Origin of the sequence: Streptomyces triculaminicus, assembly GCF_017349075.1 — a bacterium.
Classification (GTDB): domain Bacteria; phylum Actinomycetota; class Actinomycetes; order Streptomycetales; family Streptomycetaceae; genus Streptomyces; species Streptomyces triculaminicus.
In genome coordinates, this window is record NZ_JAFMOF010000002.1 from 1,828,662 (window position 1) to 1,882,190 (window position 53,529).

47 protein-coding genes and 8 pseudogenes are annotated in these 53,529 nt (G+C 70.4%); 21 read left to right on the forward strand and 34 right to left on the reverse strand.

Annotated elements, in window-relative coordinates; all coding sequences use genetic code 11:
- Positions 1-358 precede the first annotated feature (358 nt).
- The gene (locus tag J1792_RS18345; protein WP_207247732.1) at positions 359-829 is read left to right on the forward strand and encodes an NUDIX domain-containing protein; all 471 of its coding nucleotides are present in this window, start codon (positions 359-361) and stop codon (positions 827-829) included.
- 58 nt (positions 830-887) lie between these two features.
- Here J1792_RS18345 and J1792_RS34275 read toward each other — a convergent pair.
- Positions 888-1,821 (reverse strand): annotated as a pseudogene (locus J1792_RS34275) (M56 family metallopeptidase).
- 4 nt (positions 1,822-1,825) lie between these two features.
- On the reverse strand, positions 1,826-2,233 hold the full coding sequence (locus J1792_RS18355; RefSeq protein WP_086572538.1) for a BlaI/MecI/CopY family transcriptional regulator: 408 nt from the start codon (positions 2,231-2,233) through the stop codon (positions 1,826-1,828).
- A gap of 163 nt (positions 2,234-2,396) precedes the next feature.
- Between J1792_RS18355 and J1792_RS18360 the strand changes: the two are divergent.
- From J1792_RS18360 to J1792_RS18370, 3 genes and pseudogenes are all read left to right on the forward strand, one after another.
- Positions 2,397-2,546, forward strand: a pseudogene (locus J1792_RS18360) (TerD family protein); the annotation flags it as partial.
- A gap of 103 nt (positions 2,547-2,649) precedes the next feature.
- Entirely contained in the window at positions 2,650-3,312 is a 663-nt protein-coding gene (locus J1792_RS18365) for a hypothetical protein (protein WP_207247734.1), read from the forward strand.
- Positions 3,309-3,890, forward strand: coding sequence for a TerD family protein (locus J1792_RS18370; protein WP_086572534.1), 582 nt, complete (start codon positions 3,309-3,311; stop codon positions 3,888-3,890). Before J1792_RS18365 ends, J1792_RS18370 begins: the two co-directional genes overlap by 4 nt.
- Before the next feature lie 49 nt (positions 3,891-3,939).
- Here J1792_RS18370 and J1792_RS18375 read toward each other — a convergent pair whose 3' ends face one another.
- A complete protein-coding gene (locus tag J1792_RS18375; protein ID WP_143587761.1) occupies positions 3,940-4,530 on the reverse strand; it encodes a hypothetical protein in 591 nt (196 codons plus the stop codon).
- Positions 4,531-4,926: 396 nt separating this feature from the next.
- Between J1792_RS18375 and J1792_RS18380 the strand changes: the two genes are divergently transcribed.
- Positions 4,927-5,373, forward strand: coding sequence for an LppU/SCO3897 family protein (locus tag J1792_RS18380; RefSeq protein WP_207247736.1), 447 nt, complete (start codon positions 4,927-4,929; stop codon positions 5,371-5,373).
- Here J1792_RS18380 and J1792_RS18385 read toward each other — a convergent pair.
- The 7 genes and pseudogenes from J1792_RS18385 to J1792_RS18415 form a co-directional block, all read right to left on the reverse strand.
- Positions 5,360-6,391: a cation diffusion facilitator family transporter gene (locus tag J1792_RS18385; protein WP_207247738.1), complete on the reverse strand. Its 1,032-nt coding sequence runs from the start codon at positions 6,389-6,391 to the stop codon at positions 5,360-5,362. The genes J1792_RS18380 and J1792_RS18385 overlap by 14 nt on opposite strands.
- 188 nt (positions 6,392-6,579) lie before the next feature.
- Positions 6,580-7,152, reverse strand: coding sequence for a TerD family protein (locus tag J1792_RS18390; protein WP_207247740.1), 573 nt, complete (start codon positions 7,150-7,152; stop codon positions 6,580-6,582).
- Between the two features lie 309 nt (positions 7,153-7,461).
- Positions 7,462-7,692: pseudogene (locus J1792_RS18395) on the reverse strand (FAD-dependent monooxygenase); the annotation flags it as partial.
- Positions 7,693-7,855: 163 nt separating this feature from the next.
- A complete protein-coding gene (locus J1792_RS18400) occupies positions 7,856-8,377 on the reverse strand; it encodes a putative immunity protein (RefSeq protein WP_086572525.1) in 522 nt (173 codons plus the stop codon).
- A 115-nt stretch (positions 8,378-8,492) separates the two neighbouring features.
- Positions 8,493-10,364, reverse strand: a complete 1,872-nt coding sequence (locus tag J1792_RS18405) for a CASTOR/POLLUX-related putative ion channel (RefSeq protein ID WP_207247742.1) — start codon at positions 10,362-10,364, stop codon at positions 8,493-8,495.
- A 419-nt stretch (positions 10,365-10,783) separates the two neighbouring features.
- A complete protein-coding gene (locus J1792_RS18410; protein ID WP_242645966.1) occupies positions 10,784-11,968 on the reverse strand; it encodes a macrolide family glycosyltransferase in 1,185 nt (394 codons plus the stop codon).
- Positions 11,969-12,247: 279 nt separating this feature from the next.
- Positions 12,248-12,901 (reverse strand): CatB-related O-acetyltransferase, encoded by a 654-nt coding sequence (locus tag J1792_RS18415; protein WP_207247743.1) that lies wholly within the window; start codon positions 12,899-12,901, stop codon positions 12,248-12,250.
- A gap of 270 nt (positions 12,902-13,171) precedes the next feature.
- On the opposite strand from J1792_RS18415, the gene J1792_RS18420 reads away from it, so the two are divergent.
- The 3 genes from J1792_RS18420 (at position 13,172) to J1792_RS18430 (ending at position 15,689) form a co-directional block, all read left to right on the forward strand.
- Entirely contained in the window at positions 13,172-13,627 is a 456-nt protein-coding gene (locus tag J1792_RS18420; RefSeq protein WP_086572520.1) for a MarR family winged helix-turn-helix transcriptional regulator, read from the forward strand.
- Positions 13,628-13,704: 77 nt separating this feature from the next.
- Positions 13,705-15,054 carry an MFS transporter gene (locus J1792_RS18425; RefSeq protein WP_207247840.1) on the forward strand — a complete coding sequence of 450 codons (1,350 nt, stop codon included), beginning with the start codon at positions 13,705-13,707 and terminating at the stop codon, positions 15,052-15,054.
- Between the two features lie 29 nt (positions 15,055-15,083).
- Complete coding sequence (locus J1792_RS18430) at positions 15,084-15,689, forward strand: cysteine hydrolase family protein (protein ID WP_086572519.1); 606 nt, start codon at positions 15,084-15,086, stop codon at positions 15,687-15,689.
- A gap of 143 nt (positions 15,690-15,832) precedes the next feature.
- Here the strand turns inward: J1792_RS18430 and J1792_RS18435 are convergent, their stop codons facing one another.
- Positions 15,833-16,684, reverse strand: a complete 852-nt coding sequence (locus J1792_RS18435; protein WP_086572517.1) for a LysR family transcriptional regulator — start codon at positions 16,682-16,684, stop codon at positions 15,833-15,835.
- 80 nt (positions 16,685-16,764) lie between these two features.
- Between J1792_RS18435 and J1792_RS18440 the strand changes: the two genes are divergently transcribed.
- On the forward strand, positions 16,765-17,262 hold the full coding sequence (locus J1792_RS18440; RefSeq protein WP_179198992.1) for a cupin domain-containing protein: 498 nt from the start codon (positions 16,765-16,767) through the stop codon (positions 17,260-17,262).
- Positions 17,263-17,679: 417 nt separating this feature from the next.
- Here the strand turns inward: J1792_RS18440 and J1792_RS34280 are convergent, their stop codons facing one another.
- The 4 genes from J1792_RS34280 to J1792_RS18460 all read right to left on the reverse strand — a co-directional run bounded on the left by J1792_RS34280 (position 17,680) and on the right by J1792_RS18460 (position 22,906).
- Positions 17,680-18,708 carry a helix-turn-helix transcriptional regulator gene (locus tag J1792_RS34280; RefSeq protein WP_242645967.1) on the reverse strand — a complete coding sequence of 343 codons (1,029 nt, stop codon included), beginning with the start codon at positions 18,706-18,708 and terminating at the stop codon, positions 17,680-17,682.
- Positions 18,709-18,739: 31 nt separating this feature from the next.
- Entirely contained in the window at positions 18,740-20,446 is a 1,707-nt protein-coding gene (locus tag J1792_RS18450; protein ID WP_086572514.1) for an amidohydrolase, read from the reverse strand.
- Between the two features lie 314 nt (positions 20,447-20,760).
- A complete protein-coding gene (locus J1792_RS18455) occupies positions 20,761-22,236 on the reverse strand; it encodes a sensor histidine kinase (RefSeq protein ID WP_307843029.1) in 1,476 nt (491 codons plus the stop codon).
- Positions 22,229-22,906: a response regulator transcription factor gene (locus J1792_RS18460; protein ID WP_207247744.1), complete on the reverse strand. Its 678-nt coding sequence runs from the start codon at positions 22,904-22,906 to the stop codon at positions 22,229-22,231. Before J1792_RS18460 ends, J1792_RS18455 begins: the two co-directional genes overlap by 8 nt.
- Positions 22,907-23,056: 150 nt before the next feature.
- On the opposite strand from J1792_RS18460, the gene J1792_RS18465 reads away from it, so the two are divergent.
- Together J1792_RS18465 and J1792_RS18470 are read left to right on the forward strand one after the other, a co-directional pair.
- Positions 23,057-23,629, forward strand: a complete 573-nt coding sequence (locus tag J1792_RS18465) for a PepSY domain-containing protein (RefSeq protein ID WP_143587760.1) — start codon at positions 23,057-23,059, stop codon at positions 23,627-23,629.
- Between the two features lie 649 nt (positions 23,630-24,278).
- Complete coding sequence (locus tag J1792_RS18470; protein ID WP_372446131.1) at positions 24,279-25,496, forward strand: PP2C family protein-serine/threonine phosphatase; 1,218 nt, start codon at positions 24,279-24,281, stop codon at positions 25,494-25,496.
- A gap of 19 nt (positions 25,497-25,515) precedes the next feature.
- Here the strand turns inward: J1792_RS18470 and J1792_RS18475 are convergent, their stop codons facing one another.
- On the reverse strand, positions 25,516-25,845 hold the full coding sequence (locus tag J1792_RS18475) for a GatB/YqeY domain-containing protein (protein WP_086572541.1): 330 nt from the start codon (positions 25,843-25,845) through the stop codon (positions 25,516-25,518).
- Between the two features lie 787 nt (positions 25,846-26,632).
- Between J1792_RS18475 and J1792_RS18480 the strand changes: the two genes are divergently transcribed.
- The 4 genes from J1792_RS18480 to J1792_RS18495 all read left to right on the forward strand — a co-directional run bounded on the left by J1792_RS18480 (position 26,633) and on the right by J1792_RS18495 (position 34,941).
- Positions 26,633-27,928 (forward strand): alpha/beta fold hydrolase, encoded by a 1,296-nt coding sequence (locus J1792_RS18480; RefSeq protein WP_242705179.1) that lies wholly within the window; start codon positions 26,633-26,635, stop codon positions 27,926-27,928.
- A gap of 12 nt (positions 27,929-27,940) precedes the next feature.
- The gene (locus J1792_RS18485) at positions 27,941-29,569 is read left to right on the forward strand and encodes an alpha/beta fold hydrolase (RefSeq protein WP_372446123.1); all 1,629 of its coding nucleotides are present in this window, start codon (positions 27,941-27,943) and stop codon (positions 29,567-29,569) included.
- Positions 29,570-29,578: 9 nt separating this feature from the next.
- Positions 29,579-30,070, forward strand: coding sequence for a hypothetical protein (locus tag J1792_RS18490; protein WP_086572505.1), 492 nt, complete (start codon positions 29,579-29,581; stop codon positions 30,068-30,070).
- 911 nt (positions 30,071-30,981) lie between these two features.
- Positions 30,982-34,941 (forward strand): hypothetical protein, encoded by a 3,960-nt coding sequence (locus J1792_RS18495; RefSeq protein WP_242645968.1) that lies wholly within the window; start codon positions 30,982-30,984, stop codon positions 34,939-34,941.
- Positions 34,942-35,030: 89 nt separating this feature from the next.
- On the opposite strand, the gene J1792_RS18500 is transcribed toward J1792_RS18495, so the two are convergent.
- On the reverse strand, positions 35,031-36,302 hold the full coding sequence (locus J1792_RS18500; RefSeq protein ID WP_307843030.1) for a phosphatase PAP2 family protein: 1,272 nt from the start codon (positions 36,300-36,302) through the stop codon (positions 35,031-35,033).
- A 402-nt stretch (positions 36,303-36,704) separates the two neighbouring features.
- Here J1792_RS18500 and J1792_RS18505 point away from each other — a divergent pair, with 402 nt between their 5' ends.
- Both J1792_RS18505 and J1792_RS18510 read left to right on the forward strand, forming a co-directional pair.
- Positions 36,705-37,112 (forward strand): hypothetical protein, encoded by a 408-nt coding sequence (locus J1792_RS18505; RefSeq protein WP_242646294.1) that lies wholly within the window; start codon positions 36,705-36,707, stop codon positions 37,110-37,112.
- Between the two features lie 245 nt (positions 37,113-37,357).
- A complete protein-coding gene (locus tag J1792_RS18510; RefSeq protein ID WP_086566679.1) occupies positions 37,358-37,741 on the forward strand; it encodes a hypothetical protein in 384 nt (127 codons plus the stop codon).
- A gap of 62 nt (positions 37,742-37,803) precedes the next feature.
- Here J1792_RS18510 and J1792_RS18515 read toward each other — a convergent pair whose 3' ends face one another.
- The 5 genes and pseudogenes from J1792_RS18515 to J1792_RS35095 all read right to left on the reverse strand — a co-directional run bounded on the left by J1792_RS18515 (position 37,804) and on the right by J1792_RS35095 (position 41,081).
- The gene (locus J1792_RS18515) at positions 37,804-38,247 is read right to left on the reverse strand and encodes a VOC family protein (RefSeq protein ID WP_307843031.1); all 444 of its coding nucleotides are present in this window, start codon (positions 38,245-38,247) and stop codon (positions 37,804-37,806) included.
- Positions 38,135-39,030: pseudogene (locus J1792_RS18520) on the reverse strand (aldehyde dehydrogenase family protein). Before J1792_RS18520 ends, J1792_RS18515 begins: the two are co-directional and overlap by 113 nt.
- Before the next feature lie 4 nt (positions 39,031-39,034).
- Positions 39,035-39,394, reverse strand: a pseudogene (locus J1792_RS18525) (4-hydroxyphenylacetate 3-hydroxylase C-terminal domain-containing protein); the annotation flags it as partial.
- A gap of 409 nt (positions 39,395-39,803) precedes the next feature.
- Positions 39,804-40,790, reverse strand: a complete 987-nt coding sequence (locus tag J1792_RS18530; RefSeq protein ID WP_207247745.1) for an aldo/keto reductase — start codon at positions 40,788-40,790, stop codon at positions 39,804-39,806.
- Positions 40,791-40,946: 156 nt separating this feature from the next.
- Positions 40,947-41,081 carry a hypothetical protein gene (locus tag J1792_RS35095; protein ID WP_278186297.1) on the reverse strand — a complete coding sequence of 45 codons (135 nt, stop codon included), beginning with the start codon at positions 41,079-41,081 and terminating at the stop codon, positions 40,947-40,949.
- Between the two features lie 31 nt (positions 41,082-41,112).
- On the opposite strand from J1792_RS35095, the gene J1792_RS18535 reads away from it, so the two are divergent.
- On the forward strand, positions 41,113-41,736 hold the full coding sequence (locus tag J1792_RS18535; RefSeq protein WP_207247747.1) for a hypothetical protein: 624 nt from the start codon (positions 41,113-41,115) through the stop codon (positions 41,734-41,736).
- 72 nt (positions 41,737-41,808) lie between these two features.
- On the opposite strand, the gene J1792_RS18540 is transcribed toward J1792_RS18535, so the two are convergent.
- The 3 genes from J1792_RS18540 to J1792_RS18550 all read right to left on the reverse strand — a co-directional run bounded on the left by J1792_RS18540 (position 41,809) and on the right by J1792_RS18550 (position 43,628).
- Positions 41,809-42,159, reverse strand: a complete 351-nt coding sequence (locus tag J1792_RS18540) for a DUF4190 domain-containing protein (protein WP_207247748.1) — start codon at positions 42,157-42,159, stop codon at positions 41,809-41,811.
- A gap of 196 nt (positions 42,160-42,355) precedes the next feature.
- Positions 42,356-42,625, reverse strand: a complete 270-nt coding sequence (locus J1792_RS18545; RefSeq protein WP_086566673.1) for a hypothetical protein — start codon at positions 42,623-42,625, stop codon at positions 42,356-42,358.
- A gap of 634 nt (positions 42,626-43,259) precedes the next feature.
- Positions 43,260-43,628, reverse strand: a complete 369-nt coding sequence (locus tag J1792_RS18550; protein ID WP_086566671.1) for a hypothetical protein — start codon at positions 43,626-43,628, stop codon at positions 43,260-43,262.
- 101 nt (positions 43,629-43,729) lie between these two features.
- Between J1792_RS18550 and sigJ the strand changes: the two genes are divergently transcribed.
- A complete protein-coding gene (gene sigJ, locus J1792_RS18555; RefSeq protein ID WP_207247750.1) occupies positions 43,730-44,653 on the forward strand; it encodes an RNA polymerase sigma factor SigJ in 924 nt (307 codons plus the stop codon).
- A 118-nt stretch (positions 44,654-44,771) separates the two neighbouring features.
- Here the strand turns inward: sigJ and J1792_RS18560 are convergent, their stop codons facing one another.
- Entirely contained in the window at positions 44,772-46,094 is a 1,323-nt protein-coding gene (locus J1792_RS18560) for a cytochrome P450 (protein WP_207247752.1), read from the reverse strand.
- 457 nt (positions 46,095-46,551) lie between these two features.
- Positions 46,552-46,704, reverse strand: a pseudogene (locus tag J1792_RS18565) (IS5/IS1182 family transposase); the annotation flags it as partial.
- Positions 46,705-46,909: 205 nt separating this feature from the next.
- Between J1792_RS18565 and J1792_RS18570 the strand changes: the two are divergent.
- Positions 46,910-47,377 (forward strand): winged helix DNA-binding protein, encoded by a 468-nt coding sequence (locus J1792_RS18570; protein ID WP_086571392.1) that lies wholly within the window; start codon positions 46,910-46,912, stop codon positions 47,375-47,377.
- Positions 47,378-47,539: 162 nt separating this feature from the next.
- Here J1792_RS18570 and J1792_RS35835 read toward each other — a convergent pair.
- Positions 47,540-47,638 (reverse strand): annotated as a pseudogene (locus tag J1792_RS35835) (hypothetical protein); the annotation flags it as partial.
- Positions 47,639-48,134: 496 nt separating this feature from the next.
- On the opposite strand from J1792_RS35835, the gene J1792_RS18585 reads away from it, so the two are divergent.
- Complete coding sequence (locus J1792_RS18585; RefSeq protein WP_242645971.1) at positions 48,135-48,908, forward strand: site-specific integrase; 774 nt, start codon at positions 48,135-48,137, stop codon at positions 48,906-48,908.
- Here the strand turns inward: J1792_RS18585 and J1792_RS18590 are convergent.
- The 6 genes and pseudogenes from J1792_RS18590 to J1792_RS18615 form a co-directional block, all read right to left on the reverse strand.
- Positions 48,859-49,797 carry an amidohydrolase family protein gene (locus J1792_RS18590; RefSeq protein ID WP_086571398.1) on the reverse strand — a complete coding sequence of 313 codons (939 nt, stop codon included), beginning with the start codon at positions 49,795-49,797 and terminating at the stop codon, positions 48,859-48,861. The genes J1792_RS18585 and J1792_RS18590 overlap by 50 nt on opposite strands.
- 220 nt (positions 49,798-50,017) lie before the next feature.
- Positions 50,018-50,905 carry an NAD(P)/FAD-dependent oxidoreductase gene (locus J1792_RS18595; RefSeq protein WP_242646296.1) on the reverse strand — a complete coding sequence of 296 codons (888 nt, stop codon included), beginning with the start codon at positions 50,903-50,905 and terminating at the stop codon, positions 50,018-50,020.
- Between the two features lie 130 nt (positions 50,906-51,035).
- The gene (locus J1792_RS18600; RefSeq protein WP_207247753.1) at positions 51,036-51,347 is read right to left on the reverse strand and encodes a YkvA family protein; all 312 of its coding nucleotides are present in this window, start codon (positions 51,345-51,347) and stop codon (positions 51,036-51,038) included.
- Positions 51,348-51,497: 150 nt separating this feature from the next.
- Positions 51,498-51,800 (reverse strand): annotated as a pseudogene (locus J1792_RS18605) (sigma factor); the annotation flags it as partial.
- A gap of 24 nt (positions 51,801-51,824) precedes the next feature.
- Positions 51,825-52,181, reverse strand: a complete 357-nt coding sequence (locus J1792_RS35100; protein ID WP_086571416.1) for a YciI family protein — start codon at positions 52,179-52,181, stop codon at positions 51,825-51,827.
- Positions 52,182-52,254: 73 nt separating this feature from the next.
- Complete coding sequence (locus tag J1792_RS18615) at positions 52,255-52,983, reverse strand: dienelactone hydrolase family protein (protein ID WP_086571402.1); 729 nt, start codon at positions 52,981-52,983, stop codon at positions 52,255-52,257.
- Positions 52,984-53,529: the final 546 nt, after the last annotated feature.

A 53,529-nucleotide genomic window follows, 5' to 3' on the forward strand; every position in this document is an offset into this window, starting at 1 on the left:
CACCGCCCGGTAACGCCGGGGCGCCAGCCGGCGGACCGCCGTTTCCTCACGCAACGCAACCCCCGGATCGGGTGAGCGGACACGGCCGAGTGAATCGCACAAGCCCGCCACCAGCTCCTGCCCCTTGATCACAGGCCGATTGACATCAACCCGAACTTACGCGCGATGAAACGCCCCCTGGGGCCCGTGACGCGCCCGATCGGGGGTCGTTTTTCCGATCACTCGTCCGATCGGCCCGTCAATGAGGAGGCGCAGTGCGTCACCGCCCCACCTGCCGTACGAACCACACGAGGGTGCCCTTGCTGTTCGAACACCGGCTCCTGGTCGCCTCCACCGGCAACCCGATGAGGAGGCCGGCATGAGCCACCGGAGCCGCTACACGAGCGTGGTCGACGTCATGGTCCTGCTGCACCGCCCCGACGGGCGCGTACTTCTGCTGCGCCGGGCCGGAAACGTCTACGCAAGCGGCCTCCTCGCCCCGCCCGGCGGGCACCTGGAGAACGGCGAGACCGTCGTCGACGGGGCCCTGCGCGAGGTCAGCGAGGAGGTCGGGGTCGACATCGCCCGGCCCGACCTCGAGTTCTGTCATCTCGTCCACCACCGCTCCCCGGAAGGAGACGCCCGGCTGGGCGTCGTCTTCACCGCGCAACGGTGGTCAGGAGAGCCCCACAACCAGGAGCCGGACAAGTGCTCGGCTCTGATCTGGGCGAACCCGGCACAGCCCCCCTCGGACTGCGTCCCCTACACCGCCGCCGTCCTGCACCAATTCTGTGCCGGTGCCCTGCTGTCCACCCACGGCTGGACCACGACGACGGGAGGCACGGCGTGAAGCTCAGAGCACACAAGAAGACTTCCGGGGGAGCGGAAACCTCGCGCGCTCTCGCGGCTCAAACAAAGGGCGTGGCGGCGTGGAGCACGAGAGTCAGCCCGATGGCCGCGTTCGCGGAGGAGAGGGCTGAGGCGGCGGCGCCTGTGGCTGCCATCCAGGCGGCGAAGCCGGCTGGGGTGAAGGCCGGCGGCCAGCCGCGTGGGCAGGGGCGGGGCCGAGGAGCCGGCGGCGACCCGGCGGGGGACGGGGCCCGGTGTGGCGAAGGCGGCGAATGGGAGGGAGGGGCGGCGGGGGAGATGAGCGCCGCGCGCCGACGGCGCGTGCCATCAGTCGGCGGTCGCCGATCGCGTGGGCTGCTTACTCTCGTCGGCCCAGCGTTCGGTGGTGTAGGCCACGGCGGTGGCGAGGGGGCGTAGGAAGGGGTTGGCGCGGGCGGCGAGTTGTACGGCCAGCAGGTGGCGGTGGTGGCGTGCGGTGAGGTGTACGCGTTCGTGGGCGAACAGGGCGCGGCGTTCGCGGGAGTTGAGGCCGGCGAGCATGGCGGTGGAGACGACGATCCGGCCCGTTTTGCCGGGGACGGCGTGGGCGTAGGGCATGTCGTCCGGCAGGACGGCGACCTGGCGGGGCGGGAGTCCGGCGAGGGCTTGGCGGGCCTGTCGCCGTACGCGCCAGTGGCGCACGGCGGTGGCCGTGCATGCGGCGGTCACGGCGATGAGGGCGACGATGGACGCCTTGCCGGCGATCTCGTCGAAGGGGACCGCTGCGCGGACCTCGGGGTCGGACCAGCCGTCGGGCAGGGGATTACCGGGGAGTTGTGCGGTGCCGACGACCATGAGCAGGGCGAGGCACAGGGTGCTGCAGGCGGCCAGGACCACGCTGACGGTGGTCAGGAGGCGGGTGGCGCTGCGCGGGTGGAGTTGTTGTTCCGCCAGTCGCGCGATGGGCCATGCGGTGAAGGGCAGGACGAGTGGCAGGAAGACGAAGACGCCCACGGAGTCAGCCTTCTGAGTTCTCGGCCGTCTGGTTGAGCAGGTCGCGCAGGAGTTGTTCGTCGTCCGGGGAGAGGGAGGTGACGAAGCTGGCGAGGACTGCTGCCCTGTCCTCGTCCGCGTCCAGGACGCGGTGCATGCGGCGGGCGGCGAGGCCGGCGTGGCTGGAGGTGGCCTGCCATTCGAAGGAGCGGCCTGCGCGTTTGCGGGTGACGGCGTTCTTGGCCAGGAGGCGGGTGAGGATGGTCACGACGGTGGTGTAGGCGAGCGTGGTGTCGTCCAGGCGCTCGTGCACCCACGCGGCGGTGACCGGTGCGGGGGCGGACTGGAGCACGGACAGCACGTGTGCTTCGAGTTCGCCCTGGCCCCGTCGGCGGGAGCGCGGCTCGTCGAGCGGCCCCTTGCTGTCGGTCACGCCGTGTCCCTTCGTCTGCTGGGCCCGCTGCCTCGGGCACGGCGCCCCATCCTACTGCGGGGCTCGCCCTACCCGATTGTTTCGACAGTGCTGTAGTTTTATTGTCCTGTCCGCGGCGCGTCGGCTCATCCGGCCCGGCGCCTGACGATCGGGAGGGATGACGTACGACCTGAGCGAGGACGACGCGACCGAAACCGCGATGATCTTCGGTGAGCTCTACCGGCACGTAGCCGAATGGAAGTTCCGCGCCGTCGGCCAGGGCTACGCCTCGGGGCTCGCCGGGACCGTCGGCGACTACGGCATCAACGTCTGAGACGACACCGTCACTCCGACCCGACAGGCCGCACCCCGGCACCGAGCCGCACCGGGTACGGCCGGGTCCTGGCCAAAGGCAATCCACCTGGGGTGTATGCACCGTGACCAGCCCAATGCGTCTGCAACCAGAAGACCTCGACACCTTCGAACAGGTGCTGCACCAGGCGTTGAACACAGCCGAAGTCCGTACCGCACTCCATGACGCCGGAAGGGACGCCGGGCGGCTGCGCGCCCGCGCGCTCGGGTCGGCCGACGACATCACGGCCGTATGCGACACCGAGTACCGCGCCTACCGGCAGGCACGAGAAGCGGACCGCCTGGCCAACCCCGGCCCCGGTCATCAGCCGAAACCATCGGCCGGACTGCTCCCGATGCTGGCCGTCCTGGCACCCATCGTCGCCTTCGTGGCCTCTGTGGTCCTCCTCCTGCTCGGCTACGCGCTGGAACTCACCGGCAACGGCAGCAACGTCGCCGCTCTGTCCCTCGCCGGCTGGGCCGCGGCGGGCGTTGCCGCGGTGACCGCCTTGCTGGCGGGCGCCGGGCTGTTCATCACGGCGCTACGTCACCACCGGGCCCCTACGACCGCTGCGACCGCCGGGCGTGACCTGCACGAGGCGGACGAAGTGGACCGCACCCGCCAGGCATGGCGCAAGTCCCTGCTGGAGCGGGGGCTCCTCCCGTTCCTCCACCACGCGCTACGCGAAACCGCTCCGGTACACCGCGACAGCCATACCAACTCCACGAATGAAGTGAGGTCGGCATGACCGTAAATCTCGCCAAGGGCCAGCAGATCAGCCTGAGCAAATCCGACGGCGGGACGCTCGACGTCGTCAGAATGGGCCTGGGCTGGCAGTCCGCACCCCGCAAGGGGTTCCTCGCCAGGCTCACCGCCCGCGAGATCGACCTGGACGCCTCCGCGCTCCTCTTCGCCGACCGTCAGCTCGTCGACGTCGTCTTCTTCCAGAACCTCACCAGTGGCGACGGCTCCGTGCACCACACCGGCGACAACCTCGTCGGCGGCAGCGGGCAGGGCGGGGACGACGAGTCGATCCTCGTCGACCTGCCGCGCGTACCCGCCCACGTCGACCAGATCGTCTTCACCGTCAACTCCTTCACCGGACAGACCTTCGCGGAGGTACAGAACGCGTTCTGCCGGCTGGTCGACGAGACGAACGGGCAGGAGCTGGCCCGCCACACCCTCAGCGGTGGCGGCAACCACACCGCTCAGATCATGGCCAAGGTCCACCGCACCGCACAGGGCTGGCAGATGGCCGCCATCGGCGTCCCCGCCACCGGCCGTACCTTCCAGGACCTCATGCCCACCATCACCGCGCACCTGTAGTCCTTGCCCGCACCTCCGCCCGCCGACCGGGGGAGGGGCCGGTCAACGGTCAGCGATCCCCGAGCGCCGCGACGGCGAACGCGAGCCTACGGTCCAGCCAGCCGGCCTTGATCTGAAAATCCTGGCCCACGGACTGCATCACCTGCTCCTCACCCGCCATCCACAGCAGGGTCCGGTCCCTCACCTGACCGTCGTCGTCCCCGCCGAACAGCGCCGATTCCACCAGCCCACCCAAGAACTTGCCCGCCGCGCGCGCCGCGGCGTCCTTGGGCGGAATGGCTGCCCACTTGTTACGCCCCACGATCTCCGGCTGATCCGGCTGCTGAATACGCCAGGTGTGCCGCAGCAGCCTCCGCGACGGCGGAATCCGCCGGATCACGCCGATGTCCTGACCCTGGCCGTCCCGCACTCCATGGCGACGCTCCTCGCCTTCCGCGCCGTTTTCCTCGATCACGCACAGAACCTGCTGCGCCTCGCGGTCCTCGAACAGCACGCGCCCGGCACTACGGACGCCGACAACACCCGAACCGAAAAACGCGCAGGGCGCTTTGATACGGTCCTGGCCCTCGCGCCTGGGCACGCGCACAGCGTTGGGACCCAGCACCGCACGTTTGCGATGCGGGCTTTTCTCCCGCTCCACGATGTCTATCGTGAATTTGTGAACATTCCGCCAGTCGACGACCGGGAGGGGAGGCTCGCTGTTCCTGTTTCTTCCCAAGACCATGCCTCGACCCTACTGAGCCGGTCCCCTGGATTCGTCAGCAGCCGGCCCAACGCCGCGCGGGAGTCGTTGGCCGGCCTGAGCAACCCCGAGCTCATCCGGCGGTGTTCTGAGCACACGCGCTGAACAAGCTCATTCTGAAGCTGAGTTCACTTGCTATCCCGTATGCGTGCCTTACGGCCATCGGCAGAAAAGAGGCGCATTCTGGGCACGCATGGGTATGGCGGCGGACGCCGTCGGTTCGGAAGGTAGCCTGCACCGGGTCAATGTCGCATTGACCTTCGCTCGTGCAGTCAACTACAGGGAATTTCCGACATGTCTATGCCGCCGCCGTATCAGAACCAGCCGCCGCATGGCTACCCGCCGCCTCAGGGCGGACCGCGGCAGCCGCCGCAGAGGAGTGCGATCCGCGGGCTGATTTCCGCCGTCATCGTCCTGGCGATTTTCGGTGGCGGTGCCTGGTACGTGTGGAAGTACAACACCGATCCGAACGGCGGAAAAGCCAAGAAGGAGGCCGCACGGGTCGCCCAGGTGGAGGAGAACAAGAAGCACGACCCGCAGATTGGCGACTGCGTCAAGGTGCAGGACCCCAAGGGCAAGCCGCTGCCGGTGATCGTGGACTGCGGCTCTCCCGAGGCCGAGTACAGGACGGGCGAGAGGCTGTACGGCCCGGACAAGGAGTGCAGTTCGAACTTCGACTACGGCATCCAGTACTCGAGCAGGCGGGGCGCCGACTACACGCTGTGTTTCACAAAGGTCTGACCGACTGATCTCGAGGAGCGTCCGCCGCGCCGGGCTGCGGAGCCGGGTCGGTGTGGACCAAAGCGGCGACCAGGCGGGGGACGGCGTGCAGGAGGGCGTGCTCGGCGTCGACGGCGATGCGGTGGGCTTCCCTCAGCGGCAGGCGCGGATCGACGGTGACGGCCACTTCGGCACGTAGTGCGTGCCCGATCCAGCGCATGCGTAGTTCCCCCACCGCCTGAACTCCGGCGACACCGAGCAGAGCATGTTCCGCGGCATCCACCAGAGCGGGATCCACGGCGTCCATCACCCGGCGGAAGACCTCACGGGCGGCATCCCGGAGAACGAGCAGGATCGCCGCGGTGATGGCCAGGCCGACCAGCGGGTCGGCGAAGCGCCAGCCGAGCGCGGCGCCACCCGCCCCGAGCAGGACGGCCAGGGACGTGAAACCGTCGGTACGGGCATGCAGACCGTCCGCGACGAGCGCGGCGGAACCGATCCTCCGGCCGACGCGGATGCGGTAACGGGCCACCCACTCGTTCCCGAGGAACCCGATCACCGAGGCGATCGCGACCGCGGGCAGGTAAGCGACGTCGCGGGGATGCAGCAGCCGGTCGACGGCCGTGTACGCGGCGAAGGCGGCCGAGGCGGTGATGGTGAGGACGATCGCGATACCCGCGAGGTCCTCCGCCCGCCCGTATCCGTAGGTGAACCCACGTGTGGCCGCCCGCCGCCCCAGGACGAAGGCGATGCCCAGCGGCAGCGCGGTCATGGCATCGGCGGCGTTGTGCACCGCGTCGCCCAGCAGCGCCACCGACCCCGACAGCACCACGACCACAGCCTGCGCAGCAGCCGTCACTCCGAGCACGAAAAGGGAGATCCACAGCGCGCGCATCCCCCGCACGGACGACTCCAGTGCGCCGTCCAGCTTGTCGGCCGACGCGTGGGAATGCGGGGCGACCAGATGGGCCACCTGGTGCCGTATGCGAGCCCACCGCCCGTCGGGCCCGTGTGCGTGTGTGCGGTGACGTGCCTCCATACGACCTACCGTGGCACGCGAAGCCCATCGCGGCTACAACCGTCGTACCACCGCTGACCAGGTGCGACGCGCTCGCAAGAAGGAACTCTGCAGGCCTGGCGGGCTTGGTCGGATCAGCCGGACCGGACTCCCGCCCGGTGCGCGGGGCACCGGGCGTTCACGCCCGTCCGGTCAGCGTCCGGGAACGTTCACACGTTGACGCCGTAGTCCTTGGCGATACCGGCCAGCCCCGCGGCGTAGCCCTGGCCGATCGCGCGGAACTTCCACTCGCCCTCACGGCGGTAGAGCTGGCCGAAGACCATCGCGGTCTGGTCGTGCGCGTCCTCGGTGAGCTCGAAGCGGCACATCTCCACCCCCGTGGCCTGGTGGACCACACGGATGTAGGCGTCGCGGACGCGGCCGAAGGTGATGGCAGGACCGTTCTCGTCGTGGATCGAGACCACGAACACGACGGACTCGGCCTGCGCCGGCAGCAGGGTGAAGTCGACGGCGATCTGCTCGTCGTCCCCGTCGCCCTCGCCGGTCTTGTTGTCGCCGGTGTGGCGCACCGAGTTCTCCGGCGTGGCACGGTTGTTGAAGAACACGAAGTGCTCGTCCGACAGGACCCTGCCGTCACCGCCCAGTACGAGAGCGCTGGCGTCCAGGTCGACGTCGCCAGGGCCGGTGTTCACCTTCCAGCCGAGCCCGACGACGACACTGGCTATGCCGGGCTCGTTGCGGGTGAGGGAGAAGTTGCCGCCCTTGGTCAGGTTCACGGCCATCGAGATGTACCCCCTGAGTGGGTAGAGGTTGGGAACGCGCGAACGGTGGCGCCCTGCGCGAGGTGATCCCGTCGGGACGAGGTCCCGTCCGGCTGCACATAAAACTACAGCACTGTCGAAAGTTCTGAGTCGCTGCCTATACCGCCATGTGTGGACCAACCGCGGTAAATGGACGTCTGTCTGAATCCGAATCAGTTCGCTGACGTGAACCGGGCTGCTGCGGGGCCACCACCGTGTTCACGCCGACACGGACAGAGCCGCGAGGTAGCCGGACATCAGCGGCGCCCCGGCAGGCCTGGTCGCTTCGGCGGCTTCGGCCAGGTCGGCGGGGTCTGTCGCGTACAGGAGCACGACGTGTCCTGTGCGGCCGCGCAGGATGTCGAGCAGGCGCAGCGGATAGGCGGCCAAGGGCGCGGTCAGCCCGGCGCAGTCCGGGGCGCGGTCACCGGGCTGGGGCGCGTCGGCCGGCCCGTACGGGCTGCCGGCGAGGGGGCCGCCCCGGTAGGTGACGAGCAGCTGGGCCTCGCGGAGCATCAGGGTCTTCGGGTCCTCGGAACGGTTCCGCACTCCATGGTCACCCGGCGGTGCGCGGGCAGCGAGCCGGGCCTGGGGCCGGCGTGGGTATGAGCACGCAGCCTCGTACCTTGCTCTGCGCATTCGGGCGTATGTCGGCCATTGCCCACGCGGCGACGCCCCTCGTTGATCAGCGGCGAAGGGCTGCGTCGAGCTGGTAGCGAAGCACGTCCAGCCGACTGCGACCGGGCTCGCAAGCCGGCATCTGCCGCATGAGCTCGCGAACTGCCGGCGGCGCGTGTTCGATCGCCCAGCGGACCTCTTCGTCACCGATGCCGGAGTCATCGCCCGCCGAGAGCTCGCGAGCGCGTGCGGCGTAAATGGCCGGCCCGTGGATGTGCTTCGCCTGGTGAAGGGTGGCCAATGAGTGGATATAAGGGGCCGCTGCCGCGTTGCCCGCGGCGCGAGCGGCGGCTGTGGCAGCCGGATCGTCGACTTCGCGTGCGGCTGCGTGAGCCGCCCAGGCCACGGAGCGCAGCTGCCCTGTCCGTTTGCCCGTGTGCGTGAAGGTCCGAAGGACCTCGATCGCCTCGCGAGGGCGGGTATCGGAGGGGGCCCTGGCCTCGAACAGTGGCAGCACACGCTCGGCGCAATCGGCAGCCCAGAGACCGAGAAGCCGCCGGTCTTCTTCGCTTATGGTCACCTCGTTCACTCGAACATACTGCCAGTTCTGTCACCAGGAAGGTGCGGCGATGGCCGGGCGGGAGGCGCCGCCGCCGAAGTGCCTTGCTGAGGCGAGCAGCCCGCCCGGCTGCTCGCCAGTCCGGCTACTCGTTCTCGGCGAGAACGATGATGTGGTCCTCGTGCCCCAGCGTGAGAGCTGTGTCCTTGGGCGGATTGAGACGTATTCCGTAGGAGGGAGCGGTGTTGCGGTCCCGCCCGTGCCGGTAGCCGATGGCCGTCTCCCCTCGCCTGAGCGCCGCCTCGATGACGGTGGCGAAGTTGGCCTCCTTCCCGGCCTGGAGGTATTGGTCCGCGGGCTTGAGGTAGATCTCCGAGCCGGCGGGGTCGAGGAGCGTGGTGAGGACCTCGTGCAGTTGCGGGTTTTCGACCAGTTGCGTCAGCAGCAGGCAGATGAGCTTGCTGCTGACGATGAAGTCGTCGGCCTTGGTGACCTGGGCCACCTCGCGGTTGCTGTCGTTGTTCATCTCGGAGACGATCGAGTACGGGTCGCCGAGTGCCTCCTCGATGTCGCGCAGGTGCAGCAGCGTCACCAAGGTCCGGTTGTCGGCGAGCTCCGGGTCCACCGACTCGTCCGCGAGGACCAGGATGTGCTGGTAGCCACCCGGGTTGAGGGCCTCGAGGGACGCCCGGCTCGTGGGCTGGCACGTCCGGTGGCCGAGCGTGAGGTTCATCAGCTCCGAGCCCGCGGCGTCGGGACGGTCGGGTACGGCGATGTCGAGGTGCGAGCCGGGCTGGACGAACTGGTCCAGCAAGTCGATGATCTTCGAGGCCCGGGAGTTCCAGCCGATCATCAGCGTGCGGTCGGGCTCTCGTCGCCAGGCCGTGGCATCCGCGATGGCCGACTCGACCGTCCTGACCGGGGCGTCCGCCAGGCGGATCAGGACGTCGTCCTCTGCGACCAGGATCATGCTGTCGTCCGCGGCGATGACGGTCGACCCCGCGGGGTTGAGGACGACGCGCCCGTCCTTGGTGCGGAGGCCGATCGGCACCCCGAGGTCGTATCGCGCGAGGGCCTCACCGTAGGCCGAGCCGGTGAGCGCCGGCTCGTGCCGGATGTAGATCTCGTTGCCGAAGAAGCTCAGCAGCTCGTTGCAGACGGCGGACAGGCCGGACTGCCGGTGCGACTGCACGACGAGCCGGACGGCGAGGTCGTCGGCGTCGACCACCAGCCCGCTCGCACCGGCCGCGAGCCGGGCGGCGGCCAGGTTGCCCGAATCCATCACCGCGGCGACGAAGGGCGGCCGACCCGCAGGCCAGGGCCTGTTGTTGAGGATGAGCAGCGTCTTGATGACAGTGGTGTCGCTCTCCGAGGAGAAGGACGGCAGCACCATGACCGCTCTGGCGGTGTCCGGGCTCACCAGCTCGAGATCGGCCTGCTTGAGAGGGTTGCCCGAGCGGCAGATGATCTGCGTCCGGCCCGTTTCGCGGACCCGAGTGCGGATCTGCTCCTCCATGTCGACCTTGTCATGGTCCGCGAGGACCACCACACAGGACCGGCGCTCGCTCTGATTGGCCTCGACGAGCTCTTCGACCACCGTGAAGATCTGCTCCGACCAGCCGAGCACGACGACGTGGCCGCGCTCGATGATGCGGGAACGCCCCTTGCGCAGCAGCTGAAGGCGGTGGTTGAGACCGGTGGTCAGCACACCGATGAGGGCGCTGACGATGAAGATGCCGCCCACCGTGACCGCCAGCATGAGCCCGAGGAACAACGGGCTGCCGTCGTCGCCGCCCATGGTGCCCGGATCGAGGGTGCGCAGAAGACTCATCCACGCCACCCCGGCCCAGCCCCCGTTGGCCTCGGTGTCCTCATTGGTGAGCAGTACGACGCCCACGGTGATGACCGCGATCAGCGCCACCGACCCCAGGCCCAGCCAGCCGATCAGAGCAGGCGTACCACGGTCCATCGTGCTTTCGAACCAGTACCGCAGCCGGTCCCGTCGCCGCGCTCGCATGAAATCCCGCCCCTCCAAGCCGGCCGTGGACGACCCCCGACCGACCGCCCGCCGGGCTACGCGATCCCGTACCGGCCCGCCCGGGGCACCACGACATGCCTTCTCTGTTTGACGTAGTGATCGATTGCTGTGCCGGATGATGCGGACGTGTGACAGGCGCGGCACAGCAAGCCGCCTGCCCCCCTGGGCTGTCCTGGCCGTGGCGCGTCTCTCGGGCGCTTGTACGACCTCACGTTCACCTGGCCTGACGTCCTGGCAGATGCCATGGCCGGTGTCACGGAACTGCGAGTCTGGCTGACTGCTGACGTGCTGGCAATCTTCCGCTTCCACGCCGACGACGAACTGGTGCAGCCAGCCGACAGGCGGGGGTGGTGAAGCGGGACGCTGCTTCACCACCCCCGCCTTGTGGCGTGCGGAGATCAGCCCAGCAAGTTCTCTATGAGGTCGGCGGCGCGCAGGCTGCCGCCCTCGGCTCGTACGTCGGCACGGAGCCGCGCCGAGCGGCGAGCGACCTCCGGGTCGGCGACAAGTTCGCTCAGCGCCGTCCGCAGTGTTTCGGCGGTGGCTTCAGGGGTGTCGATGCGGCGGGCCACGCCCAGTTCGACGAGTCGGTCGGCGTTGAGGAACTGATCGACGGCCTGCGGGACTACGATCATCGGGACGCCGGTGAACAGCGCTTCATTGCAGCTGCCCATTCCGGCGTGGGTGACGAAGGCGTCGGCTTGTTCCAGGACTGTCATTTGAGGCACCCAGGAGTGCACTTCGACGTTCGGCGGGATGGCGCCGAGTTCCCGCGGATCGGTGTACTTGCCGATCTGGAGTACGACGTGCCAGCCGGGCAGGTTGCCGTAGGCCGCCAGGCACTGGCGGTAGAACTCCGGCCGGCGTGTGTACGCCGAGCCCAGGGAGACCAGCAGTACGTTCTCCGCATCGGCCGGACGCGTCCAGACACCCTCGCCTGAACGCGGGCCGAGACAGGGGCCGACGAACGTCACGGTGTCGGTGTCGACCTGGTCGGCGTTCGGTTGCATCGCTCGGGGGATAAGGGCCAGAGCGTGCGCGGGACGGCCGGAGAAGGTGTCCACGTCGGTGGTGGACGCTCCGCAGCCGGCGAGCCACTGTGTGAACTCCGCTCGGTACACGTCGGCACCCGGCAGTTGCCGCACGTGTGCTGCGACGTCTTGGTCGTAGCCCTTCCAGCCCACGAATGTCGGAGACAGCTGCATGACGGGCCGGTCCTGCGACTCGGCGAGGGCACGCGCGGCGTAGGCGCCGATGTCGTACAGGTAGAGGTCCGCCGGGTCGTGGTCGTAGGCGGCGCGCAACTGCGGGAGTGCCTGGACGGCGTCCTCGAGGAAGAGACTCATCGCGGCGATGGGGTCGTCGGGCCAGTTGTTGTCGGTGACCGGCAGCACGGAAGTGCACGGGATGAATTCGGCGCCGGTGGCTGTGATCAGGTCGGTCATCGCCGGGTCGTTGGCGTAGGTCACCCGATGGCCGCGAGCCACCAGCTCTCGGATGATCTCAAGACTTGGCAGGACGTGGCTGACGGCGGGGATACCGATCATCGCGATGTGCGCGCGGCGACGGGACAGGGAAGACATGAAGGATCACTCATCTCAGGTCTACGGCGAAAGAGACACAGCAAGCCGGTGCGCCGACCGCTGCGCGAGGAAGGGCGCAGTCGCGGGGGCGCACTGGAGCATGCGGGACGGGAGCGGGGGCGCTGCCCCGTCCGTGTCAGCCGTAGATCTGGTAGAGGTGCATGCCGCGACTCTAGCCCGCCTCCAGTCTTCGGTGCACCGCATTTATGGCGGCCTCCGTGGAGAGGGGTCCCACGCGGGCCAGGTGGCGTGGCCCGCATGGGAGCTCCCGTCTCGATGTCACGTCGCGGGGCGGGTGTCCGGGGCGGCGGCTTCCAGGTCGGCGATGCTTCCCGACATGATCGTGCGCACGTGCTCGGTGATGTGCTCGGCGGGCCAGTCCCACCAGGCCACCGTCAGCAGCCGCGTGACGTCCTGTTCGCTGTAGCGGGTGCGGATGAGGCGGGCCGGGTTGCCGCCGACGATCCCGTAGTCGGGTACGTCGGTGGTGACCACGGCGCCGGAGCCGATGATCGCGCCGTGTCCGATCCGCACGCCGGGCATCACCGTCGTGCCGTGTCCGAACCAGACGTCGTTGCCGACGACGGTGTCCCCTCGGTTCGGCAGGCCGGTGAGCAGGTCGAAGTGCTCGGACCACGAGCCGCCCATGGTGGGGAAGGGGAAGGTCGAGGGGCCGTCCATGCGGTGGTTGGCGCCGTTCATGATGAACCGCACTCCCGTGCCCAGCGCACAGAACTTGCCGATGACCAGCTTCTCCGGCCCGTAGTGGTAGAGCACGTTGCGCGTCTCGAACGCGGTCGCATCGTCGGGGTCGTCATAGTAGGAGTACTCCCCGACCTCGATCAGCGGGGACTTGACCAGCGGCTTGAGCAGCACCACCCGGGGCTGCTCGGGCATCGGATGGAGGATCGTAGGGTCGGCAGGCACAGGCATGGTCGGTGATTCCTCAGGGAAGTTGCATTTCGGTCTCCGGTCCATGATCGCTGTACTGCGCCGGCCGGGACACCGATTTCCTGGACGCCTGGCCCGGTTCGGCGCGGGCCTGGACGAAGCCGACGACTGGATCTCCCTGGTCGACCTCGAACCAACTGCGCGCCGCCCTGGTCACTTACAGCCCAGACATCGCCGTGCCGTGCTTCTACGGGCGCGGCGCACTCTTCAATCCAGCTTGTTCAACCTGGCTTGTAGATCTACTCTGGGGGCATGTCCGAATCCACCCAGAACCCTTCGAACATCTCTGTATCGGCGGCTCGGGCCGCGCAGGACCTGCGGGGGCTTGTCAGCCGGTTGCGGCGCAGGTTTCAGGAGGCGTCCGGCAGTGGGGAGCTCACGCCGTCGCAGGTGGCGGTGCTGAGCCGGTTGCGGGACGGGGAGGCGTCGGCCAGCGATATCGCGGCGGTCGAGCGGGTGCGTCCGCAGGCGATCGCCGCGACCGTCGCCGTGCTGGGCGAGCGGGGGCTGGTCGAACGCCGGCCGGACCCGGACGACCGGCGCCGTCAGCTGGTGTCGCTGAGCCCGGCGGGCCGGGACTACGTGGCGGGCCGCTCGCACGCCGCACAGGAATGGCTGTCCGCCGAGCTCGAGGAGAACTTCACCGAGCAGGAGCGGCAGACCGTACTGACGGCACTGGGGCTCCTGGAAAGGCTGGTGCGGCCGTGACCGTCACCTCCACGTCGCAACGAGCCGACGAGACACGGCAGAAGACGGACGGTTTCGACCGGCGGCTGCTGATCCCCATGGTGCTCGGGTCGGTGCTGAACCCGGTCAACTCCTCGATCATCTCGGTGTCCCTGGTGGCGATCGGGGTGGCGTTAGGAGCGCCCCCGTCACAGACCGTGTGGCTGGTCTCGGCCCTGTATGTGGCCACCGCCATCGGGCAGCCGATGATGGGACGGCTGATCGAGCTCTACGGCCCGCGCCCGCTGTTCCTCACCGGAGCCGCGCTCACCGGGCTCGCCGGATTAGTCGGCGCCCTCGCCCCCTCGCTGTGGGTGCTCGTCTTGGCCCGCGTGATCCTCGGCTTCGGCACCTGTGCCGGATATCCCGCCTCGATGTACCTGCTGCGCAGCGAATCCGACCGCACCGGCCGCAGCAGCCCTGCCGGGGTGCTGTCGGTGCTGGCGATCGCCAATCAGACCGTCATCGTGATCGGGCCGGCCCTGGGCGGGCTGCTCATCCATCTCGGCGGCTGGCGCAGCACCTTCGCGATCAACATCCCGCTGGCGCTCGGCTGCCTGATCGTGGGCATGATCTGGCTGCCGAATTCCGCCGCGCCGCGGCGGGAGACCCGGTCCGGCCCGGCGGGCCTGGCCGGCCTGGACTTGCCGGGCATGGTGCTCTTCGCCGCCACGCTCATCTCACTGCTGCTGTTCCTGATGAACCCGCACACCGGGCACTGGTACCTACCGGTGATCGCCGTAGTCCTGGCGGCGGCCCTGACAGTGCGCGAGCTGCGAACCGCGCAGCCTTTCCTCGACATACGGACGCTGGCCGGCAGCCGCCCGCTCCTGGCCAGCTACGCACGCGGCCTGCTGATCGCCATGGTCGCCAACTGCTTCCTCTACGGCTTCCCCCAGTGGCTGGAAGAGGACCGCGGCCTGGACCCCACCACGGCCGGACTCGTCATGCTGCCGATGTCGGCCACCGCCATCGCGGTCTCGGCCATCGCCGGGCGTCGCGCCGAGATCCGCGGCAAGCTGCTCGCCGGCAGCGCAGCCCAGCTCGCCGCCTGCGCGCTCCTGCTCGCGATACGCCCCTCCGCCCCGCTCTGGCTACTGCCGGCGGCCGCGTGCGCCATAGGCATCCCGTACGGGCTCAACAATCTCGCCATCCAAAACGCCGTCTACCACCAGGCGGACCCGCAGCGCATCGGCTCCTCGGCAGGACTGCTGCGCACCTTCTCCTACCTGGGCGCCATCGGATCGACCGTGGGCACCAGCGCCTTCCTGACCCCAGGCTCGGGTACGACAGGGCTGCACCACCTGGCCTGGTTCATGCTCGCCGCCTCGGCACTGTTCCTGCTCATCACCCTCGCCGACCGCACCCTGCGCCACACCGGCACCGGCACTGGTACCGACACCGCCTGAACGCCATCGACACCAAGAAGGGCCGACCCATGACAGAGACACGACCCGCACTCGACCCCCGCCGCACCGCGTTGCTGGTGATGGACTACCAGCCCTCCATCCTCAACTCACTCGCAGCGGCTGCCCCGGACCTGCTGGACAACGCCGCCACCGCGATCGACACCGTCCGTGACCTGGGCGGCAGGATCGGCTACGTACGCGTCGCGTTCACCGACGCCGACGGCGACGCGATCCCGCCCACCAGCCCCATCGCCGCCCTGGCCACGCCCGAACGGCTACGCGCCCTGCACGCCGACGCACCCGGCACCGCCATCCACGAACAACTGACCCCGCACCCACAGGACATCGTCGTCCGCAAGACCCGCATCGGAGCGTTCTCCACCACCGACCTCGACAACCGCCTGCGCACGGCCGGCATCGACACCCTGATCCTCGCCGGAGTGGCCACCAGCGGCGTCGTCCTGTCCACCCTTCGCGACGCCGCCGACCGCGACTACCGCCTCGTCGTCCTCGCCGACGCCTGCGCCGACCACGACCCAGCCGTCCACGACTTCCTCACCGGCAAAATCTTCCCCCGCCAAGCACACGTCACCACCACCGCCCGACTCCCCACACTCTTCACCGAGCAGCGATAGCCAGACCCCGCCAGACCGAACCCACCCCCTGACCACTGCCCCCGGCACCCTCGTGCTGCGCTCCGGCCGGATCTCCCTGCACCGGCTCAACGCCTGCTCCCGCGGTCTCTGCTTCGGCAGGACCACATCAGCCGGTGAGGCGCTCAGCCGTGATACGCGGCGATCGCGATCTCGACGAACGAGCGGATCAGTGGATTCGTGTCGCCGTCGTTCCATGCCGCCACCACGCGGCTCGGCGGCATATCGATCAGCGGCACTACGGTGAGCCCTTCTGCCGGCTCGTGGCCCAGGGGAGTCATGCCGACCGTGCCGTTCCAGAGGACGGCTTGCCGGCATTCCTGGACGGCACGTACCACCGGGCCCTGGCGAGGTTCTCCGCCGTTCCAGTACGCCTGCCAGATGGGGTCGGTGCCCTCCGGGAACAGGAACCAGCGGCGGTCGGCCAGGTCGGCCGGCTTCAGGCTGTCGCGGCGGGCCAGCGGATCGTCGGCGCGCAGCAGCGCGCCCACCGGGTCGGTGCGCAGCTCGCGCACGGTCAGGCCGGTCTCGTCGAACGGCCCGCGGGTCAGGGCGACATCGACGACTCCGGCGTGCAGCCCGCAGGTGGGATCGGTCAGGTCGGTCTCGCGGATGCGGACCTCGACGTGCGGGTGCCGCCGACGGTAGGCGTCGGCCAGCCGGGTCACGTCCGGATCGGTGCTGTCACCCAGGATGCCGACGGTGATGGTGGCGGCGCCGGCCGCCGCGGCCACGCGCACGCGTACCCGGTCGGCCTGGCCGAGCAGGGCGCGTGCCTCATCGAGCAGTACCGCCCCCACCGGAGTGAGCGTGACACCGGTGGGAGATCGGCCGAACAGTACGGCGCCGAGCGCGGTCTCCAGCTGCTTGATCGCCCGGCTCAGCGGCGGCTGACTCATGTGCAGCCGGGCGGCGGCCCGGCCGAAGTGGAGTTCCTCGGCGACCGCCACGAAATAGCGCAGTGTTCGTAGCTCCATAGTGCGACGATACCCGTACGGTATCGGCGCTGCGGTATGGGTCTTGGACAGTCGTAGTGCCCTGGCAGTGGAATCGAAGCATGACTGACGAACCGAAAGCCATTGAGCCGATCGCAGACCCCGCCGTATCGGTGGTCGGTCCGGGCGAGGGTGAGACGATCTTCCTGGGCACCACGCGATTGCGCGTCCTCGAAGACGGCAGCAACACCGGGCACCGCCTCGGGCTCGCCGAGTCCGTCCTCGCGCCGCACACGCCCGGGCCGCCGCAGCACCGTCACGCTCAGCACGACGAGGGTTTCTATATCATCTCCGGCACGGTGCGGTTCACGGTCGGCAAGAAGGACTACGACGTGACCGAGGGAACGCTCGTGATGGTCCCGGCCGGAGCTCCGCACACGTTCGCCAATGTGACCGACCAACCGGCCGTCATGCTCAGCATTTTCACGCCGGACCTGTACGTGCAGTACTTCCGGGACCTGCAGGACATGATTGCCGGCGGCCAGGCGATGACCCCACAGGCGGGCATCCGAACGATGAGCCGTTACGCCACCGAGCCCGCCACCGACTTCGCCTCTTGAACTGGCTGGTCACCGGACCGGTGCAGGCGCCGCCCAACGGTGTGGACGGCGACTGCCCTCCCTGCCGAAGACCTCTGACTCGACGGGCCTGCACGTGTGTGAGCAGACTGGTTTCGCGATACCGCCCGGCCCCGGCGAATCGCGGTCTGCATACGGAGTCGGGGCGTCGCCGCCCTCAACGGCTTTGCGCAGCAGGACGAGTGCCTGTTCCTGGAACTCGCGGTGCTCGTCCGCGTGATGCGCGAACAGGCAGGCCGCGTCGCATGCGTCCTCGCCGACGAGGGCGAGGCCCGGCCAGCCGACCTCGTCGACGATCTTCTTCAGCCAGGGGGGCGTGACGGTATGCCCCTAGCGACCCGTTAAATCCCGGATGGTGCGGCCCGGGGGGCGCCGCACCTCGTCCCGTCATCCCGCCGGTCAGGGTGCCGGCTCGAGGCCCCAGGCGACGGCTCGTCCCGCGGCGGCCACGCGGTTGGGGACGTCGAGCTTGGCGAGGATGTGCTCGATGTGGGTGGCGACGGTGCGCGGGCTGACGTACAGCCGGTCGGCGATCTCCCGGTTGGTGCGCCCCTGGGTGAGTTCCGCCAGCACCTCCAGTTCGCGCGGGGAGAGTGCCGCGGGCCGGGTGACCGTACGGCACACGGCGACCGTGCGGTCGCCCTGGCGGGTCAGGTGCAGTTCGAGCATGCGCTGCCTGTAGGGCACCAGCACTGTGGCCGGCAGTGTCCGTCGGGCGGCCGTCCGCCGCAGCAGGGCCACGAGCGGGGAGCCGGCCTCGGTGAGGCCGGGCAGCGGCTCCCCGCTCAGTGTCACCGGGGCTGCTTCTTCGGCGTAGTCGGCGTCCTCGGCATCCGGCAGGAGCACGGCGCAGGTGTGGCCGGAGGCGCCGGGGCCGGGGGAGCGGTGCCCGGCGAGCGGGTCGGCGACGGCCGCGAGGCTCTCGCCCAGCAGGGTCATCACGGCCCGGACGGCCGGCTGGTCGCACCGCACCCGCGTGGTGCTGACGTTGAGGATGCCCACGTACCGGCCGTCCGTGGAGAACAGGCACTGGGCCACGCCGTCCTGGACGCCCAGGGGTTCGAGGACCTCCTGGAACCCGGTGGAGGCCCGCCGCACCGGAGCGGGCACGTCGTGCCACCAGCTCGTGCTGCCCGGCGCGTGCCGCATGAGCGCGAACGCCGGATCGTCGTGCAGGCGGGTCTCGATGTAGCGGTTGGTGCCCGCCGGGTAGCTGCCGGCCAGCGTCACATGGCGGCGGAGCAACGGATCCCACCGGGACAACGACGCGTGGTCGTGATCGATCACCGCGGACAGCGCCGTCAGGACGGCGTCGGCTCCACCCTTCCCCCGCACGGCGTGGCGCGCCGCCTCGCGCACGCCCAGGGCCGCGCTCAGGACGTCCGTCGTGCTCGGCTGCTGTGTCATGGGCGTCGGCTCGGCTTCCATGCGCTCAGAATGATCATGCGGTGTGCGGGCGTCAAACGGCGAGTTCGTCGTGCACGACGTCGCCGCCGACGGCGGTGAACACCACGGGCATGGCGGGGATGTCGTGCGGGTCGGCGGTCAGCAGGTCGCCCGCGAGCACGCACAGGTCGGCGACCTTGCCCACCTCCAGAGTGCCCTTCCAGTCCTCGGCGAAGTCCTGCCAGGCCGCGTCGGAGGTGTACGTACGCAGGGCCTCGGCGAGCCGGATGCGCTGGTCGGGTCCGCTGACGTGGCCGCTGGCCTTGGACTCGCGCAGCATCATCGTGGAGACGCCCTGCCGCCAGTCGGGGAGGGTGACGGGGGCGTCGGAGCCGCTGGTGACGGTCACGCCGGCGTCGATCGCGTCCCGGTACGGCCACTCGTAGCCCGCCCGTCGCGGGCCGACGAACTCCTCCTCGAGGTCGGCGACGGTCCACTTGATGGTGGGGTTCATGTTGACGCCGAAGCCGTGCCGCGCCAGCGTCCGCATGCTGCGGGCGGTGAGGAAGTCGCCGTGGATGACGTAGTGCCGGGCGTCCGACCGGGGGTGCACGGCGGCGGCCGCGGCGAAGGCGTCGACGACGGTGTCGATGGCCCGGTCGCCGGTGACGTGCACACCGGCCTGGTATCCGGCGGCGTGGGTGTAGCCGATCATCTCCGCGATCTGGGCGACGCGCTCCTCGTCGGTGTCCCCGCCCACGCACAGCGCGCCGCAGCCGCCGCCGATGTACGGCTCGTGCATCCAGGACGTCTTGTTGACCGGGATGCCGTCGGCGAACAGTTTGACGCCGAGGACGGCGAGGCGGCGGGGGTCGGTGGTCGGGGGCTCGTCCATGGCGGCCAGCGTCCGGACGAAATCCTCTGCCGTACTGGTCATCCCGGTCGGCAGCAGCAGGACGCCGACCCGCGCGGTCAGTTCGCCGTCGGCGAGCAGGCGCCGGTAGACGTCGAGGGTGCTGTGGGCCATGGCGCCGCGCATCAGGGCGTCGCCGCCCGGGCCGAGGCCGGGCTCGGTGTAGCTGGTGATGCCCAGCCGGGCGAGGCCGCGCAGGGTCGCCCGGATCGCGTCGGCGCGCACCTCCGGGGAGAGCGTCGGCAGCGCCTGGTGGACGAGGTCCTGGGCACCCTCCTGGAGAAGGCCGGTGGGCTCGCCCTCCGCGTCCGTGACGATGACCCCGCCGGGCGGGACGGGGGAGTTCCGGTCCACTCCGGCCCTTGCGAGCGCCGCGGAGTTGACCCAGGTGGCGTGGCCGGTGGCCGAGTACAGCAGGACGGGGTGGTGCGGACTGACGACGTCCAGGTCGTGCCGGGAGGGCAGCCGGGACGGGTCGGCCACGCACTCGGCGAGGTACCCCGCGTCCCACCCGTACCCGGTGATCCACTCTCCCGCGGGGGTCGTCGCGGCCGCCTTCCACACGGCCTCGGCCACATCGGCCAGCGACCGTACGGCAGGGAACGAGACGTCGACGGACAGCGGGGGCATCGTCAGCCCGAAGGCGCAGCCGTGCAGATGCGAGTCGTTGATGCCGGGCAGGAGCGTCCCGCCGCCGAGATCGACGATCCGGGTGGCGGGGCCTGCGTGCGTCATGACCTCGGCCCGGTCGCCGACCGCGCTGATATGGCCGCCGGTGACCGCCAGAGCGGAGGCGACGGTGAAACGCGAGTCGACGGTGAGAACCGAACCGTTGACGAAGACGAGGTCTGCCGGAGTGGCGGGCACGGTGTTGTCCTCTCTGCGAGGGGCTGTTGACGGGGCTCTCGCGGGATCGGCCGGGGAAGCCAACAGCACTGTGCACCTGGGCGGGGTTCGCGCACATCGGTCGTTCAACCGATGTGCGGTCGGCCGGTCCGGGCCCGTCGTCGGCGGCCCGTACGTACGGCCGTCGCAGGCGACGCCCACCCGTCAGAAGCCCGGCCCGGCGGACGCGGCGGCGGCTGCGGTGCAGGCCGCGATGAGGGATCGCTTCATGTCCAGCCCCACCAGGGCTGATCGGGGATCCGCACGCATACGGTCGCCCTGGTGGTGCCCCTGCTTCAGCCCCGGGTGCTGGTGGTGAGGCGGGTACGGAAGGTGGTGCCGTCCGGGGTGTCCTCGACAGTGATCGTGCCGCCGTGGAGGGTGGCGATGTCCAGGGCGATGGGCAGGCCGAGGCCGGTGCCGCCGTCGTCGCGGCTGCGGGCGTCGTCGAGGCGGGTGAACCGTTCGAAGATCTTCTCCCGGTACGCGGAGGCGATCGGGGGGCCGTCGTTGGCGATGTCCAGGACGGCGTCGCCGGTCGCCGGGTCCGCGGTCAGCCGCACGGTGACGGTGCGGTGGGCGTGGCGCTGGGCGTTGTCGAGGAGGTTGGTCAGCAGGCGGCCGAGCCACAGGGCGTTGCCTGGGACGGTGATGTCGCAGGGGGTGTGGAGGGCGACCGGGTGGGGGTCGGTGGAGCGGGCCGTCACGGTGGTGCGGACGAGTTCGGTGAGGTCGACGGCTTCGTCGGGCCGGCTCTGACCGGTGGCGTCGAGGCGGGCGAGCAGCAGCAGGTCGGCGGAGAGCGCCTGGAGGCGCTCGGTGTCCTCAAGGGCGCCGGCCACCAAGGCGTTGCGCACCTCCGGATCGGGGTGGGTGAGCGCGACCTCCAGCTGGGTGCGCAGCACCGCGAGGGGGCTGCGCAGTTCGTGGGAGGCGTCGGCGATGAACCGGCGCTGCCGGGCGCCTGCGGCCTCCAGTCGTTCGAGCATGGCGTTCATGGTGTCGGCGAGGCGGGCGATCTCGTCGTCGCCGCGGGGTGCTGGGACCCGGCGGTCCAGGCCGCGGTCGCTGATGGCGGCGACCTCGGCGCGGATGGCCTCGACCGGCCTCAGCGCGCGGCCGGTCGTACGCCAGGTCAGGGCGCCGACGGTGAACAGCAGCAGGGCGCTCAGGGCGGTGAGGGCTGCGGTGGTGAGGTCCTCGGCGGCATCGGCGGTGCGCAGCGAGGCGCCGACGTGGACGATGACGGGGCCGGCGGGGGTGATGGTGGTGACGGTGGTGACGCGCTGGTGATGCTTCTGGCCGAGGGCGTCGAGGTTGTACGTCCGGTGGCGGTTGTGGGCGCCGGTGGGGGTGAGGGCGGGGCGGCCGGTGAGGTTCTGGCTCTGCGCGACGACCCTCCCGCGGGCGTCGACGACCTGGATGAAGTCGGTTCCGGGGCGGAGCGGCAGCTGCGGGGTGAGGCGTCCGGCGGCGGCCAGGCGTGCGACGGCCCGTGCCTGATCGCGAGCCACCGTCTCCACGGTGCGTTCCAGATTGAGGCGCAGCAGCAGTAGGACGACGGCCGACGCGGCGAGCAGGACGACGGCGACGCTCGCGCACGCGGCGAGGGTGGTGCGGGCACGGACCGAGCGCGGCACCAGCCGATGGATCAGCGTGGCCGCCCGGGAACGGCCGGTCAGGCGGTGCAGCGCGGCGCGGACCCGGCGGCGCGCGGCGGATACGGTCCCGAGGCGTGAGGGTCCCGGGGTGGTCTGCTCCGGCTCAGCCACCGTCGGCCGCCAGCCGGTACCCGGCGCCCCGGACGGTCTCCACCGCGGCCCGCCCGAACGGGGTGTCGATCTTGCGGCGCAGGGCACTCACGTGGACCTCGACGGTGTTGGGGTCGCTGTCCGGGCCGCTGTCCCAGACCTCGTCAAGGATCTCGCGCTTGGAGACGGCCTCCCCGGCTCGCCGGGCGAGGTGGTCCAGGACGGCGAACTCCCGCGGGGTGAGGGGGACGGGCACGCCCCCGCGGGTGCAGGTGCGGGCGGCGGAGTCGACCACCAGGTCGCCCAGCACGGTGCGCCTCGGGGCCCGGCTGCCGATCCGGCGGGCCAGCGCACGCAGGCGGGCGACGAGCACCACGAAGGAGAACGGCTTGGACAGGTAGTCGTCGGCGCCGGTGTCCAGCGCCTCGGCCTCGTCCCATTCGCCGTCCTTGGCGGTGAGCATGAGGATGCCGACGTTGCTGCCGGAGGCCCGCAGCCGCGAGCACACCCGGTAGCCGTTGAGGCCGGGCAGCATGATGTCGAGCACGACCACGTCGTAGGCGTGCTCGGTGGCCTTGGCGAGCCCGGACAGGCCGTCGTGAACGACGTCCACCCTGAACCCTTCGGCACTCAGGCCATGCTGAAGCGCCAGGGCCAGCCGGCGCTCGTCCTCCACCACCAGTACACGCATGCCCCCAGGGTGGCATGCCGCCGGAAGGCGGAGCCGCCAAGCTGAAGGTGCCTTCAGGTCTTCAGCTTCTCTTCAGCGTGCCCCGGCGATGCTGTGCCCGGACGTCCGGGCACAGGGCCCGGACCCTGTCAGGAGATCGGGGTGGGCCCAGTGAGCGAATCCATGGGCGCCGGGGAGCAGCAGGAGCGGACGGACGAGGACGGTCCGGGCACGACGCAGACGAAGCCGGCCGGTGGGCGTCGGCCGCGTGGCCGCAAAGCGCGCTGGGCAGTGGCCGGCGCGGCGGCCGTGGTGGTCATAGGCGGCGGCGCGGCCGCGGCGGCGATCCACCACCACCACGAGGGAAAGGGACGCGGCGAGCACAAGATGGCGTTCGCCGGGGGCCACAAGTGGCGCGACGGGTCGCAGGAGAAGCCCAAGCGCCGCGACGGCCACGACGGCCGGACCCGGGCCGGCGGGCCCGGCCCGCGCGGTAAGCACGGCCGTGACTTCTCGACCGGCCACGCCCCGGCCCCGCTGCCCTCGGTCTCCGCGGCGGACGCCGTGGGCAAGGCCGCCGACGCGGTCAAGGACGGCAAGATCGAGTCGCTGGCGCCGGTCACAGAACAGGGAGGCGGCCGCGCCTGGAAGATCGTCGTCGTGGGCCCCGACGCGGTGCGGCACGTGGTGACCGTCGACGGCACCAGCGGCAAGCTGACCGGCAACACCGTCCTGGGCGGCTGAACCGGACCAGTCGAGCGGCGCGGCTCCGGCCGCGCCGCGCAGTCAAGGAGGGCTGCCGTCTTGGGCGCCACGACAACCCTCCGGGTGTACCGCCGCGCCCAGGCCTCGGCCGTTCGTGCCGCGGCGAGCAAGGTTCCCCGGGTGACCGCGGTGTTCTGTAGCGTCAAGATTCTCACCACCGGCATGGGGGAGACCACCTCCGACTGCCTCGCCCGTGCCCTCGGGCCCGTCCCGGGCGGTCGCCGCGGCCGGTCTGCTGCTGGCTGCCCCGCCCTGATCGCCCTTCCGCGCTCATCATCGCCACGGTGCTGTGGCTGAGCGCCACCGGCCGACGCGCGCGTCACGGCCCCTGACCTGACGCCCGGCCCCGTGTCGCCGGCCCCGTGTCGCCGTACCCGTTGAGCGCACCGATGCCTCCGCCCATGGCGGTCTGCCGCACGAGCACGCCGATGCGGTACGCGCACAACCCCGAGCCGAGCTGCCGACGCTCGTGAGCGGGTGGCCGGCGCAGGGCGAGGGCGTGTACCCGGCCCGGTCGGGATCAGCTCACCGCCCTGGCCGCCGCGCTCGCCTCACCGCGGCCACATCCCGCGCGATCACGCCCGATGTGAGGGAGGCTGGGATCGGTGTGAGACTGGAAAGGGAAGGGGTGATCCCCGTGCCGGACCCGCCGCACGCGCCCGCCGGTCCCGACACCGCCGTCGACGAGACTCGACTGGAAGAGTTGATCATCGAGGCGCAGACATCCCTGCCGTTCGAACTGCCCGACCTGGCGAACCGGTGCGCCTCGGCCCTCGGCCTGGGCACCGCGCTGATCTATCTCGTCGACCTGCAACAACAGCTGCTCATCCCACTCGACGAGACCTTGGAGCCGCTGCTGGTGGAGGGCTCGTTGGCCGGCTGGGCGTACCGCACGGTCACTCCGCGAGTGGCCGACGCCGGCGACGACGTGATCATCTGGATGCCTCTGGTCGACGGTGCGGAGCGGCTGGGCGTGCTGGCGGTGCGGACCGCCTCGCTCGACGGGGCGCGGATGCGCCGCAGCCGCATGCTGGCCTACCTGTTCGCCATGCTGATCACCTCCAAGCGCGCCTACAGCGACTGGCTCGCCGCCCGCGCCCGCACCGCGACCATGCGGTTGCCCGCCGAGATGCTGCGGGCCTTCCTGCCGTCCCACACCATCGGCAGCAGCAGGTGCGTCTCGACCGCGGTCCTGGAACCGGCGTACGACGTCGCCGGCGACGCCTTCGACCACTCGGTCGTCAAAAACATCCTGCACACCATGATCCTCGACTCCATGGGGCACGATCTGAACTCCGGCCTGACCACGTCCGTCGCCATGGCGGCGGCCCGGAACGCCCGCCGCGGCGGCGGCGACCTGGCCGACATCGTCGGCTCCGTCGATCAGGCGCTCGCCCAGTGGCTGCCCGACCACTTCTGCACCGGCGTGCTGTGCCGGCTCGACGCGCTCACCGGGGTGCTGCGCTGGGTCAACTGCGGTCACCCGCCGCCGCTGCTGATCCGTGGCGAGCGGGTGCTCGACGGGGCGCTGGACAGCCCCCCGCAGCCGCCGATCGGCCTGGTCGGCCAACTCGCCCCGGCGCCCCGGCAGGTCCACGAGACGACACTGGAACCGGGTGACTGCGTCCTGCTCTACACCGACGGTGTCGTGGAAGCGCGTGACGCGGACGGGGCGGAGTTCGGCCTCGACCGGTTCACCGACTTCATCATCCGCTCCTCCGCTGCAGGCCAGCGCCCGGCCGAGGTTCTACGGCTGCTCATTCACGCCATCCTCGACTACCAGCGCAACCAACTGCGCGACGACGCGACCATCCAGCTCTTCGAATGGCGCCCGCAGTACCAGTGACGCGGTATCGCGCCAAGCCTCACTGTGCTCGAAGGGTGCCGGCGCCGTCGAGGAACCGAAGCAACACGGCGGCCTCCGCACGGAGCCGCGCGACTCGGTCAGCGTGCGCGGGCGCAGTCAGCTGCGCTGCAACCTCCAGTCGCTCGGTGGCCTCGGCACGCACGATCTCCGCCACGCTGTGCTCGCTCAGCTCACGGCGCGCCGCCTCGGTGGCGCCGGCACCGACCGGCGACTGCTCGAGAGCCACCCCACGTAGCGCGGCTTCGTCCACGGGCACCGCCTCGGCGTTGTCCAGCGCGGCAAGCGTTGAACGCAGCGCGCTCACCGCGGCCTTGTCGCGGGCACGCATCGCTTCCGGCAGGGCCTGACGCATCCGAAGACGAAGAGACATGCAGAAGACCCTACGGCCGTACTCCTGGCCCCACAAAGGGATATCCGCACAGCAGAGACCTCCCGTCAACTGCAACCCTCAGCTCCGGCAGCTGGAGGACCTGAGGCACGTGGACCGGCCGTGGACTTCGAAGACGTCTCGCTCAGGCCTCGTTCCCGTCCGACTGCCGATATCGAAGGCGATGCTGCGACCTGGCGTCTTCGTTGCGAAGGAAAGAAAGTGATCTTGCCTTCGATGTACGTGGTGAACCGGTGGCCGTGCGGTGTGCCGGTCCGTGTGCGCGGGTCCGCGCCGCCCGGTATGGTCCGTATCATGCCTTTCGTCCGAACCGCTGTGGCGTTGTCCTGTTGGGCAGCTGTGGATGTCGGCAGAGAAACGGGATCACATGACAGAGGACAACGGTCCGATAAGCCCGTCATCCGCTCTCGAGAGCGGCAGGTCCATACGGACGAGAGCGAAGGCCCGGTGCGCCCGGCGGCGGTCCGGCCGCGCGCCGACCACCGTGGCGGCTGCCGCCGCGGCCCTGACGCTGCTGGCAGCTCTCGGCCCGGCACCGAGCAGTGCTGCATCACCACCTGCGCCACCTCCCCCCAGCGCGCCCCGGCCGGCGGTGCCGCCGCGGTTCATACCCGGCCCCTGCCCGGCGCCGTCCGAGCCGATCTCCGCGCTGAGTACCGCACGATGCGGCTTTCTGGAGGTCCCCGAGAACCGCGCCCGCCCCGGAGGCCGGACCATCCGGCTGGCCGTGGCGGTCATTCCGGCCACATCGGCGAAGCCCGCAACGGACCCGGTGGTGTTCATGGCGGGCGGCCCGGGGGCCGACACCTTCGATGACATTCCCTTCCTGGTCGACTCCGGCCTGAACCGGGACCGCGAACTGATCATCATGGCCCAGCGCGGAAACCTCTATGCGCAGCCGCACCTCGCCTGCCCGGAGATGGACCGGTTCACCGCAAAGGCCGTGGGGCTCCCCTACGCCGCACCGTCGACGGAACGGCTCCTGCTGGACGCGGTGAAGACGTGCCGAGACCGCCTGACGGCCGCCGGGATCGACCTGAGTGCCTACAACACCACCGAGAACGCAGCGGACTTCGCCGACCTGCGAACGGCCATGGGCCTCCCCTCGTGGAACGTCTACGGGTACTCCTACGGCAGCGACCTGGCTCTCACCTACCTGCGCAAACACCCTCAGGGGATTCGCGCGGTGGCGATCGACTCGGTCGCGCCTCCGCGCACCACAAGGCTGCCCGTGACCTGGCGCAGTGCCCATGAGGGGATCGACAGCCTCCTCAAGGCATGTGCGGCCGAGCCCCGCTGCAAGAGCCGCTACCCCGGCCTCCGCCGTACGCTGACCGAGCAGGTGCGCAGGCTGGAGGCACAGCCGTTGACCCTGAACGCCCGGCCGCCGCGTGGAGGAGACCCGGTCAAGGTCGTCCTCGACGGCGGTGCGCTGCTGAACCTGCTGGTCGCCAACGCCGTCCCGGCCACCGACGTCCCGGCGGCGCTCGAGGAGCTCGCCCACGGACGTCCGGAGCGCTTCGCGCGGGCCCGCGCGGCCGACTCGCTCCAGACCGTCGGCGAGTGGGCCCACGGCCTGACGGAGTCGGTGGCATGCAGCGAGTGGGTCCCGGGTACTTCGGCGGCCGACCTGCTGAACGCGGGACGCCGGGCCTTCCCCGGGTGGCCGGACACGGTCCTGGCCCAGGCACCGCAGCTTCCCTTCCAGCACGAGGTGTGCCGCGTCTGGAACGTTCCGGACCGCACCGCCGCACAGCGGGTGACCACCGTCAGCGCGATCCCGACGCTCATCGTCTCCGGCACGTTCGACACGAAGACCGGGGCGAGCCTGGCGCGGGACGCGGCCCGTACGCTGTCCCGCTCGACCTCCGTGCAGATCCCCGGAATCGGCCACTGGGTGGTCCCCCAGTCGCCCTGCGCACAGCACGTGCTGGCGTCGTTCCTCGCGTCTCCGACCGTGCCCCCCGACACCGTTTGCGTGGGCGGCCTCGCGCCGAAACCGTTCACGATCATCCCCAAGTGACCGGGAGGCCACATGGCACTCGACCACGCACCCCGCCGCCGTCGCCGTCGCACCATGCGACAGCTCCACGCCACGTCGGCCGGCGTGGCGACCGGGGTCCTCATAACCGGCCTGCTCGCGACGCCCGCTCACGCGGAGCACGGCATCGGCATGGGTATCGGCATGGGCAGAAGCACCGGCACCGGAGCGACGATCGGCACAGCCACCCGGACAGCGGGCGATGCCCGTTTCGTACCGGGCCCCTGCCCGAAGACGGCAGACCCGATACCCGCGCTCAAAGGGGCCCGCTGCGGAACGCTCACCGTGCCCGAGAACCGCGCCAGGCCCAACGGCCGGACGATCACCCTCGGCGTCGCGATCGTGCCGGCGGCCACGAGCACACCCAAGCCTGACCCGATCGTGTGGCTCGCCGGCGGCCCCGGCGACGACGCGGTCGGGGAGGCGCAGATGGCGATCGACGGAGGCCTGAACCGCGACCGGGACGTGATTTTCATGTCCCAGCGGGGGACGTACTCCGCCGACCCGGTCCTCACCTGCCCGAACATCGACGAGTTCAACGCCCGCGCGGTCGGCCTCGTCCACGACGCACCGTCCACCGAGCGCCTGCACGTCCAGGCGACGCGCACCTGCCGCGACCAGCTGGCGGCTCGCGGCGCCGACCTCAGCGCCTACAACGACACCGAGAGCGCCGCCGACTACGCGGACCTGCGCGTGGCGCTGGGCATCGACCAGTGGAACGTGTTCGGCATCTCCTACGGCACCCACCTGGCGCTCATCTACATGCGCCAACACCCCCAGGGAATCCGGTCGGTCGGCATCGACGGCATCCTGCCGCCGTCCACCGCGGGGTCGGCGCTGACCTGGAGCAGTGCCCGGCAGGGCTTCGACGGCCTGTTCAAGGCCTGCGCGGAGCAGCCCGCGTGCAACCGCCGCTATCCGAACCTGTCCGCCACCTTCGAACGCCTCGTCCGTGAACTGGAAGCCCACCCGGTCACCACCACCGTCACGGTTCCCGGCCACCCGCAGCCGGTGAAAGTCGTCCTGGACGGCGGGGCCCTGGTGAACTGGATGACCTCCGCCACCCACGTGGCGCCGGGCGTACCCCGCTCCCTCGACGAGCTGGCCCACGGCAACCCGCAGCGGATCGCCGAGCAGTGGGCGGGCGGAAAGCTCAGCCCCCAGGCCTTCGGCAGGACCGCCCACGGGCTCGCCTACGGAGTCTTCTGCAGTGAGTGGGTGCCGTACGAGAGCCGGGCCGAGGCGCTCCGGGGCGGCCGGGAAGCGTTCCCGTCGTTCCCCCGCTCGGTCCTGGCCCAGGCTCCGCAGCTCACCTTCCTGCGTCCGGACTGCGCCGTCTGGAACGTCCCCGCGGCGCCGCGCTCGATCCGGGACGTCACGCGGAGCGACATCCCCACCCTCGCCCTGTCGGGCGGCTTCGACTCCCAGACCGGGGCGGCCAACGGGCCGTACGTAGCCCGTACGCTGAGCCGCGCCACCGTCGTCACGGTCCCCTACGAGCCCCACGTGGTGTTCGCCAGCTCACAGTGCGCCCAAGAGATCACCCTCTCCTTCTTCGACAACCCGACCGCCCCGAAGACCGGATGCCTCACCGGCCTCAAGCCGCCCCGGTTCGAGAATTAGGCTCCGTTCATGCCGAGCCAGCACCACCCGACGGGTTCCTCTGACGACCAGCTGTCGATCATTGACGAATTGACTGCGCTGCCGTTCCCGCAGCAGGAGGGGGACAGGCCGGGGACAAACGGAGGATTGAGCGGGCCGGGATATCACCTGGCCGTGCTCCGCCGGAGCCGGGACTTCTGGGATGACCGTAGTGAGGAGATCGTCGAGGCGGCCGAGAAGGAGCTGGAAGCCGATCGCGACGTACTGGCTGCCGCTCTGACGGGTCGATGGGGCACTCCGGCAACGGTCGACCTGTGGCCGTACCTCGGATTCGACGACCCGGATCCTGACCGCACGGCTCCCGAGCCGTTGGGCTACCTGTGCAACGTGGCCGGCAGCATGCAGGTGTGGCGGCTGCCGTCTTGCGACCGTTGGCTCGCGCTGGCCGTCGGCCAGGCCGATCCAGAGCTGCCGTTCGAGCTGATCGCCGCTGTCGGTGAGGCGTCCTCCCTTCCGCAGTGACCCGTAGCAAGGTGGCCGACAACCACGCAGAACCCGCTGGGATGCCCGGCGTGGCCAGGGACGCGGATCGCTCCCGAAGAAGCGATGTCAGTGGGGCGTGCGACCATCCGGGGCATGATCGCCTCGCTTGATGCCCTGCTGCCCGCCGCAGGTACGCACGTCTCGTCCACCTACGCCGACTGGGTCGCCGCCCATGACCCGGACGCGGTAGGGGCCGCGCGTGACCTGATCGTGGACATGGGTCGCGAACTCAACCAGTCCTGGACCAAGCCCGGGCGGTTCGTCGACACGATGGCGGCGCGGGCGCGGCGGCTGCCGCCGGCGCATCTGCCGTGGTTCTGGGACACCGTGGGCCATCGGCTGATCGGTTACGGGAGCCGGCCGGGCGGGCGGGCCTACGCGGCGGCGCGGGCCGCCGAGGCCGAGCACGGGCTGCCGGTGGATCCCGGCTACCGCCGCGCCAACGCGCTGCTGTTCGCCGCGGGCGGGGCCATGCCGGCCAAGGAGTTCGGGGCCCATCAGCGGTTCCTCGCCGAGACGCTGGAGCCGGCCGCGGCACACGCGGCCCTGGACGCGTTCCTGACCGCCTGGGCGGGCTCGAAGGCGGACCTGCCGGCGGACCTGGTGCGCCGGGTCCGGGCCTCCGCCAAGGCGGCCGGGCACGGGGACGAGGAGGTCGCGCGGCTGGTGGGCGCGATCCTGTCGGTGACCCGGAAGAAGTCGGTGCCGGACGCGCTGCTGACGGCCGCGGGCCCGGTGCTGGCGGCCCATCCGCCGGCGGACACGGTCGCGGCCGGGCTGGTGGAGGTCTTCCCGGAGGGGGCCACCGACGGCGGGGCGTGGCTGCGGATGCTGATCGCTTGCGGCGCGGCGAGCGATGGAGGCCGGGCGGGTGGTGCCGGAGGGGCGGGGTGCACCGCTGGGTCGGGCACTTCGTGCACATGTACCAGTACGCGGCGCAGTCCGGCGGCGGGGTCGCACGGCAGCCGCTGCCGGTGGAATTCCTCGACCTGGTGGGCCGGTTGGGGCCGCGGCTGCGGGCGGCGGGCGCCCCGGTGACGGTGCACACCACCCGCCACTACTACCAGGGCTTCGACGCCGACGTGCTGGACGCCTGCCTGGCGGCCGGGGCCACGGTCGTCGACCCAGGCCCGGAGACCCGGATGCGCTTCTGGGGTGAGCAGTCGCGGCGGGACCTCGCCGCGCTGGCCGCCGACCCGGTGTTCGGCCCCCGGCTCGAGGGGACCGTACACGCGGACCTGCTGCCGAACTGGTCCCTGGCGCGGCGCCGGTCCGGGTCGGCGGTGACGCTGCTGCCGGGCAACGAGGGCATCGCCCACGAGGTCGCCGTACGGGTCGGCAAGCTCGTCGACACGGTCGCCGGCGGCGGCATGGCGGGAGCCGAGGAGGCCGTGGCAGAACTGGAGACCCTCCTGGACCGGCCCACGGTGACGGCGCTCGACGGGATCGCCGATGCCTTCGCCCGGGCGGGCGCGTCGGGCGCGCTGCGACGCTCGCTCGCGGCCGGGCTGCCGGAGGAGCTGGCCTGGCCGGCCCTGGAGTCGGTGTACGCGCAGTTCGCGGCGGACGCCGCACCTGGAGATGAGGCGGACGGCGCGCTGCCGGGAGTGGCAGGCGTGACCTCCACCTGGCCGGTGCTGACGGTCTTCGGGCGCGACCGGGCGGTCGCCGTCGCCCCTGACGGGGTACGCGGCTCCTGCCGGTTCACGGTGCCGCAGGACGCGACCATGTACGCCGTCCACTACGTGGGCGGATCCTTCCTGGTGAGCTGGACCCTCAAGCCGGACCCCTACTACTGCGAGACCGCCGTCTGGGCCGACCGTCCCGAGGAGCCCTTCACACCGGACGAGGTGGGGGGCCTGGTGCCGTTCGGCGGCAGCCTGGATGGCGCCTACGGCTTCCAGTTCGAGACCGCCGACGCCGACGGACGGCACGGCGGCCTGCGGGTGCTGCGTCCGGGCGGCAGGGAGGGCATCGACCGGGACGAGTTGCAGCTCGGCGACGGCACCCGGATCTGGACCAACGCCGTCTACGGACGGCAGCCGTGGGAGGTCGTCGACCCGGTCACCGGCGAGCGGCGGGGCGCGACGCCGCTGCCGGACTTCCCCGGCCGCGCCGCGAGCGCCGATGCGGCCGCGCAGCCGTCCGAGGCGGGGATGACCCTGGCCGTCGAGGCCCTGCAGCTGGCACCGCTGCCCGCCGGCCTGTCCGACTCCCCGCTGGGCAGCCGGAACGGACTGGTCGGAACCCGGGTGCTGTTCCGCACCCGGCACCGCGACCACGCGCCCGACCACTTCCTGGTGGAGAGCGTCGACGGGCGCACGGCCCGCTTCGACATCGACCGCCCCGGGCAGGAGCCCTGGGCGCTGTGGGCGCCGCCGGAAGGCGCGGCGGAAGACGTGGTCCTCGCCGAGGCGGAGACCCGGACGGGCGTACGCGCGTACACCGCCGACGGCGTCCTGCTGTGGGAGCTGGACGGGCACCACTCACCCCGGAACCCCCGAGTCAAGCCGGCCCGGCAGGTCACCGTATCGGGCGGCGTGGCCCTGCCACCGGCCTTCTGGTACCTGCTGCGGACCCGCGATGCGGCCGGATCCCGGGCGCTGCGGACCGTGGAACAGCGGACGGCGGACACGCTGCTGACTGCCGCTCTCGACGGCACGGGGACGCTGCGCGCGGCCGTGGCACGGGAGTTGCCGGACGTCACCGACCCGGTGCTCGTCGAGGCCGTCGTGGCGGTCGCCGAGCGGGCTGCCCGGGTGGAGGAGCGGCGGCGCGTCCTGCACCGGCGCGTCACCCTGCTCGCCGAGGCACCGCCGGCCCTGCCGCGCCGGTCCGCGCCGGACACCGATCTGATGCCCGCGCTGTTCGGCCTGGTCCTGGACGAGGAGCACGATCGGTGGCGGCGGGCCCCGGACCCGGCCCTGCCGGCCACGCTGAGCGCGCTGGCCGCCGACGGCGCCTGCCTGGCCGGGACGATCACGGAGGAGGTGCGGCGGCTCTCGCCGCCTGCGCCGCCGCACGACTGGTCGCAGCTGCTGGGCGCGATCGACGCCGCGGCGTGGCGTGCGGCGGTGGCGCCGACCCCGGACACGGAGCGGGCTGCCCTGCTGGCGCTCCTGGACACCTGGGCCGACCAGCCGTTCGCCCGTGCGGGCAGCCGGTGGTGGGCGGGCCGCGCGTCCGGCCTTGAGACCCTGGACGGCCTGCGGGCGGGCGGGACCGCCGTGGTGTCCGCGGCCGTGCGGGGCGGAGGGTCGCAGTGCTGGTTCGTGGCGCCCGCCGCCGAGGACCCTGACGCCGACCCGGTGCCGGCGGCGGCCGAACAGGCGCGGCTCGTCCGGGTGGAGCGGGACGACGCCGCCCGGCTCCGGGCCCTGGTGGCGGCGGTCGACACCCACGGTCCGCTCCCGCTGCCGGAGTCGGCGGCCGCGCGCTTCGCCGAACTGACGGGCGTGCGACGAGCCGTGGCCCGGCTCGTGGTGGCCGGCCTCGTCGGCCGGTCCGACCGGGACGAGGACCGCGCCCTGGTCCGAAAGGCCCCCTTCAAGGCGACCCCGATGACGGCCGAGTCGTACGAGCGGCTGCGCGAGCGCCTCGGGGCCGACGGCCGGCGGGCCGTCCTGGCCGCCGCCCTGCCCGACGACCCGGCCGAACTGTGGCAGCCGGGAGGAATCGAGGCGGCCGTGGAACGGATGGCCGGGGTGTGGCAGGAGCTGGTCGGGGCTCTGCCCGCCGTGCACGACGAGGCGGCCGACGCCCTGGAGGCCGACCTGGGGCTCTCCGAGGTATGGGCCCGGCGGCTGGCGGGCGGCTACGAGGCCGCCGAGGACGCGACGGTCCTCGCGACCGGCTGGGAACTGGCCGCGACCCCGTACGGGATAGGAGTAGAGGTCAGGGCCGTGCCGCCTGCGGGGCCCGAGCTGCCCTACCGCACCCCGGTGGGCCTCCCGCTCGGGCAGATAGCGAGCGCGCTGGTGTGGGCGTGGACGGACCGGCCCGTCGGTGATCCCGCCGTGGCCGGCGCGATGGCCCTCTACGAGCGGCTGCGGGCCGAGCTGGAGCGTCCGGAACTGCTGCTGGCGCTGCCCGGCGGGCGGGTCAAGGACACCTCGGCGCGGATCGCCGAACGGTTCGGGCCCGCTCGGCTGCCGGTGGCGATGGACCGACGTAAGGAGGAGGGGCCGGTTCCGGTCACCGCGTACGACTCCGGACCGCTGGTGGTGTGCGCGCCCGGCGGTGCCTCGTTCCTGCGGCCCGCGGCGGTCGCCGACGCCGAGGCGTGGCGGCGGGTCCGCGAGGTCACCGACCTCGCCGAGGAGCTGGACCGCGTGGCACCGCTCATCGCGGGCGGCGGGCTGGACCGGATGATGCGCCGGGCCCGCTCGGGAGCGGTACCGGCCGGCGCGTACGAGGCGGATCCGCGGCAGTCCTGCCCGGAGCTGGTCACGCGGGTGGCGAAGCAGCTCGGCGTGGGCGCGGACGCGGCGGCGCTGTACCTCCAGGTGGCGACGTTGGCCACGCCCACCGACCGCAACGTGCGGCGGTGGAACGGCTGGTCCACCAAGCGGCACGCGGAGGTCCGGGCGGAGATGCTCGCCACCGGCGCCGTGGTGGAGGCCAAGCGGGCGCGGGCGGGCCGGACCCTTTTCCTGCCGGGGGAGTGGACCGAGCTGAAGGCCCCGCACCTGCCACTGGAGACCGTGAAGCTGGCGAGCCACCTGGTCCGCCCCCTGTGGGGCAATGAGATCCACGCCCCGTTCGGACGGGTGCTGCCGACGGCACCACTGCACGAGATGTTCACGGAGGCCTGGGAGCGGACGTCCGGCGCGCGTGACGGCGGCCGCTAGCCAGATTCTGTTGGCTCCTGCCCAGGTGCAGCAGCCGCGTGGCGGTCTGCCTCCCGTCGGCCCGGGTCGTCCGGGCCGGCGGGACGGCTTCAGACCAGTTCGGGTTGCGGTTTCGGTTGCCGCGCTGGTGCGGCCTTCGGGGCCTCCGAGTCCCACAGTCTGGTGGTCCGTATATAGAGGTGGATCACCGAGGCCGTCGCCAGAATGAGAAGCGGTCCGAACACCCACGGGTGTTCGGCCATCTCCATCGGCAGGTAGCGGTATGACACCAGGAATGCAACGAAGACCGTTGCACCATAAGCGACCATCTGGATTCCTGACCGATCCCAGCCACGGTCGAGCGCGCGCAGACCGGCCTCGATCGTGAGCGTGAACACCACGCCGGCGATGATGTCCGTGCCGTAGTGGTAGCCGAATCCCAGCGTTGCGCCGAGCGTGGCAATCAGCCAGAATGCGCCTGCGAATCGCAGAAGCCTTGGACCCTTTCGGGAATGAATGAAGATGGCGGTAGCCCACGCGGTGTGCAGGCTGGGCATGCAGTTGCGGGGCGTGATCTCGTCGAATGGCATCTGGTGCGGCGCAGCGAGCGTCGGCGCCGTGTTCGGCCACAGGTCGGCCACCGCCCAGTGGCCGCCGTCGGCGCCGTAGGCGAAGATCGGACCTACCACCGGGAAGATCATGTAGATGCCCGGCCCGAGGAGGCCGATCATCAGGAAGGTGCGCACCAGGTGATGGCGCGGGAAGCGGCGCTCGGCCGCCACTTTGCGCAGCTGGTACAGCGCGACGACGGACGCCGCCACCGCGAGCTGAATGTAGACGTAGTCGAGAACATGCTCGCCGATCGGACCGCTGGCCCTGACGATCCGGCCTATGAGCCACGACGGGTCGCCCAGCGCGTGATCGGCGGTCGCCACATACTGGTCGAGCACCGCCGGCCGGGTCTTCGACGTGATGAGCAGCCAGGTATCGCCGGTCTTACGGCCGGCCACCAGCAGCAGGCCCAGCCCGACACCCTTCAGCAGCAGAATGCGTTCCCGGCCGGTGCGGCGCGTGACAGCGATGACCGCATAGCCCAAAATCACCCACAACGCGCCGTTGCCGAAGAAATGGCCGTGGCTCATCTTGATGTCGAACGCCCACCGCACCAGCACGAAGACGACGTCGATGCCGATCGCGACAGCAGCCGCGATCCATCGTTGCCGCCAGGTGAGCACCACCATCATCAACGCCATGCTGGCGTACAGCAGCGGACCCGATTTAGGGGCGAATATCACCTCCTTCGCCTGGTTGGTGATCGGCCCCGGTTGTCCGTAGTGACGCGCGGCGATCTCCAGCGCGATGAAAAAACCGAGGGCCACCACGCCCACTGTGGCCCACAGTATCGCCCGTGGCTGACGCCACGCGGCGAATGTATTTCTGCGGTTTATTCGCGAAAGCACCCGTGATGATATGGATATCAATTGTTTGGCCAATTTGATAGATGTTAGCTAAATGGGTCACTCTTCGTGCTGGATAGCTTAATTTTCCGGTGAGGGCGGGCGGTCAAGCTGATCGTCGTGAGCCCGAACATGCTATCGGAGTGGTGTGGGTGGGTTTCGCCGGTCACGGGTGGCGCGAAGGTCGGTCAATGACACAACGACGCCTCCCTGCCCGGCGTCATCGCCGGGCATGTCGACGTCTGACCTGGGACGGGTGAGGCACCGGGCGGAGGCGCCCGGGTTCGATCTTCTTGGTGGGGATGAGACTGTCTGGTTGTGTCAGAGATGCTGGATGGGTTGCAGGCGGTCTTGGCTGAGGCCTCGTCTCCTGCGTGGTCGCAACGTGCCCGCGCCGGGCGTGACCTTGCTTCCTTCGCTGATGTTCCTGAGGCTGCGGAAGCGTTGGTGGGCCTGCTGCTGGACGCCGCGGACACGGCGGTGACTCGGCAGACGACAGAGGCCCTGGCCCGGGTGGGGACGGTGGCCGCCGTCAGGCTCATCGCTCTCGCGCTTGCCGAGGCCGACGACAGCCATGCCGACTGGATGCTGACCGGGGTCCATGACGCGCTCGCGGCCCCGGACAGCGCGCTGGACATCTCAGCGGTCTGCGGGCAGCTCACCCAGGACCCGGAACAAGCCGTTCGTCGGGGTGCCGTGGAGATCTCGGCGTGGGCAGACGACACAAGACGTTGAGCTTCGCGCAAGTGGGGGAGCGCCAGGTACGGCCGGGGTTGACGGGCGTGTGTTGCGTGCCGGCGGGAAGAGAGGTGTCCTGACGGTGGGCGGGGTGCGGCATCCGAAGGCTGAGCAGGACTCGCCAGGGCGGCACCACCGTCCCGTACCCGTAGGCCCGGGTCGTGCTGCCCGGGCCCCGCCGGCACATCCGGGGCGGCGTACGGCGGCAGCCGATGCTCCCCGCCTCCGTCGGAGGAGTACCCATGAAGCGACACCGTCTCCGTCTTCCCTCCCTCGTCTTCCCCCTGCTCGCCGCCGTGCTGGTGGCGCTGACGCCGCTCGGCCCCGCTCGGCCCGCCCGGGCGGCGGACCCCTGCGGCACCAAGCCCGACGACTATGTGGGCGTGACATACCGCCTCAACGCCCCGGAGACCACCCTCAGGATCACGTTCCGGGCCGGCGGCGTATTCGAGTACGAGCTCGGTGACGGGGTGATCCACCAGGGAACGTACACCGCCACACCACAGGCCCTGTCACTCGTGACCGAGGGTACGGACCGCAGCGTCTTCCGGGGCTGCGACGGGACGTCGGCCACCCCCGGCGTGATCGTCTTCCCGGGCGGCATCGTCGTCCAGAACACCAGCTGACAGCCCAGCCCCCCTGCGCTCAACAACGCCCGCCCGGACATTCGACGCTCCTCGTCGCCGCGTCAGCCCAGCCCGTCCGCTCCCACCCGGGCGGACGACTCGTCCAGCGCGGCGTCGGACACCGGCTGGACCGCGCCCGCCAGGTCGTGCACCGGGGAGGGCCCCTTGCACCAGGACTCGATCACCGCGTTGCCCCGGAAGTCGCGACGGCGGTCGTCGTGGACGTTCCAGCGGTAGGTCTCGTGGCCGGGGTCGCCGGTGTAGTAGTCGGAGGTGTAGATCTCCACGCGGTGGTCGTCCGGGTCGCGCAGGTAGAGGTAGAAGGCGTTGGAGACGCCGTGTCGGCCGCGACCGCGTTCGATGTGGTGCTCCTGGTGCAGGGCGCCGAGGATGTCAGGGGCCCGCAGGACCTGGTGGGATTCGTGGGTCGCCAGCCCCAGGTGGTGCAGGCGGGGCCCGGCAGCTCCGGTGAAGGCCACGTCGTGGACGGTCGGCTTTCGGTACATCCATGCCGCGTACGTCGACGAGCGCCTGACCCGCCTTCGGGCCGGTGCCGTGCACGACGTTCACGACACCGGCCGGTACGCCCGCCTCGGTGAGGATCTCCGGCCACAGCGAGGCCGACAGCGGGGTCCACTCGGCGGTTTGAGGACAACAGTGCAGCCTGCCGCGAGGGCCGGGGCGAGCTTCCAGCTCTGCAGCATGAAGGGGGTGTTCCACGGGGTGATGAGGCCCGCGACCCCCGCGGGGCTACGGACCACGTAGCTGAGCTGCTCCTCGCCCTGCCGGAAGGCTTCCTCGCCGAGCGTGGTGATCACGCCGGCGAAGTGGCGGAAGTTCTCGGCGGCACACCAGGTCTGCCCCCGCGCTTGGCCGATGGGCAGTCCCGAGTCGTACGACTCGAGGACGGCGAGCCGGTCGTGCCGGTCCTCGACGGCGTCCGCGATGCGGTGCAGGACACGGGCACGCTCGTGGTGGGCGGTCGCCGCCCAGGCGGGGAAGACGGCGCGTGCAGCGTCCACAGCCTGGGCGACGTCGGCCGGCCCACCCCTGGCCACCTGCGCGTACGGCCGGTTGGAGACCGGATCCGTCACATCGAGGGTGCGGCCGTCGGCGGCATCGGCGGCCTCGCCTCCGATCCAGTGCCTGACGACGGAAGGCGTCGGCGGTGCGGCGGGGCTCATGCCGGCCCCGCCCGGCCCGGACGTCCGTGGCCCCGTTCGCGTCGTACCCGTCGAGGAAGGCCCGCACTCGGGCTTTGTACGGCTCCCGGTCGTAGGAGGCGACATACGCGCCGGCCATGCGCACCGGGTCGCCGAAGAAGTAGTACTCGTACAGCGCCTGCCGACCGGAGAACGCCGAGCCGCACGTGTCCCACAGCAGGCGGAACAGCTTCACGCGCTCGGCCCCTGTCAGCGTCGCCGACTGCAGGTAGGCGTCGATGTCGGCGGCGGCCGGCCCGGTGACGTCGGACCCGGTGGGAGTGGCCATCAGCCCGGCGGCACCGAGCTTGCGCAGGATCTGCGGGAAGCGCTGGTAGAGCTTGGGGTACAGGTTGCGGGCGGCGTTCAGCGGGGCCCATGCCGGGGTCAGCACCCCGAACTCGTTCACAGCGGCATCGGCCTCGGCGGCGCGCAGGAAAGCCCGCAGCATCTCCAACGTGGTGATCACCTCTGCCACGTCCTCCTGGACGTGCTCAGGGTCTCTCCCTGGATGTGCACGGTGGGGCGCGAGTCGGCGAGCCGGTCGAGAAGGTCCTTGCCGGTGCGTGCTGCCACGTCGGCTCCTCGGGGTGGTCCGGTGACGGTCACACCTCAGTGGTTCCTTGGCTCACGCCGCAGGGTCGTCCCATGGAGCCTCCGCGCTGTCAGCGATCGATCCCTTCGGGGTGTCTGACCGACTCTGCCGTACATCAGCCGGCTCGAGCACCCGGTAAATCGGCCCCATCCACGCCTGCACGGGGCCGGTCACCGACGCTTCGCGTCATCGCCGCGACGGGCGATGGCTCCGGACATACCTGAGGAGACGATGCCCGAAGCGCGCGATCGTGGCGGGCGCGGGCTCAGCTGTTGACGAAGTTCAGGCTGGTCGCGTCGTAGCGGGAGCCCGCGATCTGCTCCGGCGGGGCGGCGGCCTCGATGGCGGCGAGGTCCTCGGGGGACAGCTCGACGGCCAGGGCCGCGCGGTTCTCCTCCAGGTAGCGCTGTCGCCGGGTGCCCGGGATCGGCACCACGTCGTCGCCTCGGTGCTGCACCCAGGCCAGGGCGAGCTGCCCGGTGGTGACCCCCTTCGCCTCGGCCAGCTCGTTCAGCTTCGCGACGATCGCCAGGTTTCGTTCGAGGTTGCCGTCGGCGAAGCGCGGCTGGCTGCGCCGCATGTCGGTCTCGGCCAGCCCGTCGACCGAGCTGTACTGGCCGGTCAGGAAGCCGCGCCCGAGCGGGGAGAAGGGGACCAGGCCGATGCCGAGTTCGCGGCAGACCGGGGCGATCTCCGCCTCCAGGTCGCGGGTCCACAGCGACCACTCGCTCTGCAGCGCGGTGATCGGGTGCACCGCGTGCGCCCGCCGGATGGTGCGCGCGCCGGCCTCGGACAGCCCGAGGTGGCGGACCTTCCCGGCGTGCACCAGCTCGGCCATGGCGCCGACGGTCTCCTCGATCGGCACCTGCGGATCGACCCGGTGCTGGTAGTAGAGGTCGATGTGGTCGACCCCGAGCCGGCGCAGCGACGCCTCGCACGCCTGTCGGACGTAGGCTGCGTCGCCGCGAACGTGGGTGGGCTCGCCCAGGCGGTTGGCGAAGCCGAACTTCGTGGCCAGCACCACCTCGTCGCGGCGCCCGGCGACGGCCCGTCCGATCAGCTCCTCGTTGTGTCCGGCGCCGTAGTAGTCGGAGGTGTCCCAGAAGGTCACCCCGAGGTCGAGAGCGCGGTGCAGTGTCGCGATCGACTGCGCGTCGTCCGTGGCACCGTAGGCGTGGCTCATGCCCATGCAGCCCAGGCCCTGCGCGGAGACCGTCAGGTTGCCCAGGTGTCGGGTGGGGGTGTCGGTCATGGTGTTGCCTCCTGAGCTCGGGATCATCTGCCCAGGACGTTAGGTGTTGGAGCGTGCTCCAAGTCAACTGAACGTCGTGCCTCGCACCTTGAACTGTGCGACGCGCGTTCAGGGGTCACACCAGGCTGACTCCGCACGCCTACGCCCCGTCGCGGGTCACAGCTCTATCTCGTGGGTGAAGTTGAGCAGTACCTTCACCGGTTTGCGGTCGTGGTTCACCGTGATCCGGCCGAGACGCAGATTTTCTTGAGCGTGGTGGATGTTGCGCTGCCACATTTCCTGCCAGCTCAACGGACTTCCTGTGCACTTCATCTTCTCGTCAGTGGTGTTCTACGGAATCGGCCTGGCCATCGCCGTCCTGGCGTTGTCCACCTCGCTCCTGCACGCACCGGCCACTGCCGCCGAACACCGTGCCGCGGCAGCACCGGCCGGTGACTACTGCCCGCCGGCCGAAGAGTTCTACGGCGGTGGCCAGTACACGTACACCCGAGTCCAGGTGTGCCTGAACTTCGCCTCCAGCAACCAGGTGATCGTCAGGAACAGCGAGACCCAGTACCAGTGGGGCGGCGCTTGGTACTACGCGGACAACAGCTACCCGGCACGCTGGAACGCCACCGGATCGGTGAGCAAAAGCGGTCAGTCCGGTAACCACGCCACCCCCGACCCGGTCACCCAGGGGTCGGCCAACGGCTCGGCAAGCGGTGGTTCTCCAGTGGTCCTCAACGGCTGCGGCAGCTACAGCGTCACCATGACCTTCCACCAGAGCGGCCCGTACTGGACCGACAGCAGCAACGACATCAACAGCGGCCAGCGCAGTTACACCATCAGCGTGCCCTGCCAGCAGCCGACCGTGCCGGGCTCTGCGTGCCCGGCACGGTACGCGGCCAGCCCTGGGATCGGTCCGGCCGGTCGTAGGGCGACCGCGTCGGACACCCCCGGACGTTGACGCCGTAGTCCTTGGCGACACCGGCGAGGCCGGAGGCGTAGCCCTGGCCGAGGGCGCGGGACTTCCCTGCCGTCAGCTGTTGTCGATGAGCACCGCCAGTCCGGCGATCAGCCCACCGACCGCCACGATGACAACAGCGGTCACCAGAAGGATCAGCCAGCCGACGAGGATGCCCAGCAGCGCCATGCCGCGCCCGTCGCCGTCGAGACGGCGCCCTTGGAACCGGCCGATGTGTCCCGCGACGATCGCCACCAAGGCGCAGAGCACCGCCATCGTCACAAAGATGCCGGGGTTGAGCCAGGCGATCCCCGTGGCGAAGTTGCCGTACGCGCAGACTCCGAAGAGGGCGAACCACAGGCTCACCTTGGCGGGGCGATTCCTGCTGGGCTCGGTGCGCTGGTTGTTCTGTGAAATGTCGGTCATGTTGCTTCCTGATGGTTCTTGCGTGGCTCCGTGCCTGCGCGCGGCGTCGAGGATGCGGTGCCCAGAAGGACGACCACGGCCACGGCGGAGGCCACCGCTCAGGCGCCCTGCATGGGCACCGCCATAGGCGAGGGCGCGGCCGGCCCCTGCCGCTGTGCCGGTCTCGTGAAAGGCGTAAGCCCGTGACGTGGTGAGGTCAGGCGAAGACACCGATCAACAACTGCAGGCCGAACATGAACACCATGCACAGGCCGACTGCGGCAAGCAGCGACTGGACCAAGCCGCGTGGGGTGTCGAACTGGACGAAGTACCCGCCGACGCCCGCGATTCCCAGCAGGGCGCCACCCCAGAGCGCCGGGCCTTCATGCCATCTCGCCAGCACGGCTATACCGGCGAGCAACAGGCCCAATGCCGCCAGTTGGCCGGGCGTGGTGATCCTTCTCGAATTGTCCCCCGTATGAGTCATACGCGGAATCCTAGCTTCTCCTCCGGGGCGAACCGGCTGCAGCAGAGGGCAGTCGCGTGAGTTGTCAAGAGGAGGCGGTAGGCGAAGAACAGGACAATCGATCCTGCGATCGCAGAGATTCAGGTGATGGCGTCGAAGACGCTGCATTGTGGAAGAGGAATTCACGGGTGGCAAAGTCGCCCGAATACGTGCGAGGTCGGCCGCGGCCCATGCGCAGTCCGTTCCTCGTCCGCCCGCCTTCGTGAGGCCGAGGATTCGCGTGGGGGAAAGGGGCCCGCACAACCGCACGGCCTTGCACAGGCCGGCTCTGGCAGCGATAGGATCGTCTTCCGACCCCGTAGCCGTTGTTCCAGAGCCCCGCAGCCTGTCGCGGCATCCGATCTCGTCATCGAGAACTGAGTCGCACGAAAGCCCGTTCCTGCCAGACGCACCCCATGCGGCCGGATCCTGGAGGCCTGGTCCCCGCACCGGCGCCCTGGCGGCGCGTTCACGAGTGGCGCGTCCCCGTCGGCGGGCTGCTTGAAGCAACGGCTCGATCCGTGCCCACTGGGCATCAGCCGACGACACGCAGACCAGCGATCGGATGACGTGCGAGAAGCGGCCTGGTCGATCCGGAGTGAGCTCGTATCGGACCTCAACGCCGGGCCAGCGTCAGCACACTCAGACCGAACATCAAGACGCCCAGGGGAATATGAACCGCTGGGACGTGCGCGATGCCCAGCATGACCTGGACCGAGGCGAGTACGAGGAATCCTGACGCGTGCCGGACAGGCCGAGGCGAGCTGCCGCCCGGCTTCCACGCCAGCACCGCCGTGAGCACATACAGCATCGACGCCCCGTACATCACACGGGCTCCGACGCTGTGCAGCGTCTCTCCGTAGGACGAGGTCAGCAGCAGTCCGGCGGAAACCGCCTGAAGGAAGATGGTCAGGGTCTGCAGGGCGATCGCGATCTTCAGGAACAAGGAGTTGCGTTGTGTCTTCGCCGTCACCTGAGTGGCCATGTCACAGTCCTCTTTTCCGCCCTCGGGCAGGAGCTCGATAAGGTCTCACCAGTCCGACGACGCGGGCCTGCGAAAGGTAAGGCGAGGGGGCGGCCGGAAGCATGGGGACTGTCGGGACCGGCGCAGAGGAGACAGCCGGCGAGCGGCGCCAACTGATCAATGTTGCTTACCGGTTGCTCGGTTCGGTGACCGAGGCCGAGGATGCCGTACAGGCTGCCTACGCACGCTGGTACGGGCTGCCGCGAAGCCGGCGGGAGGAGATCCTCTCACCCGGCGCCTGGCTGACGACGGTGACCAGCCGCATCTGCCTGGACCTGCTCGGGTCCGTGCGGGCCCGCCGTGAACGCTATGCCGGCGCGTGGCTGCCCGAGCCGCTGCCCGACCGCACCGAGTGGGACCAGGCGGGCGGCGCCGACCCCACCGGCTCCGCGGACCCGGCCGACCAGATCGTTCTGGACGAGTCGGTGGGCATGGCCTTCCTCGTCGTCCTGGAGACGATGACGCCCGCCGAGCGGGTGGCGTTCGTCCTGCACGAGGTCTTCCGGTACCCGTACGCCGAGGTCGCCGGCATCCTCGGCCGGACCCCTGCGGCCTGCAAGCAGCTGGCGGCCTCCGCCCGGCGGCGGGCGAGCGTCGCACGCCCTCCGGTGACGGCGACCGGCCAGGCCCACGTGGTCAGGCGCGTCAAAGAGGCATGGGAGTCCAAGGACATCACAGCCCTCGTCGGTCTCCTCAACCCGGCCGCCGTGATGACCGCCGACGGCGGCGGCATGGTCGGTACCGTCCTGCGCCCGGTCGAGGGCGGCGCGCGCATCGCCCAGTACATGGTCGCCATCGCCGACAAGGCTCCGGGGCTCGAACTCCTGGAGCGGTCGGTCAACGGTGTGCCGGGCCTGGTGGCCCAGCGCGCCGGCGCCGTCGTGACCGTAGCCTCGTTCGACGTCCTCGACGGGCGCGTCGCCCGGATCTGGGCCGTCCGCAACCCGGAGAAACTGCGGCCCTGGGGCGGCAGGGCGGTCCGCTAGGAACAGCGGTGCGCCGTGGCCCGGTTGGAACCAAGGAGATCGCGCGGCGATCTGGACGTTGGAGCGGGGCCCGAAGTGCGGGCAGCGGGGGAGGGGGCGGCCTTCCGTCCGGAGGACCCTATCCGGGAACCCGCGGGCTCACGATCATGCGGATGTCGTCGGCCGCCCACAGCACGAACCGTTCGATCGGAGTCACCTCGTGTCCTGGTGCGGGACGGAACCGGAAGCGCTTGAGCAGTACGGACAGGATCAACGCGGCCTCGACCATGGCCAGGCCGGTGCCCTCGCAGCTGCGCGGCCCGAGCCCGAACGGGATGTAGGCCAGCCTCGGCCGTCCGGTCATCTCCTGCGGAGTGAACCGCTCGGGTGTGAACTCCTCGGGCCGGGGCCAGTACTCGGGGTTCATATGGACGGCCCAGAACGGATAGAAGATCGTCGTCCCCGCCGGGATCTCGTGATGGCCCAGGACGAGGGCCTCGGTCGTCTCCCGCGCCCCGTAGGGGCCGGGCGGGTAGAGCCGCATCGATTCCTTGAGGACCATGTCCAGGTACGTGAGCCGCCGCAGGTCGGCGTACGCGGGAACCGCTCGGTCACCGAGCACGCGATCGAGCTCGGCGGCGACGCGCTCGGCCACCTCGGGATGCCGCCCCAGCAGGTGCAGGGTCCACGAGACGGCCACTCCGGTCGTATGGTGGCCGGCCAGCATCGTCACCATGACGGTGTCGCGGATGCGTGCGGGGCGCTCGCCGGCCTCGACGAGCGCCCCGATGAGGTCGCTGCTGTCCGCGCGGCCGCCATGCCGATGCGCCGCGACCATCCGGTCGACCGTCGCACGCAGGTGGGCGAGGGCTTCCTCCGCCCGCCGGGCACGTTCCTCCCGTGCGCCCGGGGCCGGTACTCGGTAGAGCCGCCCCATGTATTCGGCCAGCACCTCTTCGAACGAGGCGATGACGCTGTCCGCGTCCGTGGCGTCGCCTCCCAGCGCGAACTCGCAGATCATTCGCAGCGACAGGGCGGTGAGATCCTTCTGCAGCTCGACGGGCCCGCGGCCGGCCTGCTCGCCCCAGCGGTCGGCGAGCGCTGTCGCCAGTGCGGTAAGGGACGCGAAGTGCCGCTCGTGGGACGGGCGCCCGGCGAGCACCGAGAGCATCAACCGTCGCCACTGGGTGTGTTCGTGGGCCGGCATCACCTGGAGGTTGCCGGTCTCGAACAGCGGAGCAAGGAACTGGAACAGCCGCTCCGGTCGCTTGTCGATGTGCGCCGTGGACTCCAGCAGCACCGGGTCGGCGACCGACACGACCGTCCCCGCGCCCGGCAGCTGGAACCGTACGACGGGCCCGTACTCGGCATGCAGCCGCAACTGGTAGGTGTGCAGTCCGCCCGCCGCCGCGACTGCGCCGGCCCCACCGTCCGCCCGGGGCTCGGGTCCGGGAATATCCACCCCGCTCCTCCTCGCTGATCCGCCCGGTGCACAGGACACCACCCTGTCGTCCACCATGGACCGGTGTCGACCGGTGCGTCGCGTTCCGGCCGTGGCGGGGCGGGTCAGGTCCCGGCCACGGCCCATTTCGCTCGCGTGGACAGCCGGCTGAGCGCCCGGCGGTGCCACTGGGTAACCGTTCCGCCCGGCGCGGTGCCATTGATGCCGCCCGCCGCCCGCCGCCCGCCGCCCACCGCTCCAGCGCCCGCCCCGCCGCCGCGAGGTCACCCTTGCGGCGCTCGAGGCGGGCGAGGGCGTACGCCTCCGAGGCCCGGTCCCATGCCGTGTCCTGCAGGTGTTCGTGGACCTGTTCGCCCGCTTCAACCCCGTCAACGAACACATCCTCCAAGCCATCGCCGACAGCCGATACGGTCCCCTGCGCACCTGGGAGACCAAGATCCGCACCGCACTGCTGTGGGTCCTCCAGCGACAGGCTCCACGGCCGGACACGATGTCCGTCGGCCACGCTCTGGCGGCGCACGGCAGTCACCAACTTGCGGAAGTGGTGCGGACTCAGCCCGGCAAACGGGGCTATCCAGGACGGTTCCGATGCCGTGATCACGCCAGCCATCGCAAGATCATCGCACCTGCGACCATGTGTGACGGGAAGACCTCCAGCAACCGCATGAGGACCAGAGGCAGAGTGCCTCGTTGCCGTGCCGACGGTCGTTGTGAAGATCACCTGCTTGCCCTCAACCGCACTTGAGGTCATACGGTCTCCGCATGACCCGCACGATATGCGGGCTCCATACTGAAGTGCCTGAAGGGAATATCTCATGACGACCCAGCAGATCTCCGACGTCGAACTCGCCGGACAGCCCGCCGCGTACTGGACCGGTGTCGCCTACGAGGCGCTCATCGCGTACACCCGGGCCCAGCAGGCCGAAAAGGGCTACACCCAGCCCCAATTCTGGCTGCTGCGCAACCTGTCGGTGAACGACATCTCGCCCGACGGCGAGGGGATGAGCCTGCCCGAGCTGCGGGAGGCCATGGCCTCCTACATCCGGCCCGAAGACGACCTGGCGGTGGAGGCCGAAGTACTCCTGGAGCGCGGCTGGCTGACCCGCGATGCCGAGGACCGGCTGTGGCTCACCGCGCAGGGAGAACAGGCCCGCGTCGACCTCGCGCGCAACGCCCCCGCGATCCGCGCCGCCCTCCACGAGGGCATCGACGACAAGGATTACGTCACCACGGTAAAGGTGCTCCAGCGGCTGATCCGCAACGCGGGCGGGCCTGTTGCCTGACAGGCCGCGAGCCCGGGACGAAGCTCCCCAGGCCCCGGGTGAGTTCGTGGCAGGTCGAACGTCGTGGTCGAGCAACCGGGGGCACCCCGCTGTCCAACCGACGTTCAGGATCTTCTCGTACTCGGCCTTCAGCTTCGCGTTACCCTCGCCCTGGATGCCCTTGTAGGCGAACTGCAGGGCGGCCTTCGCCTTGGTCACCTCCGACTTTGTGATGAGCGCGAAGAGTAGGGACCGGCCGTAGGTGACTGCCGAGACATACAGCGGGGGTTGTTGATCCCGATGCGCCCAGCTTCCTCAAGGTCCTTGAAGTCTTCCCAGGTGAGCTTGTCAGTGAACCGCTTCTTTGGGGTGCTCTTTCCGTCACAGGTGATGGTGAACGCGCTCTGCAGGAAGCACGCGAGGATCGTCTTCCCGTCCTTGTGCTTCTCCAGCTTCGTGTTGCCGCTGCCGCTGAATCCCATGTAGCTGGCGGAGACGTCCGCCTCCAGCAGTGCCGACTCGACCGAGGACGCCACGACCATCTTGTAGTACATGTTGTCGGCGACGTCCTTCTGGCCGCCCATCATCTTCACGATCTTCTCCTGTGCTGCGGAGGCGGAGGGCTTTTCGACCACCGTTCGAAGACGCCTGCCCGTACGTGCGCGTATGCCCCGGCGGCGTCCTGCCGGCGATCGACTAGGAGGTCGCTGCCGCGGACGTCCACGAGCGGTTCACCGCATTCCTGGACGGATATCGCCGCGACTGCCGGGTCGCACATTTGCTGCTCTCGCTGATGGGGCTCCGTCCTGCAGAGGTGTGTGGCCTGCGCTGGGAGGACGTAGATCTGGAGGCGGAGACGCTGTATATCGCCAACACTCGGACGCTGATGGGCAACAAGGAGATCATCGAGAAGGGCACGAAGTCGATGGCGGGGGAGCGGCTGCTACCCCTCCCATCAATGGTGTGCGACGCCTTGCGCGTGCTGCGTGCGATTCAGGCGGCGGACCGGCTGGCGATCGGGGAGGCGTACGTTCATGCGGGCTACGTCTTTGTGGACGAGCTCGGCACCACGCTGAACGGCCGGCAGCTTCGGGTCCGTGCATACCTGATCATGGACCGGAGTGATCTCCGTCGCGTACGCCTGTACGATGCCCGCGCCGCGTGCTTGACGTACTTGGCGAACAAGGACGTGCGGGACCACATCCTTGCCTGGTGGGCCGGCCACACGAACGTCAAGACGACGAAGAAGTGGTACGTGAAGCCGAGCGTGGAGGACCTCCGTCCTACGCCGAACACCCTGCAATACCGCTCTGACGGGCCAGAAGACGCCCCGGTCCTGGTCCTGGGCCCGACCCTCGGTACTACATGGCACAGGAAGTACGTGCCGCCGGGTGTCGTCGCCGGCGATCGGCTCCAGGGACGCACCAGAACGGGCTCGGTCATATGGCCGAACCCTGACGAGGCTCCGGTGGGAACAGGCGGCGCGGATGGCAGACGCGGGGTCAGCCCCGGGCGAGCCGGGGGAGGAGGGCTTCGGCGTTGCCGCGGTTGACGGCGTGCAGCTGTCCGGGTGCCCAGTGCGGGTAGCTGTCCAAGGCGGCGTCGAAGCCGGTGCCCCAGTCCTCGGGAACCATGGGGAAGTCGCTGCCGTAGAGCACGTGTCCGGGTGCCGCGAAGGCGAGGAGCGAGGGCAGCATGGCCGGGCCGGCTGCGAAGGCGGTGTCGAAGTAGAAGCGCCGAAGGTCGGTCAGGACGCCCTCGGGGGTGGTGCCGGTCCGCAACCGTCCGGCGCAGGCGAACCGGTGGGAGGCGTACGGCAGGAAGCCGCCGGCGTGGGGCAGGATCATCCGGATCCGCGGGTACCGGCGCGGAACACCGTTGAGGACCAGGTGCAGGGCGGTGCGGGTGGTGTCGTACGGGAAGTCCGCCAGCGGGGCGGGCAGGTCCGAGAGCGCGGCGCCCGGCGGTGCGGTGGGGTGGATGAGGACGACTGTGCCACGGGCGTCCAGCTCGGCCCAGAGCGGCTCGAACGCGGGGTCGCCGAGGTAGCGGCCGTGGGCGTTGCTGAGCACCGTCACCCCGTCGGCGTCCAGTTCGTCCAGGGCATGCGCGGCCTCGGCGAGCGCGCCGTCCACGTCCGGCAGGGGAAGGACGGCGAAGTGCCCGAACCGGTCGGGCCGGTCCTTGACGAGTTCCGCCGTGTACGTGTTGACCTTCCGGGCCGTGGCGCGGGCCCCGGCCGGGTCGTCAGGCGCCCCGACCGGCGCGGCGAACGACAGCATGCCGGTGGCGATCGACCGGCGGTCCATCATCGCGATCGCGCTCCGCTCGTCCCAGACCGGCGCCGGCCAGCCGAAGGCCGTGGCGCGGCCGGACATCGCCCGGCGCTGCTCCGGCGGGATCAGGTGCTGGTGGACATCGACGCGTGCGGGACTCGTCATGCCTTCCGAACCTCCTCGAATCCCCGTCTCCCCGGTCCCGGGCAATGACCACGGCAAGACGGCCTACCCATCAGACGCGACGGTGAGACGGAACGGGTCCACTGGGCACCGGACCCGGGCGGCCCGGCCCGGGGAGACCACCCGGGCGGCCCAACGGACCGACCGGCCCCGTTCCCTCACAGCGTGCGGGGAAGGCGCCGCCTTCGTCACGCTGAACCCGTCATGCAGCCCTCGTCGCCGAGTCGCGGTGAAGGCAGCCCTGCCGATGGTAGCCAGCAGCCTGGGCCGCTTCCCGGAAGACGGGACAAGGGAGGTGGCCTCTGCGGTGGCGGGCCCGAAGTCGGCCTCCCGGAAAGGGCATTCGGCTGATGCGAGCGCCGACGTGGGAGTCAGCGGGAGTGGGGTGTGGGGGTAGGACCCCAGCCCGTAGCGGCGGCCGTGACGGCGGGTGTAGACCGCGTGGTCGGGATAGCGGACGATCGGGGTATCCGACAGGGGTGTCGTCAAGGCCCCCAACCTCGGTGGTGAACACGTAGGGATGCTGGACATGCACCATTGGCAGCCGCACGCCGGTGCCCGCCGCCAGCACAGGACCCCAGATGCCCGTGGCCAGAACCACCCAGTCGGCCCTGAGAAGCTCTGCGTCCTTCCCTACGCGGACGCCGACGACCCGGCCACGGTCGCTCTCCAACGCGCGTACGGGCGTGTTCCAGCGGAAACCGGCACCGCCGCTCTCAACGGCGTCGACCAGTGCGTGCGTGAGGGCGACCGGATCGGCGACACCGTCAGAGGGGACGTACAGCGCGCCCAGCGCCCGTTCGGCGTCGACCAGCGCGGGGGCCAGCGCGACGGCATCGACCGCATCGAGCACCCGGGCCTCGATGCCCAGGCGGCGCCCGTGCTCGAGGTCGCGGTGGGCTTGGTCCTGGCGAGCCGGGTCGGGTGGCGATCTCCAGGCATCCGACTTGCCAGAAGAGTGGCGCCGACGCGGTCTCCGAGAGGGCGCGGTAGGTGGCGTCGCTGTCCTTGGCCAGCACGGCCAGTCCCGGCGTAGCGCTGAGCTGGCCGACGTAGCCGGGGGCCAGACCGGTCGATCCAGGTAGCACATCGCGGTCACGGGCGTCGACGAGACCTCTACAAGACCCCTGGTACTGACGAGCTTCTGCCCACCCCTGTCTGGTCGTGGAGTCGGCCTGCCGTGGTGCTGCCCCACGTACGCGGTGGGCGGGGGAGAGCGGTCACAGCGTCGGCTTCCGCCCGTCCCGCGTGCGTGGCACGCCCGCGGCGTCGGCGGCTTCGTGCAGCGACCGGAGTGCCAGCAGAAGGACTCCGATGTCGTCCAGATAGATGGGGTCGGGCAGCAGGTCCACGGGGGAGACGAGGTAGAGCAGGGCGCCCCAGAAAAGCAGCCTGCTGCTGTCCGGCACACCGGCGCCGCGCAGCAGCCGCCGGGCCTTGAAGAGCCGGACCGCGACGATCACGGCTGCGACGGCGGTCGCAGCGGACAATACGGCCAGGACACCGACGACGATCCACAACGTGTCGCTCATGCCTACCGCCTACCCAGGACGGTCGCCGCAGGCCCGCACATTCACCTCATGGGCGCTGTCGCGGTGCCCGCCCGGGCCCTTTGGGCAGGAGGCTACGAAGTTGGCTTGTGGGCGATGTCCGAGTGCCTACGGTCGGGCCGGCCTTGAGCGCGAGTCGTCCCGGTCCGTGGCGGGTACGGCGTCGGCGGGGTGGCTCAGCAGCTCTGCTTGCGGGGTGGCCAGGGCGAGAGCGTCCTCGCGGCGACGCCGGGCGCTCTCGCTGCGGATCTGGTCGACCAGCTTGCGGGAGGCGACGGTGATCAGCCAGCCTCGGGGGTTGTCCCGCACCCCCGCCTCGGGCCACTGCAGGGCGGCGGCCAGCAGCGCTTCCTGGACCGCGTCCTCGCACACGTCGAATATGCCGTAGCGACGGACGAGCGCGCCGAGGACCTGCGGCGCCAGCCCGCGTAGCAGGTCCTCGGCGGCGTGGCGCGGCGGTCACATGTCCGCCGCGGATTCGTGCAGCACCGGCCACAGCTCGACCGGCTCCACATCGGCGAACGGCATGTCCGCGGTGATCTCCTGGGCCCGCTCCGGACTGTCGCAGTCCAGCATGTAGAAGCTGGCGATGTACTCCTTGGTCTCCAGATACGGGCCGTCGGTGACCGCCGGGACGCCGGCCTCACGGCGCACGAGCTGGGCGTTGGCCGTGTCCGCCAGGCCGTAGGCGCCCAGCAGTTCACCGCTTTCGCGGTACTTCTTGTTGAACGCCTCCTGCTCGGCGATCGCCTCCGGCCACGCCTCGGCCGGGAAGGAGTCCCGGACGGCGAGTGTCGAGATCTTCCGCCCGGCCACGCCGAACAGTCCGGACCGAGCGCGCCGGCCGGAACGATTTCCGGCCGGCGCGCCGAGCACTGCGATCGTCTTGTCAGCTCAGGTGCCGGGCGAAGAACTGGAGCGAGCTGTCCACTTCGAACGACGGGACATCCCCGTGCTTGCCGGGGTTGGCGTGCAGCGTCTTCTCGGCAGAGGCCAAGGCGTCGAACAACGCCAGGCTCTGGTCCCGCGGAACCATGTGGTCGTCCCACTGGACCACGAACTCCACCGGCACGGTGATCCGCGCGGCGTCCTCGGCCAGCCCGTGCACACCGAGCAGGCCCAGCACCGCGGCGCGGATCCGGGGCTCTGCGGCGATGAGCGGGATGCCGAGCCCGCAGCCCATCGACATGCCGCAATAACCCACCGGGCCGACGCCGACCTGGTCGAGGCGCTGGACCGCGGTCAGGACCGCCTGCCAGTCCGCGACAGCCTGGCCGGCCAGATGGCTGTGCATGCCGGCGACCAGCGCGCCGGGATTCTTACCGGCGGCCATGCCGGCCCGCATTTCGGCCGCGACGCGACCGAACTCCTCGTCCTTGGGCCGGTCGCCGTGGTTGGGTGCGTCGATCGCGACGACGGCGAAACCCTCGGCGGCGTAGCGGCGCGCGCGGGACACGGTGCCGGGGGCCATCTTGTGCTGCCCGCCGCCGTGGCCCAGCAGGATCAGGGGACGAGTACCGCAGGCGCCTTCCGGCGTCCAGAGCACGCCGGGGATCTCGTCGAGGGTGAAGAACTGCTCGGTGACGCCATCCGATGACGTCTGGGAGGTGAAGCGCATCAGCGTTTCAAGCCTTTCGGGAATGCCTTGTGTGAGCGCTCCCTAGGCCATGCGAAGGAGAAGGAGGGAGCCCCGACGTGTCACAGTGTTGATCGGTCTCACCTCCTCGAATGCGCAATGGTGCACGGCGGCGCCGAAGGTATCACAAAGATCATCACTCGCGCCTCGCCGGGGCGAACGCTGCCGAGGACGGCCACGCTCGCTGCGCGTGGACTTCCCCCGACGACCCGCTGCTCGCGCCAGCCGGCGTCGAGTACCGCCTGCGCAGCGTGGCCCCGTCGGCTGGGAGCAACTCCTCGAGCCGGCCACGGAACTCGTCGACTCCGCCGTCGTGACGGATGCGCATCCGCGTCGTCACCCACGGCCCAGGGCAAACCGTAAACCGCGTCGCCTTCAAGAGTCATACGGACAAACTCGACTGTTGACGTTGTGTGTTCACCAACTTAAGGTCGCGGGACTCTTGGAAGAGATCAAGACGACGGAGAACAATGACGTACTCTCCCGGCGCACAGCCGCGTCCAACACGCCTGTCCGCACTGCTGCTCG

Excerpts from the sequence above, each read along its gene's own strand:
- J1792_RS18345 (WP_207247732.1), top strand. The coding sequence starts at position 359 with ATGAGCCACCGGAGCCGCTACACGAGCGTGGTCGACGTCATGGTCCTG.
- J1792_RS18370 (WP_086572534.1), top strand. The coding sequence starts at position 3,309 with ATGACCGTAAATCTCGCCAAGGGCCAGCAGATCAGCCTGAGCAAATCC.
- J1792_RS18380 (WP_207247736.1), top strand. The coding sequence starts at position 4,927 with ATGTCTATGCCGCCGCCGTATCAGAACCAGCCGCCGCATGGCTACCCG.
- J1792_RS18385 (WP_207247738.1), bottom strand. The coding sequence starts at position 6,391 with ATGGAGGCACGTCACCGCACACACGCACACGGGCCCGACGGGCGGTGG.
- J1792_RS18390 (WP_207247740.1), bottom strand. The coding sequence starts at position 7,152 with ATGGCCGTGAACCTGACCAAGGGCGGCAACTTCTCCCTCACCCGCAAC.
- J1792_RS18405 (WP_207247742.1), bottom strand. The coding sequence starts at position 10,364 with ATGCGAGCGCGGCGACGGGACCGGCTGCGGTACTGGTTCGAAAGCACG.
- J1792_RS18410 (WP_242645966.1), bottom strand. The coding sequence starts at position 11,968 with ATGTCTTCCCTGTCCCGTCGCCGCGCGCACATCGCGATGATCGGTATC.
- J1792_RS18415 (WP_207247743.1), bottom strand. The coding sequence starts at position 12,901 with ATGCCTGTGCCTGCCGACCCTACGATCCTCCATCCGATGCCCGAGCAG.
- J1792_RS18420 (WP_086572520.1), top strand. The coding sequence starts at position 13,172 with ATGTCCGAATCCACCCAGAACCCTTCGAACATCTCTGTATCGGCGGCT.
- J1792_RS18425 (WP_207247840.1), top strand. The coding sequence starts at position 13,705 with ATGGTGCTCGGGTCGGTGCTGAACCCGGTCAACTCCTCGATCATCTCG.
- J1792_RS18430 (WP_086572519.1), top strand. The coding sequence starts at position 15,084 with ATGACAGAGACACGACCCGCACTCGACCCCCGCCGCACCGCGTTGCTG.
- J1792_RS18435 (WP_086572517.1), bottom strand. The coding sequence starts at position 16,684 with ATGGAGCTACGAACACTGCGCTATTTCGTGGCGGTCGCCGAGGAACTC.
- J1792_RS18440 (WP_179198992.1), top strand. The coding sequence starts at position 16,765 with ATGACTGACGAACCGAAAGCCATTGAGCCGATCGCAGACCCCGCCGTA.
- J1792_RS34280 (WP_242645967.1), bottom strand. The coding sequence starts at position 18,708 with ATGGAAGCCGAGCCGACGCCCATGACACAGCAGCCGAGCACGACGGAC.
- J1792_RS18460 (WP_207247744.1), bottom strand. The coding sequence starts at position 22,906 with ATGCGTGTACTGGTGGTGGAGGACGAGCGCCGGCTGGCCCTGGCGCTT.
- J1792_RS18475 (WP_086572541.1), bottom strand. The coding sequence starts at position 25,845 with ATGCGTGCCCGCGACAAGGCCGCGGTGAGCGCGCTGCGTTCAACGCTT.
- J1792_RS18485 (WP_372446123.1), top strand. The coding sequence starts at position 27,941 with ATGGCACTCGACCACGCACCCCGCCGCCGTCGCCGTCGCACCATGCGA.
- J1792_RS18490 (WP_086572505.1), top strand. The coding sequence starts at position 29,579 with ATGCCGAGCCAGCACCACCCGACGGGTTCCTCTGACGACCAGCTGTCG.
- J1792_RS18505 (WP_242646294.1), top strand. The coding sequence starts at position 36,705 with ATGCTGGATGGGTTGCAGGCGGTCTTGGCTGAGGCCTCGTCTCCTGCG.
- J1792_RS18510 (WP_086566679.1), top strand. The coding sequence starts at position 37,358 with ATGAAGCGACACCGTCTCCGTCTTCCCTCCCTCGTCTTCCCCCTGCTC.
- J1792_RS18515 (WP_307843031.1), bottom strand. The coding sequence starts at position 38,247 with ATGTACCGAAAGCCGACCGTCCACGACGTGGCCTTCACCGGAGCTGCC.
- J1792_RS18530 (WP_207247745.1), bottom strand. The coding sequence starts at position 40,790 with ATGACCGACACCCCCACCCGACACCTGGGCAACCTGACGGTCTCCGCG.
- J1792_RS18540 (WP_207247748.1), bottom strand. The coding sequence starts at position 42,159 with ATGACCGACATTTCACAGAACAACCAGCGCACCGAGCCCAGCAGGAAT.
- J1792_RS18545 (WP_086566673.1), bottom strand. The coding sequence starts at position 42,625 with ATGACTCATACGGGGGACAATTCGAGAAGGATCACCACGCCCGGCCAA.
- J1792_RS18550 (WP_086566671.1), bottom strand. The coding sequence starts at position 43,628 with ATGGCCACTCAGGTGACGGCGAAGACACAACGCAACTCCTTGTTCCTG.
- sigJ (WP_207247750.1), top strand. The coding sequence starts at position 43,730 with ATGGGGACTGTCGGGACCGGCGCAGAGGAGACAGCCGGCGAGCGGCGC.
- J1792_RS18570 (WP_086571392.1), top strand. The coding sequence starts at position 46,910 with ATGACGACCCAGCAGATCTCCGACGTCGAACTCGCCGGACAGCCCGCC.
- J1792_RS18590 (WP_086571398.1), bottom strand. The coding sequence starts at position 49,797 with ATGACGAGTCCCGCACGCGTCGATGTCCACCAGCACCTGATCCCGCCG.
- J1792_RS18595 (WP_242646296.1), bottom strand. The coding sequence starts at position 50,905 with ATGTGCTACCTGGATCGACCGGTCTGGCCCCCGGCTACGTCGGCCAGC.
- J1792_RS18600 (WP_207247753.1), bottom strand. The coding sequence starts at position 51,347 with ATGAGCGACACGTTGTGGATCGTCGTCGGTGTCCTGGCCGTATTGTCC.
- J1792_RS18615 (WP_086571402.1), bottom strand. The coding sequence starts at position 52,983 with ATGCGCTTCACCTCCCAGACGTCATCGGATGGCGTCACCGAGCAGTTC.